The 55,910-nt window shown below is 41.9% G+C and carries 67 protein-coding genes, 1 tRNA gene, 1 pseudogene, 2 riboswitches and 1 other annotated feature (1 of these 72 running past the window's edge); of the genes and pseudogenes, 56 read left to right on the top strand and 13 right to left on the bottom strand.

Translation table 11 applies throughout. The features are described from left to right. The 6 genes from rplK to A3KS_RS0108200 all read left to right on the top strand — a co-directional run. Positions 1–320, top strand: the 3' portion of a protein-coding gene (rplK, locus tag A3KS_RS0108225; RefSeq protein WP_026394519.1) for a 50S ribosomal protein L11. It extends 106 nt beyond the left edge of the window; only the last 320 of its 426 coding nucleotides appear in the window; its start codon lies off the left edge, out of view; it ends in the stop codon at positions 318–320. A gap of 61 nt (positions 321–381) precedes the next feature. Then, a complete protein-coding gene (gene rplA / locus A3KS_RS0108220; RefSeq protein ID WP_026394518.1) occupies positions 382–1,071 on the top strand; it encodes a 50S ribosomal protein L1 in 690 nt (229 codons plus the stop codon). A 75-nt stretch (positions 1,072–1,146) separates the two neighbouring features. Then, positions 1,147–1,266, top strand: a sequence feature (ribosomal protein L10 leader region). 24 nt (positions 1,267–1,290) lie between these two features. After that, positions 1,291–1,812, top strand: a complete 522-nt coding sequence (rplJ, locus tag A3KS_RS0108215; RefSeq protein WP_026394517.1) for a 50S ribosomal protein L10 — start codon at positions 1,291–1,293, stop codon at positions 1,810–1,812. Positions 1,813–1,861: 49 nt separating this feature from the next. After that, positions 1,862–2,245 (top strand): 50S ribosomal protein L7/L12, encoded by a 384-nt coding sequence (gene rplL / locus A3KS_RS0108210; protein WP_026394516.1) that lies wholly within the window; start codon positions 1,862–1,864, stop codon positions 2,243–2,245. Positions 2,246–2,325: 80 nt separating this feature from the next. Then, complete coding sequence (gene proS / locus A3KS_RS0108205) at positions 2,326–3,777, top strand: proline--tRNA ligase (protein ID WP_026394515.1); 1,452 nt, start codon at positions 2,326–2,328, stop codon at positions 3,775–3,777. A 19-nt stretch (positions 3,778–3,796) separates the two neighbouring features. Beyond that, positions 3,797–4,375: a hypothetical protein gene (locus A3KS_RS0108200; protein ID WP_156913232.1), complete on the top strand. Its 579-nt coding sequence runs from the start codon at positions 3,797–3,799 to the stop codon at positions 4,373–4,375. 77 nt (positions 4,376–4,452) lie between these two features. Here the strand turns inward: A3KS_RS0108200 and folK are convergent, their stop codons facing one another. Genes folK through folE form a run of 4 tightly spaced genes read right to left on the bottom strand, consistent with a single transcriptional unit; the run spans position 4,453 to position 7,146 of the window. Further along, the gene (folK, locus tag A3KS_RS0108195; RefSeq protein ID WP_026394513.1) at positions 4,453–5,271 is read right to left on the bottom strand and encodes a 2-amino-4-hydroxy-6-hydroxymethyldihydropteridine diphosphokinase; all 819 of its coding nucleotides are present in this window, start codon (positions 5,269–5,271) and stop codon (positions 4,453–4,455) included. Next, positions 5,253–6,080 carry a dihydropteroate synthase gene (gene folP, locus A3KS_RS0108190; RefSeq protein WP_026394512.1) on the bottom strand — a complete coding sequence of 276 codons (828 nt, stop codon included), beginning with the start codon at positions 6,078–6,080 and terminating at the stop codon, positions 5,253–5,255. Before folP ends, folK begins: the two co-directional genes overlap by 19 nt. 12 nt (positions 6,081–6,092) lie before the next feature. Then, entirely contained in the window at positions 6,093–6,575 is a 483-nt protein-coding gene (locus A3KS_RS0108185) for an HD domain-containing protein (RefSeq protein WP_051355747.1), read from the bottom strand. A 10-nt stretch (positions 6,576–6,585) separates the two neighbouring features. Then, entirely contained in the window at positions 6,586–7,146 is a 561-nt protein-coding gene (gene folE / locus A3KS_RS0108180) for a GTP cyclohydrolase I FolE (protein WP_026394510.1), read from the bottom strand. 135 nt (positions 7,147–7,281) lie between these two features. Beyond that, a riboswitch (THF riboswitch) is annotated at positions 7,282–7,374 on the bottom strand. Positions 7,375–7,748: 374 nt separating this feature from the next. On the opposite strand from folE, the gene A3KS_RS0108175 reads away from it, so the two are divergent. The 6 genes from A3KS_RS0108175 to A3KS_RS0108150 all read left to right on the top strand — a co-directional run bounded on the left by A3KS_RS0108175 (position 7,749) and on the right by A3KS_RS0108150 (position 13,187). Then, on the top strand, positions 7,749–8,051 hold the full coding sequence (locus A3KS_RS0108175) for a MoaD-like domain-containing protein (RefSeq protein WP_026394509.1): 303 nt from the start codon (positions 7,749–7,751) through the stop codon (positions 8,049–8,051). Beyond that, positions 8,051–9,349 carry a hypothetical protein gene (locus tag A3KS_RS0108170; protein WP_242834750.1) on the top strand — a complete coding sequence of 433 codons (1,299 nt, stop codon included), beginning with the start codon at positions 8,051–8,053 and terminating at the stop codon, positions 9,347–9,349. The genes A3KS_RS0108175 and A3KS_RS0108170 overlap by 1 nt, the downstream gene beginning before the upstream one ends. A 4-nt stretch (positions 9,350–9,353) precedes the next feature. Beyond that, positions 9,354–10,073 carry a zinc ribbon domain-containing protein gene (locus A3KS_RS0108165; RefSeq protein WP_026394507.1) on the top strand — a complete coding sequence of 240 codons (720 nt, stop codon included), beginning with the start codon at positions 9,354–9,356 and terminating at the stop codon, positions 10,071–10,073. A 485-nt stretch (positions 10,074–10,558) separates the two neighbouring features. After that, positions 10,559–11,275, top strand: a complete 717-nt coding sequence (locus tag A3KS_RS0108160) for a CoA transferase subunit A (RefSeq protein WP_035355700.1) — start codon at positions 10,559–10,561, stop codon at positions 11,273–11,275. An 11-nt stretch (positions 11,276–11,286) separates the two neighbouring features. Next, the gene (locus A3KS_RS0108155; RefSeq protein WP_035355697.1) at positions 11,287–11,940 is read left to right on the top strand and encodes a 3-oxoacid CoA-transferase subunit B; all 654 of its coding nucleotides are present in this window, start codon (positions 11,287–11,289) and stop codon (positions 11,938–11,940) included. Between the two features lie 23 nt (positions 11,941–11,963). Then, a complete protein-coding gene (locus A3KS_RS0108150) occupies positions 11,964–13,187 on the top strand; it encodes an L-lactate MFS transporter (RefSeq protein ID WP_035355693.1) in 1,224 nt (407 codons plus the stop codon). A gap of 64 nt (positions 13,188–13,251) precedes the next feature. Here A3KS_RS0108150 and A3KS_RS0108145 read toward each other — a convergent pair whose 3' ends face one another. Further along, complete coding sequence (locus A3KS_RS0108145) at positions 13,252–13,785, bottom strand: M48 family metallopeptidase (protein ID WP_026394503.1); 534 nt, start codon at positions 13,783–13,785, stop codon at positions 13,252–13,254. 241 nt (positions 13,786–14,026) lie between these two features. Between A3KS_RS0108145 and thyX the strand changes: the two genes are divergently transcribed. Together thyX and A3KS_RS0108135 are read left to right on the top strand one after the other, a co-directional pair. Beyond that, positions 14,027–14,797 carry an FAD-dependent thymidylate synthase gene (gene thyX, locus A3KS_RS0108140; RefSeq protein WP_026394502.1) on the top strand — a complete coding sequence of 257 codons (771 nt, stop codon included), beginning with the start codon at positions 14,027–14,029 and terminating at the stop codon, positions 14,795–14,797. 62 nt (positions 14,798–14,859) lie between these two features. Next, positions 14,860–15,723: a hypothetical protein gene (locus tag A3KS_RS0108135; protein WP_026394501.1), complete on the top strand. Its 864-nt coding sequence runs from the start codon at positions 14,860–14,862 to the stop codon at positions 15,721–15,723. Between the two features lie 36 nt (positions 15,724–15,759). On the opposite strand, the gene A3KS_RS0108130 is transcribed toward A3KS_RS0108135, so the two are convergent. The 5 genes from A3KS_RS0108130 to A3KS_RS0108110 all read right to left on the bottom strand — a co-directional run bounded on the left by A3KS_RS0108130 (position 15,760) and on the right by A3KS_RS0108110 (position 19,971). Next, positions 15,760–16,239 (bottom strand): S-ribosylhomocysteine lyase, encoded by a 480-nt coding sequence (locus tag A3KS_RS0108130; RefSeq protein WP_026394500.1) that lies wholly within the window; start codon positions 16,237–16,239, stop codon positions 15,760–15,762. Next, positions 16,236–16,778 carry a Holliday junction resolvase RecU gene (locus A3KS_RS0108125; RefSeq protein WP_026394499.1) on the bottom strand — a complete coding sequence of 181 codons (543 nt, stop codon included), beginning with the start codon at positions 16,776–16,778 and terminating at the stop codon, positions 16,236–16,238. The genes A3KS_RS0108130 and A3KS_RS0108125 overlap by 4 nt, the downstream gene beginning before the upstream one ends. Positions 16,779–16,780: 2 nt before the next feature. Next, positions 16,781–17,758 (bottom strand): RluA family pseudouridine synthase, encoded by a 978-nt coding sequence (locus A3KS_RS20580; protein WP_051355746.1) that lies wholly within the window; start codon positions 17,756–17,758, stop codon positions 16,781–16,783. A gap of 241 nt (positions 17,759–17,999) precedes the next feature. Then, on the bottom strand, positions 18,000–18,929 hold the full coding sequence (gene fba / locus A3KS_RS0108115; RefSeq protein WP_026394498.1) for a class II fructose-1,6-bisphosphate aldolase: 930 nt from the start codon (positions 18,927–18,929) through the stop codon (positions 18,000–18,002). Positions 18,930–19,212: 283 nt separating this feature from the next. Continuing rightward, positions 19,213–19,971 (bottom strand): folate family ECF transporter S component, encoded by a 759-nt coding sequence (locus tag A3KS_RS0108110; protein WP_026394497.1) that lies wholly within the window; start codon positions 19,969–19,971, stop codon positions 19,213–19,215. Positions 19,972–20,023: 52 nt separating this feature from the next. Beyond that, a riboswitch (THF riboswitch) is annotated at positions 20,024–20,116 on the bottom strand. A 158-nt stretch (positions 20,117–20,274) separates the two neighbouring features. Here A3KS_RS0108110 and A3KS_RS0108105 point away from each other — a divergent pair. Both A3KS_RS0108105 and A3KS_RS0108100 read left to right on the top strand, forming a co-directional pair. Further along, positions 20,275–20,610, top strand: coding sequence for a rubredoxin-like domain-containing protein (locus tag A3KS_RS0108105; RefSeq protein ID WP_026394496.1), 336 nt, complete (start codon positions 20,275–20,277; stop codon positions 20,608–20,610). Between the two features lie 56 nt (positions 20,611–20,666). After that, positions 20,667–20,742, top strand: a tRNA-Thr gene (locus A3KS_RS0108100). Between the two features lie 194 nt (positions 20,743–20,936). Here A3KS_RS0108100 and A3KS_RS0108095 read toward each other — a convergent pair. From A3KS_RS0108095 to A3KS_RS22525, 3 genes and pseudogenes are all read right to left on the bottom strand, one after another. Then, complete coding sequence (locus tag A3KS_RS0108095; protein ID WP_026394495.1) at positions 20,937–22,031, bottom strand: site-specific integrase; 1,095 nt, start codon at positions 22,029–22,031, stop codon at positions 20,937–20,939. A 469-nt stretch (positions 22,032–22,500) separates the two neighbouring features. Beyond that, positions 22,501–22,806: pseudogene (locus tag A3KS_RS24275) on the bottom strand (DUF2513 domain-containing protein); the annotation flags it as partial. A 111-nt stretch (positions 22,807–22,917) separates the two neighbouring features. Continuing rightward, positions 22,918–23,313 carry a helix-turn-helix domain-containing protein gene (locus A3KS_RS22525; RefSeq protein WP_051355745.1) on the bottom strand — a complete coding sequence of 132 codons (396 nt, stop codon included), beginning with the start codon at positions 23,311–23,313 and terminating at the stop codon, positions 22,918–22,920. A 164-nt stretch (positions 23,314–23,477) separates the two neighbouring features. Here A3KS_RS22525 and A3KS_RS0108080 point away from each other — a divergent pair, with 164 nt between their 5' ends. The 40 genes from A3KS_RS0108080 to A3KS_RS20540 form a co-directional block, all read left to right on the top strand. Beyond that, positions 23,478–23,681 (top strand): helix-turn-helix transcriptional regulator, encoded by a 204-nt coding sequence (locus tag A3KS_RS0108080; RefSeq protein WP_026394493.1) that lies wholly within the window; start codon positions 23,478–23,480, stop codon positions 23,679–23,681. Positions 23,682–23,704: 23 nt separating this feature from the next. After that, positions 23,705–23,974 (top strand): hypothetical protein, encoded by a 270-nt coding sequence (locus tag A3KS_RS0108075; RefSeq protein ID WP_026394492.1) that lies wholly within the window; start codon positions 23,705–23,707, stop codon positions 23,972–23,974. Between the two features lie 17 nt (positions 23,975–23,991). Further along, on the top strand, positions 23,992–24,447 hold the full coding sequence (locus tag A3KS_RS0108070; RefSeq protein ID WP_026394491.1) for a hypothetical protein: 456 nt from the start codon (positions 23,992–23,994) through the stop codon (positions 24,445–24,447). Between the two features lie 963 nt (positions 24,448–25,410). Then, positions 25,411–25,692 carry a hypothetical protein gene (locus tag A3KS_RS23750; RefSeq protein ID WP_026394490.1) on the top strand — a complete coding sequence of 94 codons (282 nt, stop codon included), beginning with the start codon at positions 25,411–25,413 and terminating at the stop codon, positions 25,690–25,692. Then, positions 25,689–26,621: a replication initiator protein A gene (locus A3KS_RS22520; protein ID WP_026394489.1), complete on the top strand. Its 933-nt coding sequence runs from the start codon at positions 25,689–25,691 to the stop codon at positions 26,619–26,621. The genes A3KS_RS23750 and A3KS_RS22520 overlap by 4 nt, the downstream gene beginning before the upstream one ends. A gap of 159 nt (positions 26,622–26,780) precedes the next feature. Next, positions 26,781–27,854, top strand: a complete 1,074-nt coding sequence (locus A3KS_RS0108050; RefSeq protein ID WP_026394488.1) for a hypothetical protein — start codon at positions 26,781–26,783, stop codon at positions 27,852–27,854. A 139-nt stretch (positions 27,855–27,993) separates the two neighbouring features. After that, a complete protein-coding gene (locus tag A3KS_RS0108045; RefSeq protein WP_035355689.1) occupies positions 27,994–28,815 on the top strand; it encodes a ParA family protein in 822 nt (273 codons plus the stop codon). A gap of 17 nt (positions 28,816–28,832) precedes the next feature. After that, on the top strand, positions 28,833–29,756 hold the full coding sequence (locus A3KS_RS0108040; RefSeq protein WP_026394486.1) for a ParB/RepB/Spo0J family partition protein: 924 nt from the start codon (positions 28,833–28,835) through the stop codon (positions 29,754–29,756). A gap of 80 nt (positions 29,757–29,836) precedes the next feature. Further along, complete coding sequence (locus A3KS_RS0108035) at positions 29,837–30,208, top strand: hypothetical protein (RefSeq protein WP_026394485.1); 372 nt, start codon at positions 29,837–29,839, stop codon at positions 30,206–30,208. A gap of 1 nt (position 30,209) precedes the next feature. Beyond that, positions 30,210–31,076 (top strand): hypothetical protein, encoded by an 867-nt coding sequence (locus A3KS_RS0108030; protein WP_035355687.1) that lies wholly within the window; start codon positions 30,210–30,212, stop codon positions 31,074–31,076. Positions 31,077–31,156: 80 nt separating this feature from the next. After that, complete coding sequence (locus A3KS_RS0108025; protein ID WP_026394483.1) at positions 31,157–32,029, top strand: ParB/RepB/Spo0J family partition protein; 873 nt, start codon at positions 31,157–31,159, stop codon at positions 32,027–32,029. Next, complete coding sequence (locus A3KS_RS0108020; protein ID WP_026394482.1) at positions 32,030–33,043, top strand: relaxase/mobilization nuclease domain-containing protein; 1,014 nt, start codon at positions 32,030–32,032, stop codon at positions 33,041–33,043. 361 nt (positions 33,044–33,404) lie between these two features. Further along, complete coding sequence (locus tag A3KS_RS0108015; RefSeq protein WP_026394481.1) at positions 33,405–34,202, top strand: hypothetical protein; 798 nt, start codon at positions 33,405–33,407, stop codon at positions 34,200–34,202. A gap of 276 nt (positions 34,203–34,478) precedes the next feature. Next, positions 34,479–35,135, top strand: a complete 657-nt coding sequence (locus A3KS_RS0108010) for a hypothetical protein (RefSeq protein WP_026394480.1) — start codon at positions 34,479–34,481, stop codon at positions 35,133–35,135. 139 nt (positions 35,136–35,274) lie between these two features. Then, complete coding sequence (locus A3KS_RS0108005) at positions 35,275–35,622, top strand: hypothetical protein (protein WP_026394479.1); 348 nt, start codon at positions 35,275–35,277, stop codon at positions 35,620–35,622. 36 nt (positions 35,623–35,658) lie between these two features. After that, the gene (locus A3KS_RS23125) at positions 35,659–36,189 is read left to right on the top strand and encodes a MobC family plasmid mobilization relaxosome protein (protein ID WP_169727699.1); all 531 of its coding nucleotides are present in this window, start codon (positions 35,659–35,661) and stop codon (positions 36,187–36,189) included. A 72-nt stretch (positions 36,190–36,261) separates the two neighbouring features. After that, positions 36,262–36,690, top strand: a complete 429-nt coding sequence (locus A3KS_RS0107995) for a single-stranded DNA-binding protein (protein ID WP_026394477.1) — start codon at positions 36,262–36,264, stop codon at positions 36,688–36,690. A gap of 133 nt (positions 36,691–36,823) precedes the next feature. Beyond that, positions 36,824–37,411 (top strand): DUF7768 domain-containing protein, encoded by a 588-nt coding sequence (locus A3KS_RS22515; protein ID WP_051355744.1) that lies wholly within the window; start codon positions 36,824–36,826, stop codon positions 37,409–37,411. A gap of 41 nt (positions 37,412–37,452) precedes the next feature. Further along, positions 37,453–38,463: a DUF3991 and TOPRIM domain-containing protein gene (locus A3KS_RS22510; protein ID WP_156913229.1), complete on the top strand. Its 1,011-nt coding sequence runs from the start codon at positions 37,453–37,455 to the stop codon at positions 38,461–38,463. A 196-nt stretch (positions 38,464–38,659) separates the two neighbouring features. Next, entirely contained in the window at positions 38,660–39,325 is a 666-nt protein-coding gene (locus A3KS_RS0107975; protein ID WP_156913228.1) for a hypothetical protein, read from the top strand. Positions 39,326–39,336: 11 nt separating this feature from the next. Further along, positions 39,337–41,280, top strand: a complete 1,944-nt coding sequence (locus A3KS_RS20555) for a VirD4-like conjugal transfer protein, CD1115 family (RefSeq protein WP_242834749.1) — start codon at positions 39,337–39,339, stop codon at positions 41,278–41,280. Positions 41,281–41,318: 38 nt separating this feature from the next. Continuing rightward, complete coding sequence (locus A3KS_RS0107965; RefSeq protein WP_026394475.1) at positions 41,319–41,570, top strand: hypothetical protein; 252 nt, start codon at positions 41,319–41,321, stop codon at positions 41,568–41,570. A 57-nt stretch (positions 41,571–41,627) separates the two neighbouring features. After that, entirely contained in the window at positions 41,628–41,885 is a 258-nt protein-coding gene (locus tag A3KS_RS0107960) for a hypothetical protein (RefSeq protein WP_026394474.1), read from the top strand. A gap of 76 nt (positions 41,886–41,961) precedes the next feature. Next, positions 41,962–42,780 carry a conjugal transfer protein TrbL family protein gene (locus A3KS_RS0107955; RefSeq protein WP_026394473.1) on the top strand — a complete coding sequence of 273 codons (819 nt, stop codon included), beginning with the start codon at positions 41,962–41,964 and terminating at the stop codon, positions 42,778–42,780. Between the two features lie 29 nt (positions 42,781–42,809). Beyond that, on the top strand, positions 42,810–43,037 hold the full coding sequence (locus A3KS_RS0107950; RefSeq protein ID WP_035355684.1) for a hypothetical protein: 228 nt from the start codon (positions 42,810–42,812) through the stop codon (positions 43,035–43,037). A gap of 36 nt (positions 43,038–43,073) precedes the next feature. Beyond that, positions 43,074–43,394, top strand: a complete 321-nt coding sequence (locus A3KS_RS0107945; RefSeq protein ID WP_026394471.1) for a hypothetical protein — start codon at positions 43,074–43,076, stop codon at positions 43,392–43,394. 8 nt (positions 43,395–43,402) lie between these two features. Continuing rightward, positions 43,403–43,996, top strand: coding sequence for a prepilin peptidase (locus A3KS_RS0107940; protein ID WP_026394470.1), 594 nt, complete (start codon positions 43,403–43,405; stop codon positions 43,994–43,996). Further along, positions 43,993–44,712, top strand: a complete 720-nt coding sequence (gene cpaB / locus A3KS_RS20550) for a Flp pilus assembly protein CpaB (RefSeq protein WP_156913227.1) — start codon at positions 43,993–43,995, stop codon at positions 44,710–44,712. Before A3KS_RS0107940 ends, cpaB begins: the two co-directional genes overlap by 4 nt. Positions 44,713–44,949: 237 nt before the next feature. Next, positions 44,950–45,831: a hypothetical protein gene (locus tag A3KS_RS0107930; RefSeq protein ID WP_026394469.1), complete on the top strand. Its 882-nt coding sequence runs from the start codon at positions 44,950–44,952 to the stop codon at positions 45,829–45,831. Further along, positions 45,828–47,165, top strand: a complete 1,338-nt coding sequence (locus tag A3KS_RS0107925) for an ATPase, T2SS/T4P/T4SS family (protein ID WP_026394468.1) — start codon at positions 45,828–45,830, stop codon at positions 47,163–47,165. Before A3KS_RS0107930 ends, A3KS_RS0107925 begins: the two co-directional genes overlap by 4 nt. Next, positions 47,162–48,115, top strand: a complete 954-nt coding sequence (locus A3KS_RS0107920) for a type II secretion system F family protein (protein ID WP_026394467.1) — start codon at positions 47,162–47,164, stop codon at positions 48,113–48,115. Before A3KS_RS0107925 ends, A3KS_RS0107920 begins: the two co-directional genes overlap by 4 nt. Before the next feature lie 17 nt (positions 48,116–48,132). Next, complete coding sequence (locus A3KS_RS0107915; protein WP_026394466.1) at positions 48,133–49,014, top strand: hypothetical protein; 882 nt, start codon at positions 48,133–48,135, stop codon at positions 49,012–49,014. A 10-nt stretch (positions 49,015–49,024) separates the two neighbouring features. After that, positions 49,025–49,429, top strand: coding sequence for a DUF4320 family protein (locus A3KS_RS0107910; protein WP_026394465.1), 405 nt, complete (start codon positions 49,025–49,027; stop codon positions 49,427–49,429). Next, positions 49,426–49,986 carry a hypothetical protein gene (locus A3KS_RS0107905; RefSeq protein ID WP_026394464.1) on the top strand — a complete coding sequence of 187 codons (561 nt, stop codon included), beginning with the start codon at positions 49,426–49,428 and terminating at the stop codon, positions 49,984–49,986. Before A3KS_RS0107910 ends, A3KS_RS0107905 begins: the two co-directional genes overlap by 4 nt. 52 nt (positions 49,987–50,038) lie before the next feature. Beyond that, positions 50,039–50,605 (top strand): hypothetical protein, encoded by a 567-nt coding sequence (locus A3KS_RS0107900; protein ID WP_026394463.1) that lies wholly within the window; start codon positions 50,039–50,041, stop codon positions 50,603–50,605. Next, the gene (locus A3KS_RS23460; RefSeq protein ID WP_156913225.1) at positions 50,602–50,742 is read left to right on the top strand and encodes a hypothetical protein; all 141 of its coding nucleotides are present in this window, start codon (positions 50,602–50,604) and stop codon (positions 50,740–50,742) included. The genes A3KS_RS0107900 and A3KS_RS23460 overlap by 4 nt, the downstream gene beginning before the upstream one ends. Before the next feature lie 17 nt (positions 50,743–50,759). Next, positions 50,760–51,626: a Fic family protein gene (locus A3KS_RS20545; protein ID WP_051355740.1), complete on the top strand. Its 867-nt coding sequence runs from the start codon at positions 50,760–50,762 to the stop codon at positions 51,624–51,626. Between the two features lie 124 nt (positions 51,627–51,750). After that, positions 51,751–51,897 (top strand): hypothetical protein, encoded by a 147-nt coding sequence (locus tag A3KS_RS23455; protein ID WP_156913224.1) that lies wholly within the window; start codon positions 51,751–51,753, stop codon positions 51,895–51,897. A gap of 132 nt (positions 51,898–52,029) precedes the next feature. Then, positions 52,030–52,560 (top strand): hypothetical protein, encoded by a 531-nt coding sequence (locus tag A3KS_RS0107880; RefSeq protein ID WP_156913223.1) that lies wholly within the window; start codon positions 52,030–52,032, stop codon positions 52,558–52,560. A 72-nt stretch (positions 52,561–52,632) separates the two neighbouring features. Further along, positions 52,633–55,910, top strand: a 3,278-nt coding sequence (locus A3KS_RS20540; protein WP_035355681.1) for an InlB B-repeat-containing protein, incomplete at its 3' end; no start/stop codon positions are given.

Raw genomic sequence — 55,910 nt, 5'->3', positions numbered from 1 at the left:
TGGGATTCTGTAAAGAATTCAACGCAAAAACTGCAAATGAAGCAGGGATGATTATTCCTGTTGTAATTACTGTTTATCAGGATCGATCTTACTCATTTATTACCAAAACTCCACCAGCTGCTGTTCTGTTAAAGAAAATTGCTGGTATTGAGTCTGGATCTGGCGTACCTAACAAAACCAAGGTAGCTAAGGTAACAACTGAACAATTAAGAGAAATCGCAACATTAAAAATGCCTGACTTAAATGCAGCATCTGTAGAATCAGCGATGAGAATGATCGCTGGAACCGCCCGTAGCATGGGTATCACAATCGAAGAATAATTTTAGAAGGTAGAAACACCTTAAGTGGGAGGGAAACCGCTATTACCACAAGGAGGCAAAGATGAAAAAAGGAAAAAAATATCAGGATTTGGTAAAAAGCTTTGATAAGCAAGAGTTATTCGAACTGGATGCAGCCATTGCACAGGTTAAGAAACTTGCAACAGCAAAGTTTGATGAAACCATTGAATTGCATGTTAAATTGGGTGTTGACTCACGTCATGCAGATCAACAGGTTCGTGGAGCAATCGTTCTGCCACATGGTACAGGAAAAACAGTTAAAGTTCTGGTTATCGCTAAAGGTGATAAACTGAAGGAAGCTGAAGAAGCCGGTGCTGATTTCTTTGGTGAAGACGATATTATCGATAAAATTCAAAAAGAAAACTGGTTTGATTTTGATGTAATGATTGCTACTCCAGATATGATGGGTAAAGTTGGTCGTTTAGGTCGAGTATTAGGGCCTAAAGGTTTAATGCCTAACCCAAAATCAGGAACTGTAACCATGGATGTTGCAAAAGCTGTTGCCGATACCAAAGCCGGTAAGGTTGAGTATCGTTTAGACAAAACCAATATTATTCATGTCATTATTGGAAAAGCATCTTTTACCGAAGAAGCTTTAAAAGAAAACATGATGGTCTTATTGGATACCGTCAAAAAAGCAAAACCAGCTGCTTCCAAGGGTCAATACTTTAGAAGTGTTACTCTGGCAAGTACCATGAGCCCTGGAGTTAAAGTCAACACAGGAAAAATCTAGGAGTCTATTGCTTCATTGAAGATAAACTTCGAAACGACTTGACATAGAAAATGACAAATGATACAATAGCATCGTTGTTAAAGACGCATTCATCCAAAGACAGTAGGTATGTAAATCCTACCGAGGTTGAAGAGAAAAAAGCTTAATGAATATGAGCTCTCTTCACGCTGTGGAGTGAGCTTTTTTGATACGATTTTATAAAGGAGGTGCAGATAATACATGCCAAAGATTGAAGTAAAACAAGTGATTGTACAAGAGATTGCCGGAAAACTTCGCAACGCTCAAACAGCGGTTCTCGTCGACTATCGTGGTTTGAATGTTGAAGAAGTGACTGAGTTACGTTCTCAGGCTCGCGCAGCAGGTATCGACTACAAGGTATATAAAAACTCAATGATGCGGTTCGCTGCTAAAGAAACCGGTTTTGAAGGTTTACTTGACGTTTTAGTTGGACCTACTGCAATTGCTTTCTGTGATACAGATCCAGTTGCGCCAGCAAAACTACTTAGCGAGTTTGCAAAAAAACATAAAGCTTTAGAAATTAAAGCAGGTATGGTTGATGGTAAGGTTTTAGACGTTCAAGGCGTCGCCGATCTAGCCGAATTACCACCACGAGAAGTACTGGTTGCCCAGGTTCTTGGTGGCTTAAACGCACCAATTTCAGGTTTTGTTAACGTACTTAACGGAAACATGCGTGGATTGGTTGTCGCACTAAACGCGATTGCAGAACAAAAACAAGCATAATTCGAAAGACAAATTAAATTAAAGAAAGAATATTTGGAGGTTTTATAAAATGGCAAGTGAAAAAGTAACACAATTAATTGAAGACGTAAAAGGTTTAACAGTATTAGAATTATCTGAACTGGTAAAAGCATTAGAAGAAGAATTCGGCGTTAGCGCTGCAGCTCCAATGGCTATGATGGCTGCTCCAGCTGCTGGTGGTGCTGCTGAAGAAGCAGAAGAACAAACTGAATTTGATGTAATTTTATCTGCTGCTGGCGATCAAAAAATCAAAGTTATCAAAGTTGTTCGTGAATTAACTGGCTTAGGCTTAAAAGAAGCAAAAGCATTAGTTGATGAAGCTCCAAAACCAATCAAAGAAGCAGCTACTAGAGAAGAAGCTGATGATATTAAAGCTAAAATTGAAGAAGTTGGCGGAAGCGTCGAAGTAAAATAATTACTCGATAACCACTAAAAATCACTTGCTTGCGCAGGTGATTTTTTTGTTTAACAGACGAAGTCTGAGAAAGAAGAACAATGGGAAAAAAACAGACAAATCAAGTCAAAGAAATCACACCCATGGCAGTGGATTTCCCCCAATGGTATACCGATGTTATCTCCAAAACAGAATTGGTGGATTATTCGCCGGTAAAAGGCTTTATGGTGATCAGACCCTATGGCTATGCGATTTGGGAACTGATCCAGGGCGCTTATGACAAACGCTTCAAAGAAACCGGTCATGAAAACATGTATTTTCCGCTTTTGATTCCAGAAAGCCTCTTAACCAAAGAAGCTGAACATGTCGAAGGGTTTGCCCCTGAGGTAGCCTGGGTAACCCATGGTGGCGGCAAAGAACTGGCTGAACGACTGGCAGTGCGCCCGACCTCAGAAACGATCATTTGCAGCATGTACTCAAAGTGGCTGAATTCTTACCGTCAACTCCCTTACTTGTATAATCAATGGTGTTCGGTAGTCAGGTGGGAAAAAACCACCCGACCATTTTTAAGAACTTCTGAGTTTTTATGGCAGGAAGGTCATACCCTTCATGAAACTCCAGAAGAAGCCCAGGAAGAAACCATGCAGATGCTGGGGATCTACCGGGAGATTGCGGAAAGTCACCTGGCCATGCCGATGGTAGTGGGTCGAAAAAGCGATAAAGAAAAATTCGCCGGAGCCGATGCAACCTATACCATGGAAGCACTGATGCATGATGGTCAGGCACTCCAATCAGGAACCTCCCATAATCTCGGTCAGCATTTCACCAAGGCCTTTGAAATTACTTATCTGGATCGCAATAATGAGCAATCCTTTCCGTTTCATACCTCCTGGGGCGTATCAACCCGGTTAATTGGTGGTATCATTATGGTTCATGGGGATGACAATGGCCTGGTTTTACCACCAAAAATTGCCCCGATCCAAGTGGTCGTCATTCCAGTAGCCCAACATAAAGAAGGGGTTCTGGATAAAGCCTGGGAAATCAGCAAAACGCTGGGAAAAGACTTTAGAGTTAAGGTCGATGATCTGGATGGCTATTCGCCGGGCTGGAAGTTTAACCAGTGGGAAATGAAGGGCGTGCCGATCCGTCTGGAAATCGGTCCTCGTGATATTGAGAATGGTCAATGTGTACTGGCCCGTCGCGATACTGGCGAAAAAATTCAGGTCAACCTGGATAATGTCGCCCAGGCGGTGGCCGACTTACTGACCGAAATTCAGGCGAACCTTTTTAATAAAGCCTTGAAAATGCGGGAAGACAAAACCTCAACCGCGGAAAACATTGATGAATTCAAAAGGAATTTAGCAGATAATCCCGGCTTTATCAAAGCTATGTGGTGTGGTGAGCGTAGTTGTGAAGATAAGATCAAGGAAGATACCGGGGCATCAATCCGTTGTATTCCTTTTGAAGATGAACAGGAAGTGTTGTACGAAGGTAAATGCGTATGTTGCGGCAAGCCGGCGCAAAAAATGGCTTACTTCGCCCGCGCTTATTAGAAAGAGTGAGCGTGTGAAGATGAGCAGCATTACAATGACTAACCTGGGATTTTTCTTGAATGAAGTCGAATTTTATGAACATATCCGGATGAAAAAAGGATCAAGACGGGCACTACCCATCGAACGGATTCTTGAGACCGCAAGAAACATTCCGAAACCGAAGGTTTTGTATCGGGTTTCCGAAGCGAAAATCATTGATGCTACCCACTTCACCCTGGATGGTGTCGAATTTGTCAGTGAAATTGGGGTCGAAAAAATTTCTCAAGCGACCTACGTTTTTCCGAATATCGTCACTGCCGGACCGGAAATCGAGAACTATTGCCTTTCCCGGGAAAATGTTCTGGATCAGTACATTATCATGGAGCTCTGCAATTTCGCCTGCGAATTTGCCAGAGAAGCCCTAATTCGCGATATTAAGAATCGCTATGGGGTGGAGATCAGGGATTGTATCTATCCCGGCGAAGACGGATTCCGGCTGGAATCCGGAAAAAGAATCTTTGAACTGTTTGAAAATGTCGAAGCTGAAATTGGTGTCACCGTTACCGAAATGGGTCTTACCACCCCCAGCCGGACAGCCTATGCAATTTATTTTGGATAGCATCGATTAGAGATGAATTAGTTATGATAAAAAAGAAAAGAGTCCGTGAAATTAAAAAAAATTCACGGACTCTTTTCTTATGCGTTTTTTAAGTTGTCTAAAATTTCAGCCATCCGTTGATTGAGTAGCGGGTGGACAAAGTAAGGCGCAATTTCTGCCATTGATTCCATTACGAAAGCTCGCTCCTGAACGCGCGGATGGGGCAGGATGACATGGGGGTCATCAGTCACCAGGTTATCATAGAATAAGATATCCAGATCGATGGTTCGCGGTCCCCAATGGATCGTCCGTTCCCGCTTGAGGCCCAGTTCGATGTCGAGCAGCTGACTCATCAGGATATGAGGGGGCAGGGTGGTTCTGATTTTCAGTACGCAATTAAGAAACGCATCCTGATCGGTATACCCCCAGGGTTCGGTTTCAATGATGGTAGACTGGGTCAGGACTTCTATGCCCGGGGTAGCTCTGATGGCCTCGATGGCCAAGGTTAAATTCTGATTGCGGTCGCCCATATTGGTGCCCAGTCCGATAAAAGCTTGATGCCAACCGCGATTAATTTCGATGGCGACAGTATCCATCGATTTTAATATCGGGGCCCAGGGTTTCTTGATCATGATACTGACATGTTTAACCATCGGGTAATGTTTTAAAACATAGGTAGTCAGCATTTCCCCGGCCGTTTCGATGAGGTCATAACTCTCCTTTTTAAATTCGACTTCCAGGGCATGACACAGTTCGCCATAGTGAACCGATTTCGTCAAGTCGCCAGTGAGGGCGGCTTCTTGCATATCCAGACTTAAGGTTACCGAAATCAGAAATTTTTGGCCCAGGGTTTTTTCTTCGGGGAAAACCCCGTGGTAGGCGAAGACTTCAAAATCTTTTATATAGAGTTTGTCCATGGTGCTCCTTTCAGAATGCCGATAGTCATTTGAGCGGCCCGTTTATTTTCCCGGACATCATGAACCCGAATAATCGAAGCGCCCTTCATAATGCCAATAACAGTGGTGGCAACGGTGCCTTCCACTCGTTCGGTAACTGGTAAGTCCAGGGTCAGGCCGATAAAGCCTTTCCGGGAGGTACCCAGCAGCAGCGGATAGCCCAGACTTTGGAGGGCTTCCAGGTGGTGCATCGTTTCCATATTCTGGGCATAATCCTTGGCAAAGCCAATGCCGGGATCGAGGATGATGGCATCCCGGGAGATGCCTGCCTGCAGTGCGATGTCAATGGATTCCTGTAGATCGCTGATAATATCGGTGATCAGATGACAATAATTCTGATTATTGCGATTATGCATCAGCACACAGGGGACCTGGTACCTGGCGGTAACGTCGGCCAAGGTGGGGTCATATTTAAAGCCCCAGATATCATTGACCATATCGGCACCGGCCTGTAAGGCTGCCGCGCCGACGGGACCCTTGTAGGTATCGATGGAAATGGGGATATCAAAACGCTTTTGGATCGCCGTGATCATCGGCACGATCCGGTCAATTTCTTCTTCATCACTGATCTGGGTATGACCGGGTCGGGTGGATTCACCACCGAGATCGATGAGATCGGCGCCGTCAGCGATCATTTTTTCAACCTGTTTAAGGCTGGCGTCCAGATTGTTGAATTTTCCGCCATCGGAAAACGAATCCGGGGTAACGTTTAAGATCCCCATAATGAGGATCTGATTGGTTAAGTCAAAATTTTTATTGCCAATTTGCATGGGGGAACTCCTTTAATAAACAATGGTCAGGTTTTTCTTTTGACTTGACCAGTCACATTCTTTTTCAACCGGGCAGCAAAAACATGCCCGGGATAATTTATCGCTTTCATAAACGATTCGACTGAAGCCCTGGGCTTCCGGATTACGATGATTGCGGATAGCATCAAGGATCAGTTTATTTTCATCGTCGCTGTAATCGAGGGTTCTAAGCAATGGAATTGCCAACTGATGAGAGGCAATTTCATGGGGGGTTTTATCCTGATACTGCACAAAACGGCCAATATCGTGGAGCAGTGCGGTCGTATAAATAAGATCCCGGGAGAAGTTTAAACCGGCTTCTGTGGTCTTTATACTGGCAATGCGGGCGACCGCTAAAAAATGGTCGAGGTCGTGACGACAAAACTGGCGTTTGATCTCACAGATTTTTATTTTTTCGAGATAGTTTTGAAAGTCCTTGTTTTGATAAAGTAAATTGGTATTTTTCAACTGATCCATTAACCACGTCCTATTTGATGCTTAAAAGCTTATGGACTTCATCTTTCAGTTCTTTGTTATGTTGAAAGATGCCGGCTTGCATCGCGGTGACGGTTCGGGTACCAGGACGTTTGACGCCACGCATGTTCATGCACAGGTGTTCGGCTTCGACGATAACCATAACTCCTCGGGCGTGCAGATACTCCATAATCGCTTCGCCGATGTCAGTGGTTAAGACTTCCTGAAGCTGTGGTTTTTTTGAGTATAAATCAACCGTTCGCACAAGTTTTGAAAGCCCGGCTACGCGACCGTTGGGGATATAGGCGATATGGACCTTGCCATAGAATGGCAGCAGGTGATGCTCGCACATCGAATAAAAGGGGATATCCCGTTCGATGACAATGTCGTCAGATTTCACCGCAAAGGTTTTGGCCAGGTGAACTTCAGCAGTATGGTTCAGCCCTGAAAAAATTTCGGCATACATCCGGGCTACCCGGGCCGGGGTTTCAACCAGTCCTTCGCGGGTGGGGTCTTCGCCGATGGCTTCTAAAATCATTGTGACAGCTTCTTGGATTTTCTTTTGATCAATCATTTTTCTCCTATCGCCGAATCAACTTGATATTGATCCGGAATGGTTTTTACTAAAACCAAATAAAAAAAGCATTACTTAAATAAAACAAAATGTTTTAAGCAATGCTCCCGCAACCCTTAATTGGATGTTAAGGGGTCCAGCGGAAGCAACAAGATATCGCAATGAGTTCATTTCGTTTAAAGGCAACTTCCCATCCTCTAACACTTTACGCATCTTGTCTACTCTGTTATATTTAATTGGGTGTATTTTAACATGGGACAGGGTCAGTTACAAGGGTAATATAACGTATTCTTAAAATGGCTAAGACTCTTTTGTTAAGGAAATAACGACTAAAAACATCCAGAAAAAGTTAGATAAATAAATGGAAAAAGTAAAGAGAAAAAATTTAACCAGATTTTTAACAAAGTCGTGAAAACCATGTAATCGGTGGGCAAGATTTTTACTTATTTTGGGTTGGAAGATGAAAACGAATAGCGGAAATTGATAAAAGAAAGCGTTCATTATTAAGAATTTCATCGTTTACTTAAGAAGACTATGTTAAAATGACTCTGCCAAATAAGAAAATAACATCAACAGAAATATGAAAAGAAATGAGTAAAACGATGACAGATTCAGAAGAAAAAGAATGGGAATTGCTCAGTCCTGATCAAGTTACCGTAAAAACACTTTATATGCGGGGGATTCCCAGATGGGAGTACGAACGTTATCTGTCAGCGAAAGCAACAAGTGTCCAGGGCGATACCTATGCCGGGGCGGGCTGGCAGGTGACCTTATCCGAGGAGCGTCAGGAAAGTCTGGGGGTATGTTCGCTGGTTGCAGTGGACGTCACCCTGGCGGTAGCAAAAGATCAGTTTGAAGATTTTTTGCGCACGTTTCGAAAAAACTTTCTCAGAGGCGGGGGTTGATGATGGAGGAAAAGAATCATAAGAAGAATTTTTATTCCCTGGATAATGCCGGGGTGCTTTATACGGCCATTGCCTCATCGCGGATGACAACGGTGTACCGGATGACGGTGGAATTATCGGAAATTGTTGATCCGGCGACGCTGCAAAAAGCGCTGGAACAGATTATCCATCGTTTCCCTTATTTTCAGGTAACGCTGAAGCGGGGTTTTTTCTGGTACTATTATGAACATACCGAAGCGATCCCGAGGGTTGAGGAAGAAACCTATTATCCCTGCAAGACGATGCGCCAGCGGCAGGGAAAAACCTTTCCCTTTCGGGTACTCTATTATAAAAAATATATTCATGTGGAATTTAATCACAGCATCTGTGATGGGAGTGGTGGCCTGGCCTTTCTGCAAACCCTGATTATTGAATATTTTAAGCTGTTTAAGGGGATTGTGCCGAAAGATCTGGGCAAAGCCATGGACATCGATGCGGATGTGGATCCGGGGGAGTTTGAAGATTCATTTAAAGTCTACTATGAAGAAAATGTTCCCCCGCCACCGGGCAGTAAAAAAGTCTTTCATTTTCCCTTTGAACTGCTGGATAAAGGCGAATATTTGCTTTTGACTGGCTTTGTGCCGGTGGCACCCTTGCTGGCTTTGGCTAAAAGCCAAGGCTGTACCCTGACCCAGTTTATTCTGGCCCTTTATTTTGAGAGCATTCAGGAATATATCATGGAATTGCCGATCAGTGAGCATAAAAAGCATCGGCAACGGATTGCCATCAATGTACCGGTGGATTTAAGACGGATGTTTCCCTCGATTACGCTGAGAAATTTTTTCATCAGTCTGAATCCGGAGATTGATCTGGCGTTGGGATACTATACCCGGGCCGAAATAATCGAGCAGATTAAAGGATACATGGGCCTGTATATGAATCGCAAGCATATTAACCGCTATATTTCCAGAAATGTTCGCAATGAACAGCTGATCTTTTTGAGGATCATTCCGCTATGGGTCAAAAAACTGTTTATGCCGGTAGTCTATAAACGTTACGGCGAACGGGGATATACCAGTGGATTGTCAAATTTGGGGGTGGTTACGGTGCCGGAAGAGCTGCGCCCTTATGTGAAGAGTTTTGAGGTGTTCCCCTCACCCAGTGCCGAAAGCCGGCTGAAAATGGTAACCGTCAGTTATGACAATTGCCTGGCCCTATGCTTTGGAAAAACCACCGGCGAAACGGTGATTGAGAAGATCTTTTTCAGAAAAATAAGACAACTGGGTATTCCGGTAAAAATCGAAACGAATAAGAGGTGAGACTATGGCTTATTGTCCGAAATGCGGCGTTGAAGTGGAAACTGATGTGAAAAACTGTCCATTGTGCGAATTTCCCATCCCTGACGTCAATGAAGGGAATTATCCCGAAGACAGCAAATATCCCCAGGCCATCAATACTTATGATGAAGATCATCTGGGAAAGAAGAATAAGGCGTTCTTTTCGCTGACTATTATCGCCATCAGTATTATGGTAATTATTGGAGTGATTTATCTGGTCTATCCCTGGAACCATGTGTTGCTTAAATATATTGCTCTGGCCGATCTCGGTATTTTTGCGATTGTCTTTTTTGCCATGGGTTATCTGCACCCGAACTTAAATTTTCTGGGTGCCTATATAACGGTGGTGATTACCTGTCTATCCGTTTATCTGATTAGCGGTAGTCAAACGAACTGGTTTCTAAGCTACGCATTTCCAATTGCCACCCTGGTTTATCTGGATGTCAGCCTGTTCCGATTTATTTTGAAACATACCCGGCATAAAAGTCAATTTATTTTTATTCCCTCTAATCTGATTCTTTTTGTGATTGTTCTGGCAATCGGCATTGACGGAATTATCAGCCTGAACGTTCAGGGCAGCATTCATTTGACCTGGTCATTGATTGTGGCAGTCTCGGGAATTTGCATCATTGTTTTACTCCAGACCATTTATCACCGGATTCCGGAAAAAACCAGAAGAATGCTGAAAAAGAAAATGCATGTCTGAATTTGACGAAATTGCCGTGCGATCTGATTAAGGTTAACTTTAATAATAATGGATAATAAATAAAATAGAGAATAACTGGATAATGCAGCTGCGCTGTTTTATCCAGTTATTTTTTTGTCGGCTCATAAATTTGTGTAGAGAGGGTAAAAATTAGTTAAATAAAATGAATATAATTCGATATTTAACAAACAATTGAATCAAATCTGGATAAAACTTAAATTTTCTTAATAAACAGATATTTTGTTGGGAATTATTAGATTATAAGACAGTTCTTGAGTCTGATTAAAGACACGTGAATAATGATTATATGAGTAACATTAATAGTTCAAAGTTATACTTAAACAAAATTGGTTTAAACCCTAGCGAAATAATATGAAAAATTCCATTTATCGGTCAAAAAATTGTAGTTGTAAATGGCTGGTTTCATGTTAAATTGAGGAACCATCTAAAAACGATTTGGTAAATATCGGGTACAAAAGGAGGTCATGAAAGTGGCAGTACAAATTACGACGCAGGAAGCCGTAAAAAAGATTATTGATAAATCTTCTGTTATGATCGGAGGATTTTTAGGGGCTGCTGTTCCACTAAAAATGATCGACGAAATAGCGGCGGCAGGGATCAAAGATCTAACCGTCATCAGTATTGGCGCCGGCTACCGGGGCGGCGGTGTTGATATCGGAAAAATGGTTTTAAACAAGCAGATTATTAAATATGTGACATCGCATGTGGGTACGGATCCCAATTTGATCAAACAGATTGTGGGCGAAGAAGTGGAACTGGAACTAAGTCCGATGGGCACCTTTGTGGAGCGGGTTCGGGCTGGCGGTGCCGGGCTGGGGGCAGTTGTGACGCCGGTGGGAATGGGAACTGAGGTTGAAGCGATGGCCGAAAAAATTATCGTCGATGGAAACCCCTATCTGTTATTTAAACCGATCCGGGCTGATGTGGCGGTTATTAAAGCCTATCGCAGTGATCCTTTAGGAAATTTGCAGTACCAGGGGATGAGTAATACCAATCCGGTTATGGCAACCGCAGCCGACATCGTCATTGCTGAAGTTGATGAGATCGTCGGGGTTGGCGAGATTGCCTGTGAGCAGGTAGGGACACCGGGGATCTTTGTGGATTATATTGTTCAGGGACACAGCTATGAAGAACGAAAAAATATTTATGAAGAATTGTGGATTGCCACAAATAAATTATAGGAGGTCGAAAAATGCCGCGAAATTATATTGCCAGAAGAATTGCCCAGGAATTTAAAGACGGAATGTATGTCAATTTAGGAATTGGAATTCCCACCGAATCGGCCAATTATATCCCTGCCGGAACCCAGGTGTTCCTCCAGACTGAAAATGGCGGTTTAATGTTTGGTCCCAAACCTAAACGGGGCGAAAGCAATCCGGATATTGCCAATGCTGGAGCCGAACCGATTACGATGATGGCCGGTGGTGCTGTCTTTGATGTGGCGACCTCATTTGCGATGATCCGGGGCGGACATATTGACATGACGGTGGTCGGAGCGCTGGAGGTTGATGAAGGTGGCAGTATCGCCAGCTGGAAAATTCCTGGTAAGCTGTTAACCGGAATGGGCGGTGCCATGGATTTGCTTTACGGATGTAAACGGGTGATTGTAGCGATGACCCATACCGATAAACATGGCAACCCGAAAATCAGAAAAAAATGTACCCTGCCGTTAACGGCTGCTGGGGTGGTGGATATGATTATTACCGATAAGGCGGTGTTCCGGGTGGCGGAAGCTGGTTTGTACCTGGAAGAACTGGCACCAGGGATAACGGCAGCTGAGGTTGAGCGGCTCACCGAAGGGACGATTATGAACATCATCGAATGGGAACATATCGAAATTACTTAGAAAGAATTGAAGAGGAAAATAAAATGAATAACAATAAAAAATGGTTAATCCTGGCAGTTAGCATTGTGATTAACTTGTGTATCGGCTTTGCCTATGCCTGGAGTGTTTTCTCAAAACCGTTGCAGATGGATTTTGGCTGGACCCCCTCCCAGGCATCAATGGCGTTTACGATTAATTTATTTGTCTTACCGATTGCGATGATTTTTGCGGGACCACTGGTGAAACGTTTCGGTGTCCGGGTGGTCGTCTTATTAGGCGGGGTGTTGTTTGGTTTGGGTCTTTACTTAAGCGGCATGATCACCACCGTTTATCAAATCTACATTGCCTATGGCTTAATTGCGGGATCGGGAATCGGATTGATTTACTCGATTACCGTTTCCAATACGGTTAAATGGTTTCCTGAGCATAAGGGTTTGGCCGGCGGTTTGACGGCTGGCGGGTTTGGAGCCGGTTCGCTGATCTTTGCCCCGGTGGCGGTCCAATTTATTGCTGCTCAGGGTGTATTGGGGGCCTTTCAGACCTTGGGTTTGATCTTTGCCGGGGTGATCCTGGTGTTGGGGATATTTATTGCCGCACCGCCGGTACCTGTAACAGATAATAACGTCACTGCTGCGGCAATCAGTCAGTCCAGTAGTGATGTCGCCACCCGGGATATGTTAAAAACCCCCGATTTTTATGTGATATGGGGATTAATGGTGTTAGGTTGTATTTCCGGGTTAATGATTATCAGCCAGGCTTCACCAATCGGCCAGGTGATGGTTGGTTTATCCCCCGAGCAGGCAGCTTTTGCAGTTGGTTTTATCGGCCTGGCCAATGCGACCGGTCGGGTTGTCTGGGGAACGGTATCGGATAAAATTGGACGCTACAATACCTTGATGTGTATGTTTGCCTTAAGTGGCGCCGGTTTAGTGGCCTTGTATTTCACCAAGGACTTACCGCTTTTCATGGTTGGCATCTGTTTGATCGCCGCCAGCTATGGCGGAGTGTTCGGTTTATTCCCATCGATCACGGCCGATAATTTTGGTATCAAAAATTTAAGTATGAATTATGGGGTGGTAATGACCGGGCTGTCTATCGGGGCCTTTATCGGACCACAGATTGCCGCTTATGCGGTTGAACAAAGTGGCGGCAGCTATAACCTGGCCTTTATCATCACATTAGGGATTAATATTGCGGCCATTATTCTGGTCTTGTTTGCCAAACGAATGAATGCCAAACATAAGATGACGCTGGCAACCGAGAATTAAAAACACTGAGAACTAAAATGTAAAAAATAAGATCTGTCTCAGCGAGACAGATCTTATTTTTGGTTCAGGTTAAGCGATATTTACGGTTGAGCATATCTTCCCGTTCTTTCCAGTCTGACATCAGTGTGCCCAGGGCACCATAGAAGGAAAGATTATGATTGGGAAAACGAAAGTGCAGCATTTCGTGCAAAGCGATGTATTCAATACATTCCTTGGGGGTCTTAATCAACTCCAGATTAAGGATAACCCGTTGACTTTTTGGTGAACAGGCACCCCAGCGATTGTCCAGCCGATAGATTTTCAAGTCGGGAAAACGAACCTGATAAGGAGCGGCTTTGACAATGGCAGAGGCCATCGCTTCGACAAAAACTTCCCGGGCCTGTTCCCGATACCACATATCTAAAACAAATTCTTTATGCGAAAGGGATTGAACGTCATTTACATTGAGAACCATATTATAATTGTTGATGATGACGCCAGTGGTAGGTGATTCTTCAATCATCAGGCGATAGTAATCACCAAGATATTTATGCTTTTCACCAGTTTTATACTGATAATTTTTTAATAATTCAGGGACGGTATCAAGATTGCCAAACATAGGGGTTACCTCCATCTTCTTGTAAAACGACTCCATTTTGACCTATTATATCCAAGAATGGCACAAACCTGAATAGAAATAGTTGTCACCATAGGGAAAGAATTGGTGATCGACTTGCAAATTTTTAAGATGCTGTTTATGAACTGTACTTTCACAGGAAAAATGTTATAATGAGATATTAAAGCTCCAGAAGAAAATGTGGAGAATAATTAGGAATGTTTTTAAATGAAAGGAGAATCTTATGGAAACAACATTAAGTGTAACATTGATTCAACACACACCAGATCCCGAGAAATTAGTTGCCGCAGCTGCCAAGCTATGTTATTCCAAAGCCGGCGCCGGTGAGATTATGGAAGATCTGACCGATGACAATGTCGAACGCTTTTTAACCCGTTTGATGGACATGGGTCATGCCTCACCCATCGAACATGCCAGTTTTACCTTTGCCATTGAAGGGGTGAGCCGGGCTTTAACCCATCAGCTGGTGCGCCACCGGATGGCAAGTTTCAGCCAGAAATCGCAACGCTATGTCAGTGAAGGTCAGTTCAATTATGTGATTCCCCCAGAAATCAAAGCGCTGCCAGGTGGTGAAAAGATCTTTGTTGAAGGGATGGAAAATGCCCAGAACACCTATGACGCCCTGGCGGAAAAGCTCATTGAAAAGTATACCAGGGATTTGATGGCGACCGGCTTATCCGAAAAACAGGCCGCTATGACCGCCGAGAAGCAGGGAATCGAAGATGCCCGGTTTGTTTTGCCCAATGCCTGTGAGACTAAAATTGTGACCACCATGAATACCCGGGAACTGCTGCATTTCTTCAATCAACGCTGTTGCAACCGGGCCCAATGGGAAATCCGGGAACTGGCCACGCAAATGCTCAGAGAATGTAAAAAAGTGGCGCCCTTGCTGTTTAAAAACGGCGGCCCCCGCTGTGTCGAAGGCCCATGTCCCGAGGGAACGATGACCTGTGGAAAAATTACTGAGGTCAGAGAAAAATTCAAACAAATTTAAATAATCAATGGACAAGATGTTCAATAAAAATAAACTAAAAATTGAAAAGGTTGTGAAAAGGTATGTTGGAAATTAAAAATCCTGAAAAGCAGAATATTATTCTATCATTAATCGTCGCTGTTTTAGGGGTCGTTATTATTTTTGTTCCGTTTGTGATCAAAGCGGTGGGAATCTATCAGTTTTACTTTACCTATGCCGGGGTCGTTATTATTGTTTTTTCGCTTGGCTATGCCTTCTTTTTCTATCGCCGCTATCGCCAATTTGAGGCTTTTATGGAGAAAAAAGACGAAGCCCTGGTCTGGGAATATGACGAAGCCCAGTACGAGGGATTTATTGGCGAACTAAACGAGATCCAGAAAAATTCCGAAAAGAAAAAAATCTGGATTTTACTGGGAATTGAGCTGGTTATTTCGATTTTACTCTTTATTATGTTATCAGAAGGGCTGAAATGGCTGGGCTTTGTCTTTTTTGCGTTCTTTGCCACCTTGTCAGTGCTGTTCACCCTAATCTTGCCGCAGAGTTTTAAATATAAGGCACTGGTTAAACCCTATGTCACGATCATTCATGAAGACAGTGCTTATATCATGGGGCGGTTTCACAAATGGTCAAAAGCCCAGGCTAAACTGAAAAACTATGATAATGGTGAGAAAATGTATAAGGTTCTGGCCATTAATTATGAGGCTTTAACGCGAAATGGGCGATTGTTTCAGGAATGGACCGCGGTGATTCCAAATCCCGATGACAGCAGCATGATTGCTGAGGCGAAAACATGGGTTGGTCGGATCAATAAGTTCACTCGCATCCATGAGAAAAAAATGAGTGAAAGAAAATCGCGTTCGGAGCAATTATTTGAAAAAATGGTTGGTAAAAATAAGAATGAAAATAAGAAACTGGAAAAAGCAACGGAGTCGAAAACTCGGAAATAAAAAAAGCCCGTCAGGGCTTTTTTTTATTGGTGGCTGTTATTCCGGATAAACCATATTTTCCGGCTGGATGTTTTCAAGAATTTCGGTCAGAAATTTCTTGGCTTCATAACGGGCCATGGGCAGGTTCATATCGAGGTAGTTACCGCAGTCCCGGGGCGTGGCGCCAGGTATTTCGTCATCATAATCGGCCATAAAGGTAAACAGTTTGATAATCAAGGGCATGATATCCGCCGGTGTCCGTTCGCCTTTCATCAGCAGATAGAAGCCGGTGCGACAGCCCATTGGTCCAAAATAAACAATTTCATCACTGAGAACCGGGTCGTTTCGCAGGAAGGTTGCGCCCAGATGTTCCATCGCGTGGAGTTCACCGTTGTTGATCACTGGTTCGCGGTTGGGCTCTTTCATCCGAATATCAAAGGTGGTAATGCAGTGGTCGCCGCAATAATCTTTGCGGGAGATGTAGACGCCCCTCAGTAAATCCAGATGGTTGATGGTGAAGCTGGCAATTTTTTTCATTTTTGTTTTTCCTTTCCGGTAAGATAATGGTTGATCGCCTCCAGGTAATGGAGGAGGATATTGTGAAAAGGGTAAATGCGCAGATTCTGATCAAAATCTGCATAGGGAATGGACTTTCGACCATCATGCTGGGCATTATCCCAATAGGTTTTCAAGATGTTAAAAGGGAGCAGGAAGGTTTCGTCACAGAATTTAAAGTGGACGATCAGGAAGGACAGCCCCTCCTGTTTTTCAAAAGCTTCCATAAACTCCATCTGATGCTTATGGATATTGGCAATCGGCAATCGTTTCTGGCTGGTTTCCTTGGCGTCAAAACAGACTGGGATGCCCTGGATGTTACCCAGATAATCGACGGTGCTTTTCTCTTCAAAGTAAGCCAGTTTGATGGTTCCCTTAGCCGGGTCCAACTCAATCGGTTTGATGGAAGTGGGAATTTTCTGAACCACCGCCAAACCCTGCTCCAGATAAATTTTATTGGTAATATTTAAGTTTTCTTCGAGCTGACTGCCCCGCAGCCCGCGGCTGTTCCAGTACCCCATGATTATTTCTCAGAGAGAAAGGGGTCTTTGAAACCAAAGCGTTTCAAGGCTTTTTCAAAAACCGGGGGGACTGGGGCGGTGAAGGTTTTTTTCATATCCGTCAGTGTGTATTGGGCACTGTGAAGTAACTGACTTTTCAGGCCGGATTCCTCATATAAACGGCTGTTGACCTGACGGCTGCCATATTTGGGATCCCCCACAATGGGAAAACCAACGGCAGCCAACTGGACCCGAATCTGGTGAGAACGGCCGGTTTTTAAAATCACTTTTAAGAGCGCATAATCACCATGACTTTCCAGGGTTTCATAGTTCAGCACCGCTTTTTTATCGGTGGGGGCAGTTTGCTGCTCGGAGAAGGTAACGGTATTTTTATCGCCGTCTTTTTTCAAATAACCGACGATCTCATCGGCGGCTTTGGGTTTGCCGGAGACGATCGCAAAGTAGATCTTTTCAGTTTGATCCTCACGGATAGCACCATTAACCTCCTGCAGGGTTTTGTAGTTCTTGGGTACCAGGATGATCCCGGTGGTATTTTTATCCAATCGGTTGGCACAGGCCGGCGTGAAAGTAAGATTGGTTTTAGGGTCATAATCACCCTTTTTAATCAGATAGTCAACAGCATAATCAATCAGCGAAAGCTCCTCGGTTTTATCAGGTTGGGTGAGCACTTCGGCGGGTTTGTTAAGAACCAGCAGGTCATTGTTTTCATAAATAATATCAAGAATGGTACTATTTTTATCCAGCTTTTTTTTGGTGGAATCGGTTCGGAAGCTGGCAATGGTTTCTTCAGAGAAATAAATCTGGACCACGTCGCCGGCGGTGATCGCGGTGGAGGGTTCCGATTTTTGACCATTGAGTTTGATTCTCTTTTTTCGCAACATCTTCTGGAGAAATCCCGTCGATGCCTGGGGCATGAGTTTTTTTAGAAAGCGATCCAGTCGTTGGTTACTTTCATTTTCGGTGATAACAATTATTTTCATTTATAATCCTTAAGAAGTATTTTGTGATTATTATACCATGGAAGCCGGGTAAATAAATTAAGTTTCGATGTCATATAAAGAATAATTTAACCGCTCCGGTAAGCTTTAAGTTCCGGTTTGGCTGCTGAACTCAGGGAGCAGTACGGTCGGTGCTTTTACATAAAAAGAGCATGTCGCAAACAACCAAAGTTTTTTTGCGGCACGCCCTAAAAACGGAGAACGAGTTAAGGATAATTAAAAATTATCGTTTGTGGCTGCAGTCCAAGACATTCTTGATTTTATGGGCAACCATCGCTTTAATGGCAGAACGCCCAGGTCCCAAATATTGACGGGGATCGAACCAGCCGGGATTTTCTACAAATACCTGGCGGATTGAAGCGGTCATCGCGAGACGCAGATCGGTGTCGATATTGATTTTACAAACACCTGACTTGGCAGCTTTTCGTAACATATCTTCAGGAACACCTTTGGCACCAGGAATTTGTCCGCCATATTGATTGCAAAGATCGACAAATTCTTTGGGAACGGAGGATGCCCCGTGAAGGACCAGCGGGAAGCCGGGTAACAGGTCGGAAATTTTATAAAGTCGTTCAAAATCCAGACGGGGTTCGCCTTTAAATTTGAAAGCTCCATGGCTGGTGCCAATTGTGATCGCTAAAGAATCACAACCGGTTTTTTCAACAAATTCGACCGCTTCATCCGGATCGGTATAGGTTGCGTTGGGGGTGTCAACATTTACATCGTCTTCAACACCAGCCAGTTTACCCAGCTCGGCTTCAACCACAACGCCGTGATCATGAGCATATTCAACCACTTTTTTGGTTAAGGCGATATTTTCAGCAAAGGGATGTTTTGAACCATCAACCATAACTGAGGTAAAACCGCTATCGACACAGGTTTTGCAAATCTCGAAATCATCGCCGTGATCTAAATGGAGACAAATATCCAAACCGGTAACCTCGATGGCTGCTTCAACTAATTTTCTTAAATAGACGGGATGGGCATATTTTCTGGCACCTGCCGATACTTGTAAAATAAGGGGAGCTTGTTCTTCAGCGGCGGCTTCTACGATGCCCTGGATAATTTCCATGTTGTTGACATTGAAAGCCCCAACAGCGTAGCCACCTTCATAAGCTTTTTTGAACATTTCAGTTGATGTTACTAATCCCATTTTCTAAAACCTCCTAAGTGTTTATCATAATTTTGCCTGTTTATATATAGTACATTTATAATTAGCGACGGTATTAGTATACTATCTTTTATGGCAATACTCAAGCAAACAGAACAAATTTGACTGGCTTTAGGACTTTTTTCCAGATAGAAATTAAGACAAGATCGAAATTAGCGTTTTAAACAAAACAATCATAGGAATGAAAATCCGGTAGATTGGGGCGAGAACAAAATAGAAAGAGGCAAACTAAAAATAGCTGCCTCTTTTGAGAATAGATTCTGGACTAACGTTGTTTGATAAAGCTGGGAAGAATTTTTAATAAACCAACGAGCATAATCGTGTACAACGGAATCAGGAAGATATTGGTAATGAGTCGGGCCGGAAGTAATACTGCCACCGCTTGTCCATAAAGAATACTCAAAAACCACGTATTCAACAAAATTGATGTGACCAATTGTGAAACACTCACGATAAACAGAATATGATCGCTGCGATATTCACTATCAAGATTGGATTTCTTTACAACAATAATGGGGAACACCGCAAATGCGATCATTAAAGCAATAAAGAGCACAAAGAAAACCATACTCAACGGTTCTCCCGCATAATAAATGGTGCCATTGTCAAAACTAAAGGTCCCGGAAACAGCCAGAATTATTGATGCTAAAGCAATGAATACCAGGTTGAACCATTCCAGATGTTTGATTTCTTTTTTTCTTAACATCATAAAAAGTAAGCCTGGAATAAAACCAGTCAGTCCATTGGCAAGCGTAAATCCGATAAAGAAAGGGCCACCTGGTTTAATGATAAAGCACAGGATATCGGAAATAAAACCAACAGCAAAGCCTGCCAGCGGTCCAAACAGGATACCACTTAGCATAATTGGCAAAGCAGTAATGTTTAACCGGAGCGATGGAAAACCACCAAGAGGGATATACACCTCAAACAGAATCTTCAGCACGATGCTGATGGCAATGAGCAGTCCACAATTGACCACGATCCGGGTCCGGGTGGTACTACTAATAAAAGCATTACTTTTCATAAAACCTCCTTGATTTTAAAGTAATGCTTCCGCAACCTACAATCTGCATTGTAACAGCGGAAGCGACAAGATACCGCAATGGTCACATTTCGTTTAAAGGCAACTTCCCATCCTTTAACACTTTACGCATCTTGTCTACTCTGGTATTTAATTGACATCATTTTAACATGGAGTTAAAGGTTTACACAAGGATAAAAAATTATCGTTATTTTTTAATCAAAGTAGATATTTTTATTATTTTGGGTATATAATAGTATCAGTCAAACAAAAACTGAAAGAAAAAAAGTAAATGGAGGGTAATAAATGAAAAAGTTATGGAAATGCGGAGTATGCGGTTATAAGATGGAAGGCGTTGAGGCACCTGAGACTTGCCCTAAATGTGGAGCACCCCGGGACCAATTTGAAGCTTTAAGTGATGAAGATGCCAAAAAGGTTTATGATTCCTATGTTACCAATGATATTCATATGGAAGTGATTGGCCTGGCAGAAAAAATCGTTCATCTGTCAAGAAAGGGTGCGGAAATTAATCTGGATCCTGCTTGTTTGCATATCTTCCAGAAAGCCGAAGCAGATTGTTATGTAATCAAAGAAATGTGCAAAGCTGAAATAGCCGGACATATCTCAAAAGGTAAATGGTAAAAAAATATTGAATTGGAGCAATGGTTTGTGTTATGATAGTTCAGTAAGTTTTTACTGCTGGCGTGGCACAGATGGTAGCGCAACTGATTCGTAATCAGTAGGTCGGGGGTTCGATTCCCCCCGCTAGCTCCAGTAAAGAATAATATTTCATCGAAAGAATGGCTTTAAATAGCCATTCTTTTTATTTTGTTCCGTACACAATTTAGACGACCGACTGTTTAAAATGACATATCTCTTGCTATTTCTGGCTATTTCTTGCTATTATTGTCCTACTTTTTGTCCTACTTCAGTGTCCTACCTTTTTTACGTTCATTTTAGTAGTTGTTTTAAGGCAATTTAGTGAAGTCAATGCGGCTTCTTATGTCTTCTACAGTGTCGTGAACATAGATTTTTGTTGTGATTTGCACATCAGCATGCCCTAGAATTTTTGAAACAGTATAGACGTCGGTGCCTGATCGGTAGAGTAAGGTTCCATAAGTATGTCTTAACTCGTGAATACGGAGCTTTGGTAGTGGATCATAATTTTCAACATTAGCTTTTTCTTTTTCTGCTATATAAAACTCCGATAAATCGAGAATGAAAGGGTTATAGCGTCTTTTGGTCCAATTATCCAGATCAGCGATTTGATTCAGTTTACTGCCCAATGTGATGATATATTCGCTATGCTGAGTTTGATTTTTTAAGTGGTTAACAAATTCGTCATCCAATGGAATTTGTCGCATGGATGAAAAAGTCTTTGTCTTATCGATCACATAACTTCCGAATTCTTTTACAGCTGCATTTTTTATGTACATAATTTTCTTTCCAAAATCGATGCTGTCCCATTTAAGGGCAAACAGCTCACTTCTTCTTAAACCTGTTTTGAGCATAATAAAAACGCCCAGACCATAAGGGTGCTCTTTGGCAAAATCGATTACGAACCGATATTGTTGATCTGTGTAGGTACGTAATTCTTTTGGATTGCTTACCTGACCTTTTTTTACCTTTGTCATTGGGTTTTTATCAATCAGGTCGTTTTCGAAAGCAGTCGAAAAAACAGCGTTGGCAATGAGATAAAGTTTATCCATCTTTGACTTACTGATCCCGGATTGAGCGCTGAAGAATTTCTGAAGATTGATCTGGGTGATTGATTCCAACAATTTATCTCCGAATGCAGCTTCCAACACCTTCATATTTGTTAAATAAGTCTGCTTATAGGTATTGTCGTTCACTTCATCGCGCTTTGTTTCGAGCCAAACTTTCGAAAATTCAGAAAAAGTGTAATGAAGGGCGGTTTTGTTTTCTTTTTCAGCTTCCTTCAAGAACTCTAAATATTTTCTTTCGCCTTCACGTTTTGTTTTTGCGTAAAAGGACTTTCTGATCGGTTTTCCTTCAACGGTATGTCCGATTGTTTTTCTTACTTGTATAAGTTTTGTTGGCAAGTTTGTTACTCCTTTCAAATAAACATCCATCCCTGGTCACAAACTTTGAGAAGCCACGGACTGCCATCCGGAGCGTTAATTTTTCGTTCACACATAAATTTTAAGTTGAGATTGAATATATCGAAGGCTTTTTAAATTTTGTTCATATCTATCATTAAATTATAAGTGTGTTTTGTAGAGCAAATTACCGGCAAGTTAAAAAATAGCGTTATATTGCGTTTGATCAATCAAATGATTACTTGATGAAAGTTACTGGCAAGTTAAGAATCTAAGGTATAAGAGTATTTGATTGTTTTGGGTCGTGAATCTGAGAAAGAGATTTTTCATTGGAAGCTGTTGCTACTTTGTTGGGGCCTGGAACTGTGTTATGCGCAGTTGGCGATTAAATGAATAGATTGATCGTTATGCATAGAAAACATCTATTGTTTTAGAAACTAAGGATTTAGATGTAAACTTTCATCAATTATTTTTAAAATGAGCCTGTTCGAAATATCTTCAATAATCCCGATGGAAACTGAAGAGAATGGGCCACAACAAACTTAGTTTTTTCCCAAACATTATCATCCCGAATGTTATCCAGTAACTCATGCCCACACCAGGTTAATGATTGAATGTGAAATGTTGGTATTGTTTCAGCTGAATAGGAAATTTGGGATGTTTTGATATAGTTTGCTTCTGTGAGTTTTGCAACTGTGTATATGATATCTGTGGTTTCATAAGGAGCAATTTCAATATTATTGGCGCACAGATGAGATGTGAATGGAAGCTTGTCTTCAAGATATAAAAGTAGTCACGTACGCATTCAGGATTCAATCTCATAAATATACCTCCTTTTTTTTGCTTAGTGAGAAGTTGTTAATTTTTTTATCTGAGATCACATACTATTCTAACCAACGATTTTCTTTGAGCGAGTAGATGGGGCATGGCCGGACTTAAAATCACCGATCACTTGTTCAACAATTTCATCAAACCGGCCAATGAGTTTTATTTGATCACGTTCGTTCGTTACCTTATTGAAAATCTCGAGTAATTCTTGCTCGTTCTGAGTTAAATTAATTGTGGTATTGACTATTTTCGTATACTCATTAGGAAAGTCAGATAAACACAAAATATAATCTGTGGTTACATTAAACAACTCAGAAATTTTTTTAATTGTTTCTGCAGTTATAGGAATTCTTTCAGATTCATACTTTGAAATGGCTGAATCCTTTACATTAAGCGCTTTTCCAAGCTGTGATTGTGTCCATCCTTTTTCAATTCGTAATTCTTTTATTCTGTTCACTTTCCCCCTCCGAACTTAGAATTCTACGTGTATTTTAACACTATAAATATGTAAATTGCCAAACATTGCCTAATTGGAAAATATATCATAATATCTATTGACAATTTCCTGGTGAGACAATATAATACAAGTGAATACTTTCCTAATAGGAAATGAGGTATGGAATGAATATCTATTTAAAAAAAATACGATCCGAAAACAATCTGACACATAAGGAAATGGCTAATCTAATTGGGCTTAAGACAGCTTCGGCCTACTATAAGAAAGAAATGGGATCGACCCCGTTTTCGTTAAATGAAGCAAAAATAATCTCCGAATTTTTTGATAAAACTATTGAAGATATTTTTTTTGACAACGAACTTTCCTAACAGGAATATTAAGGAGGGAACTCATGAACCTTGATAACGCCCCAGAATCAGTAAAAAAACAATATGAAGAATTGGTTTGGTTGATGGATAAAAATCCTAAAAGTTATAGTGTTCCTGCAACTGATGCTGCGAAGGTTTTAGGAATGGATGTTGAGTGTCTTAAAGCGGCAGCATACCAAGGTAGGTGTCCGTTTGCTATTGGTGGAGATAAAGGTGAATTAACAAATCGCTTCACAAAAATACCTAAGCTGGCACTGTGGAATTTTTTTAATCAGTCTTATACATTCAGATAAGAAAGGGCGAAGTGAAAATGAGTAGTACTTACGCTGATTTTATGCAGGACCAAAGTGATGATGTAAAAACTGATCGTATTCGTGATGACATAGCAATCGCGCTTACAGATGAGCAATATTCCAATCTTAAACTGAAAGCTTATAAAGCTGGCTTTAAAAACCCAGGAGATTTTATTCAATCGTTTGTTGCGGATCTAACAGGATGGTGTTCCAATGGCAGTGATGAATGTGATCTGGCGGGTCAATGGTATGAACGGGCATATGGAATGAGTGAATTTTATTATTTCTTCCACTATTTTCTTTACAATTACGACTATGATTTAGAGTCGATGTCTGAAATGCTGGAGAATGATGAGTATTTTAATGAAGTTTATGATGAGTACTTAGAGGAAGCCTATGGCAAGGATGTTCAAAGCAAAGAGGAATGTGTTCAGTTATTAAAAGAAATTGTTGAATGTGGCATCGAATTATAAGTGAAGTGAGAATTTAAATGAAGATAAACTATTTTGAATTATCGGAAGGGATTCATCAGATGAAATGTACCAAAATTGAGTTTCTTCATTGGCCGGAATCACAAGATCGGGAGAAGTACATGTATTGAAGCGAATTCGCTTATTTCCAATATTTCAAGCAAAGAAGTGAAACTGTTATTAAAAGAAATTGGTGGTGCTACTGGGATCAATTGTAGTTGTCGATCAGGAATCATTTTTATAACTTCATCAATCGTTTGAAAAGGCAATAACAGTAGTCAGCGATAATAACAGACATCTATAAAAAAAGACCTTTTAAAAAGAATGATCTCATTTTGAAATTAATACATAAACCGACTCCATGCTGCGCATTCTTTTTATGGAAAAGAATATCGGTATTCATCTGGGTTCGAGTCCCAGCTTTTCCACCAGTACGATAGTTAAAAACTATCAGGTGATCATTGACAAAGATATAGAATGAATTGCGACTTCATTCTATATTATATCACGTATCATGGAGATCCAAAGATCCCTTCGGTCGATGAGGCTAAGCGCCGAAACGGAATAGATTCATCTGTTTTGCTAAAATATTCTCGTGGTAGAGAATAAGCGCAATGACACGGGGAGATTTGGCTATGCAGCGCTTAATGGTGCCGGCTTATGTAGCGGGATTTAGTTCTGTCCATCCCTAACCAGGAGAATTTCATGGTATGCCCTCGATTGGGGAAGCGATGTCAAATGCAATCAAATAAAAAAATCCCGGACAGGATTTAATAATCCTGTCCGGTCATTATACCCGATTTCAACTGAAATAAACAACGAATTTATTCATTGTCAGCAATTTTTCATCAGATCTTTAGCATATGCTAAAGATTTCCGTCATACCCAAAGAAAATGAATAATCAATTTGCCTTTTTCCAAGGGTGCATTGATTTTTTATTTTTATTAAACAGAAAGGGGAAAATGATGGAATATTTGACTGAGTATGATTTAAATGCTATTGATAATAATACGTTTAGAGTGCCACGTTTTCTATTCAGTGGTTCTTATCAGAAGATCAGTGCTGATAGTAAACTACTGTTTGCACTGATGATGGAACGCCAGTCAACGGCCTTAGACGAGTTGGGTAAAGAATCTGGATATTCGCTGACGCTTATGAAAAAATGCGTAAAAGAATTAACAAAAGCTGGGTTAATCCAGGTTCAGGATCCTTTGATACTGATAACGCAAATGCGGAGGATTCTATGAATTATTTTACGATGTATGATGCAGACCAGTTTGCATTCATTAGAGTACCTAAAGAATTAATGACTAATCCGGAGTATAAAACTCTGTCTGCAGAAAGCAAGCTGCTTTATGGGGTACTGTTAGACCGGGTAAGTTTATCCAGAAAGAATAACTGGGTTGATGAATTGGGGCGGGTATTCATTATCTACACCCGTAAAGAAATAATGGAAATTATGGGTGCTGCGGATAAGAAAATCACCCGACTCTTCAATGAATTGAAAGAAAAAAGTCTCGTTGAGGAAAAACGACAGGGATTACAAAAACCAAATTTGATTTATGTTGGTAAGTTTCTTGAGAATATGATGGTAAATAATAGAGCTCCCACAGAGTTGGATGTGATGCATTATAAGTGCGATTTGTTACAGAACCGTCAAAACAACGATTCTGGACACGTCAAAATAACGATTCCGGAACCGTCAAAACAACGACTAAATAATACTAATATAAATAATACTGATATAAGTAAGACTGAGATTCTATTCAGTCAGTCAAACTATGTCTCGGTTAAAAATGAGTTAAACATGAAAGATGGATTGACGGAATTTGAAAAGATTGATTTCTATTTTGAAACGAAAGTGTTTTCGGAGAATAGAGAATCACAAGTCAATGATCAAATTATCGATGATATTAAAATGAACTTATTGGACATGTATTTTGCGCCTGCAACTGTGGTCAATGGCGACAGTAAATGCCAGGAGTTAGTGAGAGCAGCACTAATGCGTCTGGAGCCAACTCATATTGACAATATTATTCATAAATTTAAAAATATCACGGATCGAATTGTAAATTCAAAAGCATACATTCAAACCATGCTTTACAATGAATCACTGGAAACGAACCTGTTTATGGTTAACCAAGTGGCCATTGATATTGCTGACTGGAAGGATTAGTAGAACCTATGAAGATGACGCATATAGAGGAGTTGATCAAGATGGGAGGAGCAGATTTTGACTAGTGGTAATGAAAACTTAAAGCGGTCAACGCGAAAGAATGTTATAATATAGTTTCTATCGTTGAGGTTTAGTATTAATATCAAAATGAGGTGGAGAATGAAGCCAATAAACGGTTATTTAATGAGTCGAGATAAAAAAATTGCCCAAATCGTCAATGACGACCTTGTTCCCATTGAATCAGGTCTTCTGCCTTTATATTTACAGCGAAATGGTAGCTTAGTTGAGTGGCTGGAAAGCCGGGCCATCGATCGGCACCGGACTAATTCACGATTGTTAAAACGGGTTTTGAGATTGACCAGTGCTGATGATGCGGAAGTTACCATGCGAGTCAATGGATCAACGATCACCGATACTTACTGGATCAAAATGGATGAAGAAACAGGCTTAGATTATAATCAGGTTCGCTTTAGTCAGAATTACTTTGATAATTTAGCATTGTTGGGAGATCCGGACAGCTTTAATCAGGTGAACCGGCCTGAAATCATAAATAGTCGTACACCGGAACTGACAAATATTGGTTCGTTTGAAAAGTGCTGGCGTCTGGAAAATGGTCAATGGTGGTTATATAAGCTGGGTAATCAACTTGAAGTATTTTCTGAATTGTTTATTCATGAATTAGGAAACTTAATGGGATTTAGTATGGCATACTGTGAAGCCTGGGACAAAGGAATTAAGAGCCGGGATTTCACAAATGGGGCAAAGTTGAACTATGAACCGGCAAGAAGTCTTGTTGGCGACGAGGTCGACTATGGATTTAACTACAATCGAATTAAGGAACTGAATGCGGCCATGGCCAGAGAATACCTGGATATTCTGTTTATAGATACAATTTGTTTTAATATGGATCGTCATACTGAAAATTATGGATTTCTAAGAGATCCTGAAACTGGAGTATTCTTAAGTATGGCGCCAAATTTTGATAATAATATTGCACTAATCAGTAAAGGTTATCCATCAGATATTGAAAGAAAGAATGATCTGTTTATTCACGATTTTCTTGAATTGTTTGATGAAATAACAGAGAGCTATCATATCCCGGTTCTCAATGAAGATCTGATTCGCCTGGCAATACTTAATACAAATATAGAGGTGAATGCAGACTATATCGTGAAATTTATACTAAACGGCTATAACCAGTTGACCGATCGTTTTCGTCAGAGAGCAAAATAGCAATTGGCTAGAATAAGAAACTGAGACTTTTACTCAAAGTGTTTTACATAAAATTAATAACGAACTTTTCCACCCGGTGGACGAAGTAAATAGAGATTCGAAAGGGTCTCTTTTTTTTATAAAATTTTGGAGGATATTAATGGAAAAGAAATGTACGACAATTGCAATTGTTAATCAAAAAGGCGGTGTCGGAAAAACTACTTCGACCTATAACCTGGGATGGGAATTAGGTAAATTAGGGAAAAAGGTGTTGCTTGTTGATCTGGACTCCCAGGGTAACTTGACTATGCAATCGGGGGTGCAAAGACCGGATGAACTGAGAATGACCATATCGACATTGATGACAAAATCAATTTATGATGAAGAACTTCCTGCTAAAGAAGAAGTCATCTTGCATAAAGAATTGGTTGATCTTCTCCCTTCGAATATTGAGTTATCGAATGTGGAAATTCAGCTGGTGAACGCAACCATGAGAGAGTTTGTGCTCAAAGGAATTCTTGATGAGTATAAAACCGACTATGATTATGTGCTTATTGACTGTATGCCATCACTGCTTATGCTTCCGATCAATGCCTTGGCAGCAGCAGATCTGGTTGTGATACCCGTTGCTCCAGAGTTTTGGGCAGTTAAAGGGATCGAAGCATTATTTAATACGATTAAAACAGTTAAGAAAAAACACATCAATCGGAAATTGGTGATTGGCGGAATTTTGATTACAAAGTATACGCCAAAACTAAAATCAACCAAAGAGATGGAAAATATTATTATGGATGTGTTTGGTGAACGGATCCACGTATATGATTCTAAAATACCATCATTATCCAAAGTAGCTGATGCTGGGAAGTTATCTCTTAGTGTCAGAGAATTGCACGATAAATTTACAATCAAAAGAGAAAAGGAAAGCATTATCAAAGCGGTTGAATCTTATGAGAGTTTAGCAAAAGAATTAGTTGAAAATTAACAAAGCAGGTGAAAGTAGTGGAGAATCAAAAAAATTACGATAGTATGTTTAATCTTGATGACGACGAGGATAGCTGTCTGGTCATGATTGAAACAGATCGTTTGATTGGATTTGGTGATCATATTTTTGCACCTTATTCGGAAGTGGATATGTTAGAACTGATGAAAAGTATAGAGTTAAGAGGGCTTCTGACACCTATTATTATTAGAGATCACCCCACTGAAACTGGGATGTTTGAAATATTGGCTGGACACAACCGGGTCAATGCTTGTAAGCGCCTGGGAATCGGAAAGATCCATGCCAGGATTATGGAGAACATCTCGGAAGATGAATCTAAACTAATTGTAATAGAAACGAATCTGATGCAGCGTAATATTGAAGACTTCAAATTATCTGATCGGGCCAGAATTATCACGGAGTGGCATAAACTAATGAAAAAACAGGGACTAAGAACGGATCTATTAAAAGAAAATACCGAAGACCATCACAGTGAGAAGGATGAGGAAAAACCATTTCACTTGGGAAAATCTCAAATATGTAATTATGTCAGAATAAATGATTTTCTATTTAGTGATTTAAGGGACTTAATGGATTTAGGTAAACTATCGATCAAGTCCTCAGTCGAATTAAGTTATCTTGAGGAAGCTGATCAGGAACTGATTTGGGATTTGATTAATGATGGCATTAGAATCACAGATTCAAAAGCTAAGGCAATAAAAAAACTTTCCCTGGATGAAGGATTAACGAAAGAATCGCTGGAACGGTTATTGCGCCAGAAAGATAATGAAAAAAAGAAACTACTCAAAATTCCAACGATTCTTTTAAAAAAGTATTTTGGGAACAAAGGAGAAGCTGAGATTATTGATATTCTGGAATTAGCCTTATCAAAATATTTTGAAAATAGTGAAAAGCAAGTCACTATCACGACGCACATACCTTAAATTACTTCTTCCGCTTGGTGGAAGAAGTAATTTCGGAGGAATTTTACAAGGAGGATTATGGTATTTATATCATATACAAAATGATGGCGAATTTAATTTGGGAAAAAGAATCAGGTGAAAAGCACTATGAAGACGATTTGGTGAAATATGTCTGTTATGGTTGTGATAAAGAATTTATCGTTGGCAAGCACTTCGCTGAAACGTCCGATCAGTTACGTTGTCCGTACTGTGGACAGATAAGAGACCTAGATGTAAAAGCTGAAGTTACAGGAGAATGGCTGGAAGAGCTGGAGCTGGGATGCTTTGGAATCAGTTATACAATTGATAATAATGGAAATCATGTCACTCATCCACTCGAACTTTTTGAGAAAGAAGTCTTTTATAATCGGCAGAATATGACGGATGATGAAATCAATAAGCGCTATATTCAATTAGTGCAACAAATTAATTGAAATGAACTGGGATAAGCAGATACTTCGGGTTTTCCCAAAGAAAACCAGTTACACGCCTGAAGATCCCCTGACCTATTATCCGGATGGAATCATCCAGGCACCCATGTTTTCACTTTTTCCAACGTTTGATGAGATTCATATTTCCTGTTCCTTTACCTGGGACAAGGACTATTGCATCAAGCTTCAGGAACAATACCAGGCATTTACAGACCGGCCAGTGAAAGTTGGTGGCCCCGGATTTGTAAGTGCAGCGGAAGATTTCGTGCCGGGACTATATCTCAAACCAAACATTATTTTTACCAGCAGGGGATGTAATAATCAATGTCCCTGGTGCATCGTACCAAAGATTGAGGGGCGCTTAAAAGAATTACCTATTTGTCCTGGAAATATTATCCAGGACAATAATTTTCTTCAGACCAGTAAAAAGCATAAAGAAAAAGTGTTTGAAATGTTACGGTCGCAGCGACGGATCCAGTTTAAAGGGGGATTGCAATCAAATTTGATCGATGATCATTTCGTTGAGAATGTCAGAAGTCTAAAAATTGATGAATTATGGTTGGCCTGTGATACCGATCAGTCGCTGCCGGCTTTCAGAACGGCCTGTGATAAGCTAATTAAAGGGGGATTTAATCGGGAAAAGATTAAATGCTATGTCTTGATTGGTGATGATATGGAAGCGAATGAAAATCGGCTCCAGGAAGTATACCGGATGGGAGCCATGCCCTTTGCCCAACTAAGGCGGGATTTCAAACCGTTTAAAACCGAGTATTCGATGGAATGGAAAGCGTTCACCAGACAATGGCAGCGACCGGCGTCAATCAAAGCGCATATGGAACGAGGAACACAATTTAGAGACTATTCAACATAGAATTTTGTTTCCTCGGGAAACAAAATCAATTGGACCCAAACAGGGACTTTTATTTTTTATTGAAAGGATGTTAAGTAAATATGGCTGATTATTCTGAATCTTCAATTTATGCTAGAATTGAAGTTAATCGTCTCATTGATTTCAAGAATCACATTTTTACCAAGTACAATGAAAGTGAAATGAAATCGATGATGGAAAGTATTGAAGATATGGGAGTGACAGATCCGATCCTGGTTCGACCACATAATGAGTATGAGGGGATGTTTGAGATTATTTCCGGACATAATCGTGTGGAAGCTTGTAAAAGACTTGTAAAAAGAGATATTCATGCGGTTATTTATGAGGGTTTAAAAGATGATAGCGCTGCTGAACTGATGCTGATTGAAACAAATATCAAAAAGCGAAATCTCAATGATTTCAAAATATCTGAGAAAGCAAAAATTGTAGCCCGTCGATATAAACTGATGAAGGACTTAAATAAAAGAAAAGATCAATTATCAGACATTGAACGATCTAAATTCAATGAATTGGAAAAAGATAATCCTTTCAATATTGGGACACGACAGATTTTTTATTACGTGCAGATTGATGATAATCTGACCACAGGGTTAAAAGATCTCTGTGATTCAGGGAAACTGAGCGTCAAGTCGGCGGTGGAGCTGTCTTATCTCTCTGATGCCGAACAGGACGTGGTGAGATCCTTTATGCTGGACGGAAATAAGCTTTCCTACCATAAAGCAAATATCATCCGGAAAAAAGCGGAAAGTGTCGAAATTTCAATGGAAGTGCTCAATGATATCTTCAATGATAAGGCTTTAAAAAAGAAGACGGAAAAAACCTTTAAAATCTCACCGGAGATTATCGAAAAATACTTTCCAGATCTGGAGGATGAAGGTGACATCCAGATGACTGTTGAGTTGGCATTGGATCAGTATTTTTCCCGGAGCAGTTAAATGGCAGTTTTTAAAATCATCAAGTTCATGCATGGCCAAACAAAAACCGGAATGCGGAACTGTATTGACTACACCAAGAAAATGGAAGAAGAAAATCACCTGGTGTCAACCATAAACTGTTCGTCTGAGAGTGCTTATGAAGAATTCATGCTGATCAAAAATATTTATAACAAGGAAAGTGGACGACTTTATATTCATGCCGAACAGAGTTTTCCACCAGAAATACAGGACATGCAGCTTATCCATGACATTGGGCGCCGACTGATTGAAGAAACCGATATTTTTAACGGCTTCCAGGTCGTTATTGGAACTCATACGGATCGGGATCATATCCATAACCATTTTTGTATCAATTCAGTGAATGCTGAAACTGGTGCAAAATGGCATATTAGCAAAGCCGATCTGGAGGACATCAAGGATAAATCTCTGGAGCTGTGTCGGGAGGAAAATATCCGGATCTGGTGGGATAAGCAAAATGACCAGGACCAGGTGGTTCAGCCTGAAGACAATAATGAGAAGCTGCATACCGTTAAACAGGGAGAGTATGAAAAGCAGAAGCAGGGACAGAGCTGGAAATATGAATTATTTCTGGCCGTTAAAGAGTGCGTAAAGCATTCCTTTAGCCAGGATGAATTTATATCGAACATGGAAAAGCTTGGTTATGAAGTCCAATGGGATCATCATAAGCACATCACGTTTACAACGCCAGAAGGTAAGAAGTGCAGAAATAATAAACTCTATCCGCCGGAGCGGTTCACTAAAGAAAAATTACTGGAGCAGTTTGAGAGAAATTGCCAAAGAAGAAGTGAGCGGACGAAAAAAATGCACCAGAAAGAAATGGACGATTTCGCCAGAAATGCTAGGAATATTCTTACGGCTTTACGATCCGGTAAGAGTAAGGAGTCTAATTATTATCCATTAACTCACATGAAAAAGAAGCTGGAAGGAGAAGCGCTAAAAGAAAAGATCAAGCAAAAAGAAAACAGCAGCTATGATTGGGAGCAGGAATTATAAATTTGTTTCCTCGGGAAACAAAATGATTAAAAAGAAACTTATTTCTTTAAAATAAACATATACAATACGCACACGGTGCAGTAGCCGATCAAGCCGGAGGGCGGATCAAAAAGTGCACCCGGTGCAGTAGCCGATCAAGCCGGAGGGCAGATCAAAAAGTGCACCCAGTGCAGTAGCCGATCAAGCCGGAGGGCAGATCAAAAAGTGCACCCGGTGCAGTAGCCGATCAAGCCGGAGGTCAGATCAAAAAGTGCACCCAGTGCAGTAGCAGACCAGACTGGATGATCGGAGCAAAAAACGCACCCGGTGCGTAACGATGGACTGACATGAAAATATAAAAATTTAAAGGAGTGTAAGATTAATGAAAAATAAAGGCAGATCATTCGATCAAATGGTATTTAATAAAAAGCCTAAGAAACCATGGGGACTAAAGGAAGATGAAACAGTGGTGGAATCACCCAGAGATGATTATGAGGATGCAATAATCAGTGAGGTTGAACCGGATATTCCTCAGTCGGATGTTGATCAATTAAAACATAAAGTGGATCATCCACTTGAAAAAAATGATCATGACCGATTACCGATTGAAAAGCAACGAGCAGAATTAGCCAACCAGAATGACGATAAAAATTCAAATGATGAGATTGTGATCAAAGCTGATCATAAAGATATTACGACATTGGAAAAAATTATCGCCAAGCTTCAGGCCGAAAAAGAAGAATTTGCATTAGAAAATGACCGGTTAAAATATCATAACAGCGAAATGAAAGAAATTATCGTGGATATGGGCTTAACCGGAAAAATGGATTTGCTGGAAAATTACAAGAATGAAAATGAAAAGAAGGATTTCATCATTAAAAAACTGGAAAATAAATTAAATGATAATCAAGCCTACATTGAAAACCTCAAAACCAATTTATTTTCAGGAATAAATCAGTTGTTTGAACAAAAACCCATGCAGACCCTTCAAATTGAAGAAATTAAAAACGAAAATATTTCGAAAATCCCAGGTGAGAGCGAAGAATCCATCGAAAATAAGGTTTTAAATTTAAAAAGTGAAGGGAAAACCCCTCGACAGATAGCAAGTATCACTAATTTAACCACAATAAAAATCGATGAAATTTTAAAAAAGCATGAAAGGATCGAAAAACATGCCTAGATTATGGCCGATCAGCCCCCTATTTTCTTTTTCAATCACTCGGGCGTTACAAATGCCCATTTGTAACGCCCAAAAGACCGGAGTTGGGACGAAGGGCAAGATTCCCGAATGTTTACAGATGGGCGAACGGCCCATCTGAAACATTCAGATCTTGTTTTCTCTTTCTGAGAAAATGAAGTATGGGGGACACCCCCAAACCCCCGGAAATAAGATTCCTGTTTCCTCGGGAAACAAAATAACGTTGATAATAGGATTAAATAGTGGAGGTTATAATCAATGAATAGTGATGGGCGGAGTGAAGGCGGAGGTCGATTCATATTTTTAGTTGTTATTGTAATTGCTGCTACTGGATTAATTGGTTATATAAGCAAAAGTAATGATCTCCAATATCTAAACAAGCCGGTAGTTGAAAGAATAGATGAAATTGTATTTTTGAGTGATTCAAATATAGAAACAGTCGACTTGTACCGAATAAAGGCGAAGGATGGGTTAATCGAGATATATCATAATAGCGAGAATTATAAAGCTGTCTATAAAGTCAAAGATGCAGATTCCCTGGAATTCCAATCGCCAGCTGGTGAAACAATGGTTATCAGGTACATGGATTATACAAAGCCTGAATCAATTGAAAAATTTGATATCTTTAATTATGTAAACAATGTTATGAAAGGGAGCAGTTCCATCGATGAACAGATTAAGCTGAAGCTTTCTGGTAAAAATACGGCTGAGATTGTATTAAATAATGAAAACATGATAAACAAACAAACTAGTGGAGTTGAAAATGACGGTGTAATCGGAAAGGGGATTGCCTATTTTCTATTAATTATTGTGGGTGGCATTATCGCAGTCGTAGTTGTTTTGATCACTGTCTCGAATTACAGGTTAAAAAAAGAGCGAAAAAAAATCGACGATGAGTGGAGAAGTATGTTTTAGCAAAACCTTAATCGTCTGGTTAAGTCAAGGATAATGTAAAATCTGAGCGTTTTTTTTCTGATAGAAAATTTTAAATAGTGGTAAATCTTGTTTCCTCGGGAAACAGGATTAAAGGAAAATAACATAGGAGGATGTATCAATGAATGAACTGGAATTTAAGAATACCGCTGAATTTGCAAACTGGGCAAATGACAAAGAGATTTTCAATATGGAATATCTTGGGACCCTGGGTGGCAGAAAAAGCCAAAACTGTTTCGAAGCAGATATTGAAAAGAATGGGGTCTATTTGATCTGTATTGAAAAAAGCGAAAAGGAAATCTTTTTAAAAAGTTTTGATGACTTGATAGAATGGCAAGAAAAGAACAAGTCAACAGATTTGATCAACAATGGATTAAGTGATATCTATGTCGGCTTTAATCAATTTGTTGCTCAAAGCGATGGCCAAGAAACTCAGATTTATATCGATGCTGTTTCCTGTTCTTTATAAAATCTTGTTTCCTCGGGAAACAGGATGGAGGTGATTTTGATAAAACAGAAAACACTTTGCAGTTTGCGTCTGGAAAAAGAATTGTCCCAGGATGCCCTGGCAACGATGCTGGGAGTCTCACGAAAAAAGATTTATCGGTATGAAAATGGGTTAACCATTCCCAGTGATCAAGTAAAGCAGCAGCTGGGCCTGATCTTTTACCTGAGTCGGGATGACCTGGATGAAGTCATTAAAAATACCGTGAACGCTGCTAAAGAAAAAAGCCAAACCTATCCCTGTACCATCTCGTTTCGGTGTACAGCGGATATGCATTCAAAAATAGAAGCCAACGCGAAAATGGCCAACATGACAGTGGGTCAGTATGTCAGAGAAACCTATACCGGGGGGCAGCTAGTCGTTTTAGACGGACTCAAAGATTTTTCAAAGGATCTGACCAGGATCGGCACGAATCTTAATCAATTGACCAAACTATGCCATATGGGGAAGATCAATGCCCCTGAATTAAAATCAGTACAGAAAACACTAACGGAGATTTATATCAAGCTGAATCGAATTATCAGCAAATGAGATAGATCTTTTTTTATTGGCTCATTCCTGTTTCCTCGGGAAACAGGGAAATATAAATTAAAGGAGAAGTTGATGAACAAAGTAAATTTAGTTGGCAGGCTGACCAGAGATCCGGAGGTAAAAAATACCACCACCGGTAAGGCCGTGGCGACATTCACCCTGGCGGTGGATCGGCGCTTTAAAAACAAAGACGGACAAAAGGAAGCTGATTTTATACCCATTGTGGTGTGGGGGAAGCAGGCCGAGTTTGTCGGACAGTATTTATCCAAGGGCAGTCAAATTGGGGTGTCGGGGCGATTACAGGTGCGGAGCTATGATGGCCAGGATGGTCAGCGCCGGTACGTGACCGAAGTGGTGGCCGATGAGGTCTATTTCATTTCCACCAAGCGAAAGGAGAATAACGGCAGTAATCCAAATGGTTCATCCGGAATGGAAAATGGAGTGATGGGACTTGATGAAGATTTTCATCTAATGGCTGACGAAGACGATATCCCTTTTTGAAGCGATTCTGATAAATGGGGTGCTTAAAGAAGGAGAAACTTACCAGACAGATATCACAGATGATGATCTGTTTTTTTTATGTAACAACTCAAAGCTGTTTTATCGGGAAACAAAAATAAGGGGGATAACTGACATGAAAATGGTATATGTGTGTTCGCCACTGAAGGCGAACGAAGAAAGAAGCATGGAAGACAATATGAACCGGGCCAAAGAATGGTGCCGGCAGGCCAGCGAATTAAATGTGCTGCCACTGGCACCCCACACCATCTTTACCCAATACCTGGATGATACCATCCCAAGTCAGCGGGAAAAGGGGCTTGAAATGGGGATCGAACTGCTTAAGCAATGCAAAGAGATCTGGGTGCATGGTAATACCTTATCCGAAGGCATGATCAGTGAGATTATTTTGGCCAAAGAAATGAATAAACCGATTATTGCGAAGGATATGGATCGGGAAACCTATAAAGATTTTATGGCCTATCAGGGGGTATTTAAAGAAGCGTTTTCAAATGAACAGTGGGAACTGGTATGCGTTGGACTCGACGAGGGACTGGATGTATCAAGCTATGCCCGATCCAATGTATCAGCCGATCAGATGATGGAACGGATTGATCAGTTAAAACATGGAATTGAGAATGATCCGGAGATTATCGATATTTCAGCAATAAATCGCCATGAACCGGAACCGGATTATGAAGAAGACTGGGCGCAGGAAGCATAAGCTTGTTTCCCGAGGAAACAGGAAATAGAAAGGAGCAGGTGATGGGGAGATTGCCGGAGGAAGTGTTTGAAAAGGTCAAAGCGATCAGCATCGTTGATTATGCCATGGCCAATGGTTATGAACTGGTTGAGATCGGAAATCAAGTTAAACTCAGGAAGCAGGGTGGTCTATTTATTGATCCCGATTTAAACCGGTGGAATCGACTTTCCGATGATTCAAAAGAAGCGTGCGGTGGGATTATTCAGTTTGTCATGTATATGGAGGGAAAAAGCATGGGTGAAGCGATCCATGAACTGGCAGCCTTTATTAATCATCATCCCGAACCCAGTGAGGTGGCAAAAACCTATATCACAAAAGCCAGGGAGTATAAAAAAACAAATGATGGCATCTTTAAGCCACCAGAAAAATCCGCCAATTATCGGCGGATTTTTGCGTATCTGGTAAAAACCCGCTGCATCGATCCGGAGGTGGTCAACTACTATGTCAAGCAACATAAAATCTATGAAGACAAAAATCATAATTGCGCCTTTTGTGGATTCGATGAAAATGGGGTGATCAAGAGTATTTCCCTTCGGGGAACCTATGATGTCCCCGGAAAGGAACCGTTTAAAGGGATCGTAAAAAACTCAGACAAGCACTATCCTTTTATTCATGAAGGTAAAGGGAACCAGGTGCTGGTATTTGAAGCACCCATTGATATGCTGTCCTTTCAAACCCTCAAACGTCAAATCGGAGATGTTACTCAGAATAAGGATGATCACTATATTGCGTTAAATGGAGTAGCGCATATTGGGCTGCTCCATTATCTGGAAACACACCCGGAGATTGAGAATGTGGTCATGTGCCTGGATAATGATGAACCCGGACATAAAAATACTCTGGAGCTGATTAATGCTGTTGAGGAAGAAAGCCCGGGGAAATATAACTTTGATTTAAAATTACCGACAGAACCGCATAAAGACTGGAATCAATTGTTGCAGCATATTTCTAAGGAGCGAGAAAAAGCAGCCCTTCAGGAGGTAGCAGAAGATGAGTGGGCGCAGGAAGCTTGAAGGAAATCTGTTTCCTCGGGAAACAGGAAATAAAAAAGCAGATGATCAACGTTAATCGTGTTTCCTCGGGAAACAAGAATCAGGAAATGGAGGAAGTCGATGTACTATTTGGATAGCAGTTAAAAGAGACCAAAAAAAATGAAAGGAGGATTGACAAATTAAAAGAATAGTACTGCTGATATTGTTGGTTGGTACAGTGGCAGTCGTAACTTGTGTATGCGACATAGCCGATCTGGTCACTGATATTTTTAAAAAGCCGGTAGTAACCGGCGAATGGTACAACAAAGACAGCAATACCTATATTGCGCTAAATGACGATGGAAATTTTACCCTGGGGTATGGCAAAGGGAATGCCAATACAGGCGGTACCTATGATTATGATAAGAAGGAAATTATCCTCCACTTGGATTATACAATCAAAGCTGACGGAACAAAGGAGGATTGGGATCAGAGCAGCTTAACAGGTGGAGCGGGTAAAATTATCATGACCTATGAATTGCAAGGCGATGGCACATTGAAAATAAAATCAGAAGGGGGCAATCTCACCTATGAAAAAATCGGAGGTGAAGCGGTGACGACAAACCAAAAAAGTTTAGCAGGTACCTGGAACTATGAAAAAGGCGGGTTACAATTGATCCTGACAGAAGACGGTCACTATACGATGACCGATGGCCACGCTTTATCAGAAGATGAAGCAGGGCATGAGGGCCATGATCAGGGAGACTACACCTTTACCGATGGCACTTTAAGCTTATCACTAAACGGGACAAGCCGGGACTTTCAGGCCGAACTGGTAATGAAGGATCGGCTTAAGCTGGAGAATGAATCCGGAACATTCTATTATGTCCGGGTATCGGAATAGGCGGTGAAAATGTGAAGTTAAAAATTGTTCGTGGGCTGATGGCAGGATTCGTCTTTGTGTTGCTGGCCATCGGAAGTCTGTTTTTTATCCGGACCATTGATGGCTTTATGACAGGGCAGGGGATTTTACCCTATAACGTCCCGTTAAAGGAAGTGTTTAATTATGTTGTTGTGAGAGAAAATACCTTTCACATGTATCTTCTGTGTCTGGCCTTTGCCTTGTTTATGGCAGTGGCTTTTTTTATTGGCCAAAGCAAAACTTATAAGAGTGAGCTGATCAGTATTACCCCTGATATTCAAACCCCCAGGCCGGCCGGTCAGAATCAGCATGGTTCGGCCCGGTGGCTGGATCCCAACAAGAAGGATCGGGCCTTTGATTACGTGGTCATCCGCAAGAATAATCCCTTTATTCAATTTTTGTTACGCAGCGGAAAGGAGGAAAGAAGACAGATCAAAAAAGGTAACTACTGGGTTGAGAAAACCATCACGGAAAATAAAAAGCCCTTTAAAATGGGTGGTCTGATTATTGGGAAAGATCGACAGGGATTACGAAATGAAAAGGTCTATTTTATCGGGGAAGACGTTCACGGCCTAATCATCGGCGCAACCCGCTGTGGTAAAGGGCGAACCGTGATCCTGCAAACCATCGGCTTGTTGGCAATGGCCAGAGAATCGGTGATTGTTTCGGATCCCAAAGGCGAGAACTACGATTATACGGCCCCATTTCTAAAAAAATGCGGTATTGACCTGTTTGCTCTGGATTTTAAAGATCCCCTTAAAAGTAATCACTACAACTTTCTTCAGTCGATTATCGATGCGGTCGAAAGCGGAAATATGTCTCAGGCCATCGATTATGTTTGGGATATCACCGGAGCACTGGTCGGGGAAGCCAAGGGGGAAAAACTATGGAACAACGGTGAAGCCAGTATTATTGCCAGCTGCATTATGATCGTGGTTTTTGAAAACATGGATAATCCGGAGTATCAGAACCTGACCAACGTATTTTATTTCATAGCCGAGATGTGTAAAGCTCCCAAACAAGGGGACGAGATGATGTTGGCCAAATATATGAAGAAACTGAAAGTTGAGAATCCGACACATCCGGCCTTGGGGCTGGTAGCTATTTCCGATATTGCCCCATCAAAGACCCGGGGCAGCTTTTACACCAGCGCGCTGACGACCTTAAGACTCTTTACCAATCCGCTGATTTATGAAATGACCCGGAAAACGGATTTTCGCCCCAAAGACATTGGCAGTCGGCCCACGGCGGTATTTATGATTCTACCTGATGGTAAAACCACCTATTACTCTCTGGCTTCACTGTTCTGCACCCAAGTTTATAGTGCGCTGTCGGATTTTGCAGATAAGCTGGGCGGACGTTTACCGATCCGGGTCAATTATGTGCTGGATGAGTTTGGGAACTTTACCAAGATTCCAGAGTTTGCCACCCAGCTTTCTGTTGGTGGCGGTCGGGGGATCCGCTTTAACATTTTTGTTCAATCTCTGGCACAACTGGAAGAAAAATATGGTCGGGAGATTGCCCGGATTATCCGATCCAACTGTGAAACCTGGATTTATCTTCAGGCCGAGGATCTGGAAACCCAAAAAGAGGTGTCCGAACGACTGGGGAAATATACCACCACATCCTATTCCTTGTCATCGTCCCAGCAGCATTACACTTCCAATTCCAGTCAATCGGTGAATCTGGTGGGCCGGGAGCTGCTGACAGCCAATGAAGTCAGTCGGATCCGACGTCCCTATAACCTGGCAACCAGTCGGAATGATCCGGCGATTATGACGTCCCCGGACTTAAGCAAATGGTCATTTAATGACTTCTATGGATTAGGCAGCAAAGAGCATAATAACAAGCTCCGGATGATCCGCAGCGATGCCAGATCAACCCACCAGGAGAATGGAATCCAATTATGGGGAATCTGGAAGCGCTATCAGATTTAAGGAAGCGTTGAAACTTCTGATGAAAGGAGGTGATGGCGATGTTGACAGAATTTGTATGGGTAACCGGATTAGTTAAGCTTTTGACCGATGCGTCCCTGGCACTCTATATTGTTTTGCCGCTTTTGGCGCTGATTGTCATCGGCTGGAATGTGGTCAAACGGCTACAGGCTGACGATCATGAAAAAATTAAGTATAAAGAAAACATGAAAACGACGCTGGTTTATCTGGTTATTGGAATGACGGTCAATGGTTTTATCACTATGCTCTTAAGCTACTTCCCGAGTTCCTGAAAAGTTGTTTTCCGAGGAAACATGAGAAATTAAAAATAAAATTAAAGGAGAAATTTAATGGCTTTAAAATTAAAAAATGTCGCAGAATCGTTGGGTAGATCCCTGGTGCTTAAGCACGCAAAATTTGTAAACGGCGAAGCGAAAGAAGTGAAAACCGATTCCGGTTCAATTATTGAGGGCGCGGGGATGTGGATTGTCGGGTTGCTGGGCGTGGCACTGTTTTTGTTTGGATTTCGGGACATCATTGGGAATACGATTTTACCGTCGATTACTTCAAACATTCAAGCGTTGTTCTCAAATATACCCACATCTTAAATGCAAAGATTTAAGAAGAACGGTTGTGGTTTGAACCGTTCTTTTTCTTTTTTTATCAAAGAGAGAAGGAAGAACCATGTATACAATCTTTAAAAATTTTATTTATGATTCAGTTAATAATAGCGGAGTGATCACCGGCAGCATCAAGAATCTGGCGGAGCAGGTGTTTTACATCGATAAATATATCGGAGATGTTTCGGGACTCGATTTGTCCACGGGGCTGACGCAAATTTTTTATCAACTGGCCCTGTTACTATTGGTAATTAAGTTTTCTAAGAGTGGCTTTGAAACCTATATCACCTGGACAGGCGGTGATCCGGATAGCGATCCCATGGCGATGCTGCAACGAACGGTTAAAGCGGTGGTCATGATTGTGGCTTTTCCGATGCTCTATCAGATCTTTGCCCGGGTGTGTACGGGGGTGCTGTATGAAATCTTGAACAGTATGAATTCAGAGTTTCTATACGAAGAAAACTATGTTAAGAACTTAATTGAAGCAAATATGGGGCCATTTGCGGTGCTTGTTTTTTTCATTGGTGCATTGATCCTCTATTTTCAAATGCTGGCCCGAGGTTTTCAGATGTGGATCATGCAGATCGGTTTTCCACTGGCCTGTGTGGGACTCATTGAAAGTGACAACGGGGTGTTTGCCCCCTTTATGATGACCTTTTTCAAGGCCGGTATTACCACCATTATCCAGCTGTCACTGTTGTCACTATCCTATGTACTGATGGCCACCGGTGATTTTGCCATTGGCTTTGGTGCCCTTGCAGCAGGAATTTCCACACCGGTCTTGCTACAACAGTTTATGGTTCATGCTGGCAATGCCAATTTATCGGGAAAGGCGTTAACCATTGCCCGAGTCACGGAGGTGGCCGTGCGGTCGGTAAAATAAAAACAGAAAATTGCGAAGAAAGGAGTCTCATGGAAACCATTGATTATTTTGCGGATCTGAATAACATCTACGGCCTACTGCTCACCTTGATCAATGTTGGTGTTGCCTTTCGGGTGGGTTATTGTATTACCCATATGATTCATTCGCCTGATGAAAAAGGGGTTTACGTCAGGCGGATCAGGCACGTTTTAATCTTCTGTGTCATTGTCAATACCCTGATCCCGTTTCGGGATGTGATTCTGGCTTATATCACATAAAGCTGTTTCCTCGGGAAACAGAGAAAGGAGGAATTGATGGAGTATCACGAGGAACTGTATATCCCCATGGGGATTAAAGCCAACCGTCAGGTGATTGAGGGAATGGAGGTAAAGGAAGTATTCCTGATGGGAGTGATGGTCTGCATCACCGTCATTCTGTGTGCCCTTTACTATGTTACCTTTGCCGATCCCATCGGAACATTTTTCGGTGGCCTGGCGATTCTGTTGTCTTCTTATCTGATTTTGAAGAAAAGCGAGAAAGATAATCAGTCTTTTCTGGATATGCTTTCGCACATCATCAGTTATTATCGGGGCCGTAAGCACTATGCCTACATCCATTTAAATGAGTGGGAATAGGAGAGGAAATGGCAGCATTAGGGTTTGCCGGCGTATTGGGGTGCTGGTTCTATATGGGATCGGTATTAAAAAGGCAGTTTGAAAAGGCGTTTTTATCCACGACATTCATTGTGGTAACGCCTTTATTATTTTTATTATTGGTGATTGATGATCCGGTGATTATTTTACGCACCGGATTGTTTTTGTGTCTGATGTTTTACGTCGGATACTTCGATTTTAAGACAAAAACGATACCCCGATTTGTCCATCCCCTGATTTTGTTAGTGGGTTGTCTTGGGATCAACGGGGAATGGTTAATGAAGCAGGCCATCCCTGGGGCAGTGACGCTGGGAAGTCTGATGGCTGTTTCTGGCTGGCTAATTAAAAAAGCGACCAAACAGGATCAGGCTATTGGCTTAGGGGATGTTAAACTCGTCACCGCTTGTGGGTTTTATCTGGGATGGGATGCTGGCGTAACCGGTCTAATGATCGGATTACTCTTAAGTATCCTATGGTCCCGGGCCAGGCATCTGAAGCGCAATGAAGTGTTTGCCTTCGCACCATTTCTGTGCTCGGGTTTTATGATTGCTTTAATGCTGTTAGAAAGGATGGTGTATCAGTGAAAAATGGAGGTAAGATGCTGATTGGTTTTTTTGTAGTCGTCTTTGCGTTGTTATTATCCTGGGTGATTGTGCCCCTAGGCACAGGAATGATTGGCAATACCACAACGATTGTACGGGTCAAAGAAACCATCCGGGTGGGGGATCAACTCACCGAACGGAATGTTGAGGAAGTGGAGGTTAGCGGATATAACTTGCCGGCTAACGCCATCAAAAATAAGAATGAGGTCATTGGTAAGTATTCCACCGCAAAGCTGGAATCCGGTGATTATGTCCTGCAAAGCAAGTTGGTTAATGACATGATCACCAGTGGGAACTATATGAGTGCCCTGGATGGCGGGAAACAGATTATTTCGGTCACCATCAAGGACTTTGCTAATGGGATTTCCGGAAAGCTGATGCCTGGCGATGTGGTGATGATTTTAAATAATGCCGAAGCAGTGGGTAACCGCAGCACCGTTTATCCCGAACTGCAATATGTCAAAGTTCTGGCGGTGACCACCCAGACCGGGGTGGATATGGGTGGAGAAAAACTCTCAGATGATACGGAGCTGCCGGCGACGGTGACCCTGCTGGTCAATAAAGCCCAGGCCCAGCTGCTCACCGGTTTGGAAAAGAATGGTAATATCATCTTTGCCCTGATGTATCGAGGGGATGAAGATACAGCCAACCAGTTTTTACAAAAACAGGAAGAAGTATTTAAGGTGGGTGGCATTTAAGTTGTTTCCTCGGGAAACAGGAAATGATGGATTGGACGATTTACGATCTTGTTTCCTCGGGAAACAAAATGATCAGGAAACGGAGGATATAATGGAGCAAAACCAGGAACCATCAAGCAGGTTTATGGGAATGCGTTGTGATTTTCAACGATTGAGAGAATTTTTAAAAGACAAGAAGATAATTTTTATTGATCCGAAAAGCGAGCATCACGCAATAATGGAAAAGGAGGCGTCAGTATGGAAGTAATCACCGTATGGGGATCCCCGGGGGGTGGGAAAACAACTCTCAGTCTGGAGTTGGCCAAGAAAATCAGTGAAAAAACAAAGGAAAATGTGGTTCTGATTTTCACCGAAGATCAGGCCAGTCCCTTATCCTATCTCTTTCCCAGTCTCAATAAGGAAGGTGGATCTCTGGGAAAGATTATTACCATGGCCGGGTTTGACCAGGAAGAACTGCTAAAAACGTTAGTCAATCACCCCAAGAATAAATACCTGGCCTTTTTGGGATACCGCAGTGAGGATTCCAAGCTCAGTTATCCGGAGGTGGTGGAACCCCAGGTCATTGACCTGTTTGTCACCCTGGGCCAGAAGTTTAAATATGCCATCGTTGATGGTCAATCCAACTTTCACAACGATTGGATTACCCAGTATGGATTACGTTATGGAAAGTGTGTGATGGTCGGTGGCGGTGATTTAAAAAGCATCGCCTTTTTTAATGGAACCACTGCCATGCTCCAGGACTTTACCGGGTTTCGGGACAATGTTATCCGGGTATTGAATAACCCCTGGGATTTTGACTCCTGGCTGCTGGTGGGGGATAAATACGGGGGCGTCGATTATGCCTTTCCTTACAGTATGGATATTCAGATGGCTTATCTGGAGGAAACATCCATTAAGTCCCTTAAACAAACCAAACGGAATCGGGAGTTTGTGGATGCACTCAACCAGTTAAGTCAGGAGCTGATCCAGGAAGAAGAAAGTAAGGATCAGAAAAATAAAAAAAGAAAATCGGGAAATCAAAAAAAACGGCAAAAAAAAGAGCGCATTAAAAAAGAAAAAAGTCCGAAACGTAAGCTTTTTAAAATTCCATTTAGAAAAGCGAAGGAGGAAATCGAATGAACAGTCAATACAAGCGCAATCAGGAGCTGCTGGATCTGATCGGGCGTATTCAACAGTATATCAGCCGAACCAATTCCAAGGCGCTGGGTGATGTCAAAAAAAATGAAGCGTTGATTAAGAAAGATATTCGTAAGTATATTGAAGATCATCGTGTATTAATCGATGGATACACCAGCATTGAGCTGCTTAATCGGATCTTTTCAGAAATGGGGGAATACGGGATTTTAACGCCTTATCTGGAAAATGAGGATAAGGAGCTGGAGGAAGTCAATGTCAATAGTTTTGATAGTGTGGTGCTGCATTATAAAAATGGGGATGTGGTTCGTGCCCCGGAAACTTTCCTGTCAGCCGAATCAGCCAAAAACATCATGATCCGATTATTATTTCAGCAATCAGAAAAAACCTTATCCGCTGCAACACCTGTTGTGACTGGGTACTTAAAAAATAATATTCGAATCACCGCAGTTTGCCCACCGATTATCGATGAGGAAAGGGGCGTTCAGGCATCAATCCGTTTTGTCAATCCCAGTAAACTAAGAAGGAATGATTTAATCAGGAAGGAAACCCTCACAGAGGAAATGTTTGATTTTATCAATCTGTGCGCTTCCAGTGGCTTGAGTGGGGTTGTAGCCGGATCGACCAGCTCCGGAAAAACGACAACTTTAGACGGAATTCTCGGAGATGTGGATAAACGAAAGCGGATCGTTTCCATTGAAGAAAATGTCAGAGAACTGGATTTAGTAACCCGGGATGAAAATGGGATTATCGATAATAACGTGGTTCACTGGAAAACCCATGGGTCGATTAACTCAAGAGAGTTATTAAAAACAGCCCTGACCTGTGATCCGGATATTATCGTCCCCCAGGAAATGAAAGGGGAAGAAGCTTATGCTGCCCAGGAAGCAGCCCGAACCGGCCATGCGGTTTTGACAACCACCCACGCCAACTCCTGCCGGGCAGCCTATACCCGGATGCTGACCCTCTGTATGATGGATTCTACTTTGGAGGATAAGGTGCTGTACCGACTGGTATGCGAAGCCTTTACCATTGCTATCTTCTGTAAGCGTCTGGACGATTACTCCCGAAAAGTCATGGAGATCACCGAATGTATTGTGGATGAACATGGGAATTCAAACTTCCGGACGTTGTATGACTATGAAATTGACAGCTCGGAAAAAATTTCAGATGAAAAGACAGTCATTAAAGGACATTTTGTTAAGCGTAACAACATGTCAAAAAGTCTGCAACAGTGGCTGATTACCAATGGTGTTCCGACCCGTACCCTGGAGCGTTTCATTGATAAGCAGTTAGACGAGGATGGAAAGGCGCGATGAACGGGATAAGCTTTTTAATTTTTGCGCTGCTGATTGCGGGCCTGTGCCTGTTATTTAACGTATCCCCTTTTGATCTGACAAGCCAGCTCATGGATCGGGTCGTCAATGATAAGCAGGATATTCAATCGGTGATTAAAAAGACCGTCCCGAAAAAGCGAAGGTTACTATTTCGAAGGTCGCCATTTCAGGGACTGACCACAACCATCCGGGAAGCCCAGATGATCTTAAAAACAACCAATCGGGAAAGTGTTTTTACCATTCTGGTGATGGCAGCAACAATTCTGTTTATTGTGGGTCTGATTCTTGGATTAATGATGGAGAACATTTTAATATCAGCAGTGCTTGGCGTTGGTCTGGCTTTATTCCCGTTCTGGTACATCAAACTGGCAGAAATAACCTATCGGAAGGAATTAAATGATGAACTCAATAAAACACTGTCGGTGATCACGACTTCCTACAGTCGATCACGAAATATCATCAAAGCCATTGAGGAAAATTTGCACCATATCAATCCACCCCTGTTGCCGGTGTTTGAAGCCTTTGTCTTTGATATCAGTTATATCACGGCGGATATTCCCGGGGCACTGCTGGAAATGAGTGAAAAGATCGATAACCAGATTTATAAGGAGTGGTGCCGGGCGGTGATTGCCTGCCAGGACAATCCCAACCTGATTGAAACGCTGCCGGCGATTGTCCGTAAATTTACGGATATCAAAGAAGCGAATGATGACTTTGGAACGGATATGCATACGCCGTTGCGGATTGTTCTCACCATGGTTTTTATGAATGTCGGTGTGCCGGTGCTTTTTTATTTCATCAATAGAACCTGGTACCTGGCACTTATGGATTCATGGGGCGGGAAGATCATTCTGGCCGTTGTACTGATGATCATTTTTATCTCCCTCAATGCTGCAATAAAGGATATCAAACCCATCGAATACAATCGTTAGCAAAAGGAGGCTAAATAATGAATAACACGGCCTATTTAATCATTCTGGCAATGCTTTTTGGTTATGGATTATTTCAGTTGGTCGGTGGCATTTTTGATGTGCCATCCCATCGGGAAATAAAAACAATCATGGCAGTTGGCAAAAAAAAGAAGGAGAAGGTCAACTTTCTGGATGCCTTTATCTTTAAGGTATCCCATTTGATTCTGCCCTATGTCCGGCTCAATCCCTACAAACGTAAAAAAATGAGCAATGCCCTAAAATCCCTGGGATCTTTGGATACCCCGGAAATGGTCTATGGACGTGCCTTTGTGGAGTCCGGTATTTATGCCGGGTTGGGTTTAATCCTGGTATTTGTTCATCCGATTTTTACGCTCATTCTACTTTTTTATGCCTTCTGGCGATTTTCAGATCAAATCGGAAAGATTGATCAGTTAATGCGGAAACGTCGTGAAAAAATTGAATGGGAATTACCCCGGTTTGTCAATACCGTCCAACAGGAAATAAAAAAACGACAGGATCTGTTGGCGATCCTGATTGATTACCGTAAAAACTCGGACGGCGAACTGGGCGAAGAAGTAGAAATAACCATTGCCGACATGAAAACATCGGATTATGAAAATGCGATATCCCGGCTGGACGCCCGGGTGGTCAGCTCCCTTTTATCGGATGTAACCCAGGGCTTAATTGCAGTTATAAGGGGCGATGATATCGTGGCTTACTTTGAGCAGCTGGGGATTCAATTGCGGTCTTTTGAAAAGAACCGGTTGAAAAAGGAAATGAACCGGCGACTGGAAAAAATTAAAAAGTACCCCTATATTTTGCTTTTTACATTTCTGCTCATGGTGGTTTATGCCATTGGTTATGACATTATGACCACACTGCCAAGTATTTTCGGATAGGAGAGTTCAAATGAAAGTAGATAAAGGTTCAGCCATTTTGGAGTTTTCGATATTCTTCCTGTTGGCAATGTTTATTTTAACCTTGATTATGGGGGTTTTACCGGTCTGGACACAGTATCAGAAGTTAAACTACATCGCCCATGGTGTCTTGCGGGATGCGGAGCTAGTGGGGAATACCGGGAATACAGTAATGGATACTTATGAATATTTGCAGGCAGAAACGGGATTAAAAACAAAAGAAATCAGTTTTAACGGAACACAGTATATCGGGGGGACAAAAAATGTGCAGATTAACGATCCGATCCAGGTAACAGTGAAGTCAGATTTTGTCTGGTTCAGCAGTTTTATTGGGGGTGGTTTCAACATTGAACTGGTGGCTCCTGCCAGTGGACGAAGCGGAGTGTACTATAAATGATGGGATTGACGGAGCTATTTAAGAAAAAAGATTCTGGGATGTCTGTTCCCATGGTTGCGGCACTACTGCTAATTCTACTGATGCTATTCTGTGCGATGTACGAGTATTTAAGGGTTGTATCCATCGTTATGCAACTGGATCAGGCGGTGGAGCAGTCGGTTCAGGGCGTGGCGATAGAAAACTGGGACGAGGTTTATCAGGGTGTCCGGGAAGGTTATGCCGGGACGTATACGAAAGCCGAATTAACCGATGACTGGGAAGAAGTGATGAACCGGGAACAGATCCTTGCTCAAATGAAAAAAATGATCGAATTTAAGGTGGCGGGCAATACCTGGGTCAAGGAGGATGATGCCGGCAATGTCTTGTTTTCCTTAAAGCCAAGGGATACAACGGTGAAAATCACCAACACCCAGCTGGCAGCAGCGGAGGGGGATGCCCTTACCGTAGAAACCACCAATACCATCACGGTGCCCTGGCGGTTTTTGGGAGCCATGTTTAACGCTCCCCCGATTGTGGTGGAGCGGGTAACGGTATCTGGTTATACACCAAAGTTCTAGCAGCGCATTAAAAAAATAAAAATCCAGAAAGGTTGGGAGGGAAATAAATGTGATGAATAATATAACGGAATTAAAGACGATGGTTCAGATAGAAGTAAATGAGGAAACACCTTGTTTACTGGCAAAAACAAAACGGCTGGTTGATATTTTAAATGAGATTCAACCCAATGATTACTGGCACACGGATTATTTTCATGCCCCATTTAATGAAAAAGATATGAAGCCGATCCTGATTAAAGGTCTGCACTACCTGGAAAGATTTCAAAAATATTACATAGAACGCTGTTACGAGGAAAAAATAATAGCCCCTTATTACACACGGGAGATGATGGGACGCCAGTTTATGGTGGCCTGCAAAGCTCTGATGGCCATTGAAACCGGCCACTATAAGGATGCATACCATCGTTTATGGTATTGCGTTTCGGGACACGGAATCTATCATATGGATTCATGCATCAATTTAAACGAGTATTTAATCTATCGTTCTTTAATTAGTTGTTTTATTCAATCACTTTTGAAACAGGAGCAGGTGATTAAAAAGGCAAGCTTGTTTCCTCGGGAAACAAAACGGAACAGGAAATCGAAAAAATCAGATGGATTGAGGGGAGTGAGATCTTGATCATTATTTTAGTTTTGCTAACGGGTCTTGTCATGATTGAAGCTGTTTGGTTAAAACGATTAAAAAAAGAAATTGAGCGAAAGGAAGTAAAAATAAATATGCTTGAATGTGCTATAATGAAGCTTAAGAGAGAATAAAAAACGAGGATGAGACAATGACTGATCAGAAATATACTGAAACCTATCAAGTGATCGAAGAAACAAGGGATCGAAGCCAAAAAGAAAAATACTGGAATATTGGTTTTGGACTGAATAAGATCGATCAGCTAAATCCTTCCGAATATCTGACCAATGAATTACTTCCGGATCATTTCAGTGGCAAGCTGACCTATCAGGAAGTTGAAAATGCCCTGGTCAACCATTATCAGACCTTGCCGGAAGATGACCAGGTAAAAGGCGAGCGAGAATGCGACATAGTTTCGACACGGATTGCTTCTCTGCTGGATAACGCCGGCTTTGTTCTAAGTCCGGTATCGCTTAAAGGCATTCATCGGTATCTCTTTAAAAATATTCTGCCGGCGGAATGGGTTGGTGTTTTCAGGGAGAAAAATATTTATAAAAAAGAGCCGGTTCTAGGCGGTGAGAGCGTTTCTTATGCTAATTATTTCATGATTGAAGATACTCTGGCCTATGACTTTGAGACCGAAAAAAAGAAAAATTACGTCAGTATGGACGATCAGGAAAAAGTCGGCAGTATTTGCAGCTTTACTTCTTCCATCTGGCAGGTGCATCCCTTCCGGGAAGGAAACACCCGAACGGTGGCGGTATTTATGGTTCAATATTTAAATGGTCTGGGTTTTCAGGTGAATAATGATCCTTTTGAAGATAATGCGCTTTATTTCAGAAATGCTCTGGTACGGGCCAATTATAGCAATCAAGTAAAAAACATCAGTCATACCGATGCCTATTTGATCAAGTTCTTTGAAAATCTGCTCTTTGATCAGGATTATCCACTGCTCAATCAGGAAATGCAGCTTATTTCTGAAGATGAAAAAGAAAATGACTGGGAACCGGAAATGTAGTTTTGTTTCCCGAGGAAACAAAATAATAACAGGAAACAGCGTAAAATTAAAATAATGAGATTAACATAAGGGGACAATTTGAGAATTGTTCTTTTTTTATTGATCAAAAAGAAGGAGTGAAGCCATGGAAATGTTACTAATCGGTTTTGGTTTAATCACAGTTGTGGAAGGGTATCTTATTGTCAAGCAGCGTAGACTGCTGGATAAAAAGGAGCTGATGATTAGCCGGTTGGAAACAGGGATTGAAAAAAGAAAACAGCCTGCTGGATAAATGTTTCCGATGGGAAAGAAATTTGTCGGCAATAAAAATAAAATTATAAATATTAAAATTAAACCTTGACAAGAAGTTGATTATGGTTTATTCTGATATAATTTTTAGATGATGAAAGAGAGAGGTAAAATGATGAAAACAAATGTAGCAGCTTTAACCACCTGGTTGGCAAAAACAACGTTGAAACAGCGGATCGTTCTTGGTATTGGCGGAGTTCTGATGACTGGTATGATTGGCCTTGGCATTTATACAATTTTACCCAACAATACAGATACCTGGCAGTCCACTGCCGATGAAAAAACAGTGAAGGTACAGGATATCAATACCGAAAAGACAACGGCGGTAACCACCACCCCGGTGGAAAGCAAGGTGGTTGAGGCCCAAACTGTCACCAATGATAACAGCACCGTGGTCGAAAGCAACGTGACCACCGTTAATACCCCGGCAATTGCATCAGAACCGGTCTACACCAGTGAAGAAACCGGTGGACATTACGAAGCTCCCCAGGACACCTATGTTGAGCCAGCTTATGAAGAACCAGCTTATGAAGCGCCGGCAGCGGAGAGCAGTGGTGGCGGATGGAATGGTGATTTAGGGGCGACAGAGGGTGATTCAACTGGGAATTCATGGGGCGATGGATCTGGTGGTTTTGTGAGCAATTAATATGGATAATGGATATTTAAGAGAACAATTTTCGGATTGTTCTTTTTTTATGCAGAAAATAAGGAGGAATGAATGGATGTGCATGTAAAAAGTCATTTCAGGTCACTGTGGTTAGTGATGCTGACTGTTTTACTGACAGGTTTTTTTTGGGGAATGACACCCATGGTGGCCCGGGCTGAAGATAATTCCAGTACCGTGCCTGGGAACCCGACCTATACTGAAGATGCCTTCTACTACAGCGATCAGTATATGTGGAAGGTTTCCTTGTTTGTGGCCAAGTCAGATACGGTCAATAAGGATTCATCGAACATGAATGAATTTTACCGGATTGGTAATCAGGCTGTTTATCTGACTCCAGTTTCCAATTGGAATGGCTGGGCAGCTGGTTCTCGGCCATCGAATATCTCCGGATTATTCTTTTCCAAGGAAAACAAGGTTGATACTTTAATGGAACTCCAGAGTAAAGGCGGGGATGTCAATGCACTGGATCCGGTTCAGCTTGCATCAGGTAGCGGTATTTATTTATTAAAGCCTCCTGTACAACCACCTTATGTCCCACAGCTCAGTGATGGCGATATTTACGACAACGGTGTTATTTATGGGGATTCAGTGGGCAGCATTACCAAGGTAGCTAGTTATTTCAATAGCCTTGATACGATCAATACCGTTCTCAATTTCTATGCCGGTAAACAAGGGGTGTCAAAGGAAGACCTTGTCAAAAATCTGGAGTTTACCATTGATGGCGAAACCCGAACCGGCTGGAATCCGAAAGGGATTTTACCCGATGCAATCAGTGACAACCCCACCAATCAGGTGGAATGGCTGATCGTTTATGAGCCGGTATCGATTGTCTATGTGAAGGATACTGCCCACCCGGGATCCTATTACGGTTATGCTTTATCAGCTACTGATTTTGCAGTTTCTCAGATTAACCATCAGATGGACTGGCGTTACGATGAAACCCGCTGGACGGCCTGGGCCGGACAACAGCCGGATGCCTGGAAGCCCAATGCCAATCGGCAGCATGTCTCCCGGTTGGCATTTTTGCTGATGGGAAACTCAGTCATTACCAATAGCACCTGGTATGGGTTGGCAGCCGGCTCCGGGGTAGACCAGAATGCTGCCATTCCTTTTAATCGCTGGTTCAGCGATCAACAGGTCAAATATGGCGGTTGGGGTATGGCTCGGGCACTTAAACCCGCCGAATACAATAAGCCCCGGGATAACGATTATCGGCCCAATACCGATGTTATTTTAAGTACGCCGGTTTACTCCAATATCAATGCGACCCCCGGGAGTGAGCTGACGGTGACTTATAAGATCAACGGCGAAGTGATTGGTACCGATTCGCTGGTGGCTCCGATGAAAACCGAGTCCTACAGCTATTTAAAATGGCATACCCCGGATGTCAGTACAGTAACCAGCTATGATCTGGAAATGTCGATTTCACCTTATCCGGAGGGTACCATCAATTGTGGTGGGAATGAGTACACCCATCGGACGCTGACGATCCGGCCATTGGAGGAAAGTACCCCACCGGATCCAAAGGTGGGTGATACGATGCCCACCGATCTGCCGGCCAACCTGGTACCGCCAACCAGTGTACCCGGGGAAGATACCACTGATGAAACGGTGGCACCGGTGATCAAATCGGTCAAGGCTGTCACAGAAGCACCGTACTATAAGAATGAAACGGTCAAAATTGAAGTGGTGACCAATCGGGCCACCAAGAATCTGACCTTTACCAATACAGACAGTGGTGTCGGGAAACAATTTGGATCCGATTCCCTGGGTGACGGGATGCTGATCAGCCGGTCGGTCAATGAGCTGGCCAATGAGATCGTCTGGACGATTGAATTTGTTCCGGCCAATCTGGGAACCAATCGTTATGCCTTTAAATCCCTTAATGCTGCTGCCGGTGAGAGTGAAGCGTATGCGTTTGACGTAGAGGTTGTGGTTGATCCGGATCTCCCGGTTATCTACGACGTGCTTATCAATCCGGTACAGGCTGTATATACCTTATATGAGGAAGTGATCAAAACACCGCTCACCTATGAGGTTTATTTTGATACCAACGGTGGCAATGACATAGGTGCCCAGAGCGCTGAATACAATGCGCTGCTGACAGAACCAGGTCAACCGACCCGGGAGGGATATTCGTTTAAAGGGTGGTTTAAAGATCCTGGTTTTGCTTATCCCTGGAATTTTGAATCGGATCGGATTATGGGAGTCACCACACTCTATGCCAAATGGGAAATAAACACCTATTTAATCCATTTTGATCCCCAGGGAGGAACTGACACTTTTAGTTCGATTACGGTCGAATATGGCTCAAATATCGAAGAACCGACACCAATTCCAACCCGGAGTAATTATGTTTTTCTGGGATGGTTTAAGGAGATTGAATGCAATACCCCATGGAACTTTACTGAAGACACCATTGCCGGCGACACGACCCTTTATGGGAAGTGGGATGCCACCGCTTTAACGGTCACGTTTGACTCTCAGGGTGGCAGTCTGGTTGGTTCAATCAGTGCTGATTATAACATGATGATTACCAGTCCGAGTGACCCTTTCAAGCCGGGATTTACGTTTAAAGGCTGGTATCAGGACGCAGCATGCAACACTGTCTGGACATTTGCCAGTGATCGGGTGCAGTCGGATTTAACGCTGTTTGCCAAGTGGAATGTTAATCTGTATACGGTAAGCTTTGATTCCCTGGGCGGGAGCGCTGTGCCGGCACAGACGGCACAGAATGAGTCGGTAACGACAAAGCCGCCCGATCCGATCCGAAGCGGGTATTCGTTTGGTGGCTGGTTCAAGGAAGACGCCTGCATTACGCCCTGGGATTTTGGAGTTGATACAGTCACCCAGGACACGACCCTATTTGCCTTATGGACAGCGGATGAAGCAGCGATTGAATTTGTCACCAATAACGGTACCGACGTACCGAAGATGGTTGGTGCCACGGATCGGGAAATTCTTGATACGAGTATGCCGATCACAGTCCGGGACGGGTACACCTTTAATGGCTGGTTTGCCAGTGCTGATTTCAGCGGGGATGTCGTGACCGCACTACCTGATAAGTATCCGGTCGATGGCTTAACTTACTATGCGAAATGGGAAGCCAACCCATCGGTGATTAGTTTTGAAGAAAATGGTGGAACGGAAATACCGGATTTAAATGGTGTCACCGATCAGGAAATCACTGATCGAACCATGCCGGTGCAAAACAGAGTTGGCTATACGCTAAGATGGTTTAAAGAAGCTGATTTTTCCGGTGAAGAAGTCAGTGAGCTGCCAGAAAAATATCCGGTTGATGGGATTACCTATTATGCGAAATGGGAAGC

It is taken from the genome of Acetobacterium malicum subsp. dehalogenans DSM 11527 (genome assembly GCF_000472665.1).
GTDB lineage: Bacteria > Bacillota > Clostridia > Eubacteriales > Eubacteriaceae > Acetobacterium > Acetobacterium malicum.
This window is presented reverse-complemented; position numbering and strand designations above follow the sequence as displayed.

Bases quoted from the DNA above. Each gene is read 5' to 3' on its own strand.
- rplA (WP_026394518.1), top strand. From the start codon at position 382: ATGAAAAAAGGAAAAAAATATCAGGATTTGGTAAAAAGCTTTGATAAG.
- rplJ (WP_026394517.1), top strand. From the start codon at position 1,291: ATGCCAAAGATTGAAGTAAAACAAGTGATTGTACAAGAGATTGCCGGA.
- rplL (WP_026394516.1), top strand. From the start codon at position 1,862: ATGGCAAGTGAAAAAGTAACACAATTAATTGAAGACGTAAAAGGTTTA.
- proS (WP_026394515.1), top strand. From the start codon at position 2,326: ATGGGAAAAAAACAGACAAATCAAGTCAAAGAAATCACACCCATGGCA.
- A3KS_RS0108200 (WP_156913232.1), top strand. From the start codon at position 3,797: ATGAGCAGCATTACAATGACTAACCTGGGATTTTTCTTGAATGAAGTC.
- folK (WP_026394513.1), bottom strand. From the start codon at position 5,271: ATGGACAAACTCTATATAAAAGATTTTGAAGTCTTCGCCTACCACGGG.
- folP (WP_026394512.1), bottom strand. From the start codon at position 6,080: ATGCAAATTGGCAATAAAAATTTTGACTTAACCAATCAGATCCTCATT.
- A3KS_RS0108185 (WP_051355747.1), bottom strand. From the start codon at position 6,575: ATGGATCAGTTGAAAAATACCAATTTACTTTATCAAAACAAGGACTTT.
- folE (WP_026394510.1), bottom strand. From the start codon at position 7,146: ATGATTGATCAAAAGAAAATCCAAGAAGCTGTCACAATGATTTTAGAA.
- A3KS_RS0108175 (WP_026394509.1), top strand. From the start codon at position 7,749: ATGACAGATTCAGAAGAAAAAGAATGGGAATTGCTCAGTCCTGATCAA.
- A3KS_RS0108170 (WP_242834750.1), top strand. From the start codon at position 8,051: ATGATGGAGGAAAAGAATCATAAGAAGAATTTTTATTCCCTGGATAAT.
- A3KS_RS0108165 (WP_026394507.1), top strand. From the start codon at position 9,354: ATGGCTTATTGTCCGAAATGCGGCGTTGAAGTGGAAACTGATGTGAAA.
- A3KS_RS0108160 (WP_035355700.1), top strand. From the start codon at position 10,559: ATGAAAGTGGCAGTACAAATTACGACGCAGGAAGCCGTAAAAAAGATT.
- A3KS_RS0108155 (WP_035355697.1), top strand. From the start codon at position 11,287: ATGCCGCGAAATTATATTGCCAGAAGAATTGCCCAGGAATTTAAAGAC.
- A3KS_RS0108150 (WP_035355693.1), top strand. From the start codon at position 11,964: ATGAATAACAATAAAAAATGGTTAATCCTGGCAGTTAGCATTGTGATT.
- A3KS_RS0108145 (WP_026394503.1), bottom strand. From the start codon at position 13,785: ATGTTTGGCAATCTTGATACCGTCCCTGAATTATTAAAAAATTATCAG.
- thyX (WP_026394502.1), top strand. From the start codon at position 14,027: ATGGAAACAACATTAAGTGTAACATTGATTCAACACACACCAGATCCC.
- A3KS_RS0108135 (WP_026394501.1), top strand. From the start codon at position 14,860: ATGTTGGAAATTAAAAATCCTGAAAAGCAGAATATTATTCTATCATTA.
- A3KS_RS0108130 (WP_026394500.1), bottom strand. From the start codon at position 16,239: ATGAAAAAAATTGCCAGCTTCACCATCAACCATCTGGATTTACTGAGG.
- A3KS_RS0108125 (WP_026394499.1), bottom strand. From the start codon at position 16,778: ATGGGGTACTGGAACAGCCGCGGGCTGCGGGGCAGTCAGCTCGAAGAA.
- A3KS_RS20580 (WP_051355746.1), bottom strand. From the start codon at position 17,758: ATGAAAATAATTGTTATCACCGAAAATGAAAGTAACCAACGACTGGAT.
- fba (WP_026394498.1), bottom strand. From the start codon at position 18,929: ATGGGATTAGTAACATCAACTGAAATGTTCAAAAAAGCTTATGAAGGT.
- A3KS_RS0108110 (WP_026394497.1), bottom strand. From the start codon at position 19,971: ATGAAAAGTAATGCTTTTATTAGTAGTACCACCCGGACCCGGATCGTG.
- A3KS_RS0108105 (WP_026394496.1), top strand. From the start codon at position 20,275: ATGAAAAAGTTATGGAAATGCGGAGTATGCGGTTATAAGATGGAAGGC.
- A3KS_RS0108080 (WP_026394493.1), top strand. From the start codon at position 23,478: ATGAATATCTATTTAAAAAAAATACGATCCGAAAACAATCTGACACAT.
- A3KS_RS0108075 (WP_026394492.1), top strand. From the start codon at position 23,705: ATGAACCTTGATAACGCCCCAGAATCAGTAAAAAAACAATATGAAGAA.
- A3KS_RS0108070 (WP_026394491.1), top strand. From the start codon at position 23,992: ATGAGTAGTACTTACGCTGATTTTATGCAGGACCAAAGTGATGATGTA.
- A3KS_RS23750 (WP_026394490.1), top strand. From the start codon at position 25,411: ATGGAATATTTGACTGAGTATGATTTAAATGCTATTGATAATAATACG.
- A3KS_RS22520 (WP_026394489.1), top strand. From the start codon at position 25,689: ATGAATTATTTTACGATGTATGATGCAGACCAGTTTGCATTCATTAGA.
- A3KS_RS0108050 (WP_026394488.1), top strand. From the start codon at position 26,781: ATGAAGCCAATAAACGGTTATTTAATGAGTCGAGATAAAAAAATTGCC.
- A3KS_RS0108045 (WP_035355689.1), top strand. From the start codon at position 27,994: ATGGAAAAGAAATGTACGACAATTGCAATTGTTAATCAAAAAGGCGGT.
- A3KS_RS0108035 (WP_026394485.1), top strand. From the start codon at position 29,837: ATGATGGCGAATTTAATTTGGGAAAAAGAATCAGGTGAAAAGCACTAT.
- A3KS_RS0108030 (WP_035355687.1), top strand. From the start codon at position 30,210: ATGAACTGGGATAAGCAGATACTTCGGGTTTTCCCAAAGAAAACCAGT.
- A3KS_RS0108025 (WP_026394483.1), top strand. From the start codon at position 31,157: ATGGCTGATTATTCTGAATCTTCAATTTATGCTAGAATTGAAGTTAAT.
- A3KS_RS0108020 (WP_026394482.1), top strand. From the start codon at position 32,030: ATGGCAGTTTTTAAAATCATCAAGTTCATGCATGGCCAAACAAAAACC.
- A3KS_RS0108015 (WP_026394481.1), top strand. From the start codon at position 33,405: ATGAAAAATAAAGGCAGATCATTCGATCAAATGGTATTTAATAAAAAG.
- A3KS_RS0108010 (WP_026394480.1), top strand. From the start codon at position 34,479: ATGAATAGTGATGGGCGGAGTGAAGGCGGAGGTCGATTCATATTTTTA.
- A3KS_RS0108005 (WP_026394479.1), top strand. From the start codon at position 35,275: ATGAATGAACTGGAATTTAAGAATACCGCTGAATTTGCAAACTGGGCA.
- A3KS_RS0107995 (WP_026394477.1), top strand. From the start codon at position 36,262: ATGAACAAAGTAAATTTAGTTGGCAGGCTGACCAGAGATCCGGAGGTA.
- A3KS_RS22515 (WP_051355744.1), top strand. From the start codon at position 36,824: ATGAAAATGGTATATGTGTGTTCGCCACTGAAGGCGAACGAAGAAAGA.
- A3KS_RS22510 (WP_156913229.1), top strand. From the start codon at position 37,453: ATGGGGAGATTGCCGGAGGAAGTGTTTGAAAAGGTCAAAGCGATCAGC.
- A3KS_RS0107965 (WP_026394475.1), top strand. From the start codon at position 41,319: ATGTTGACAGAATTTGTATGGGTAACCGGATTAGTTAAGCTTTTGACC.
- A3KS_RS0107960 (WP_026394474.1), top strand. From the start codon at position 41,628: ATGGCTTTAAAATTAAAAAATGTCGCAGAATCGTTGGGTAGATCCCTG.
- A3KS_RS0107955 (WP_026394473.1), top strand. From the start codon at position 41,962: ATGTATACAATCTTTAAAAATTTTATTTATGATTCAGTTAATAATAGC.
- A3KS_RS0107950 (WP_035355684.1), top strand. From the start codon at position 42,810: ATGGAAACCATTGATTATTTTGCGGATCTGAATAACATCTACGGCCTA.
- A3KS_RS0107945 (WP_026394471.1), top strand. From the start codon at position 43,074: ATGGAGTATCACGAGGAACTGTATATCCCCATGGGGATTAAAGCCAAC.
- A3KS_RS0107940 (WP_026394470.1), top strand. From the start codon at position 43,403: ATGGCAGCATTAGGGTTTGCCGGCGTATTGGGGTGCTGGTTCTATATG.
- A3KS_RS0107930 (WP_026394469.1), top strand. From the start codon at position 44,950: ATGGAAGTAATCACCGTATGGGGATCCCCGGGGGGTGGGAAAACAACT.
- A3KS_RS0107925 (WP_026394468.1), top strand. From the start codon at position 45,828: ATGAACAGTCAATACAAGCGCAATCAGGAGCTGCTGGATCTGATCGGG.
- A3KS_RS0107920 (WP_026394467.1), top strand. From the start codon at position 47,162: ATGAACGGGATAAGCTTTTTAATTTTTGCGCTGCTGATTGCGGGCCTG.
- A3KS_RS0107915 (WP_026394466.1), top strand. From the start codon at position 48,133: ATGAATAACACGGCCTATTTAATCATTCTGGCAATGCTTTTTGGTTAT.
- A3KS_RS0107910 (WP_026394465.1), top strand. From the start codon at position 49,025: ATGAAAGTAGATAAAGGTTCAGCCATTTTGGAGTTTTCGATATTCTTC.
- A3KS_RS0107905 (WP_026394464.1), top strand. From the start codon at position 49,426: ATGATGGGATTGACGGAGCTATTTAAGAAAAAAGATTCTGGGATGTCT.
- A3KS_RS0107900 (WP_026394463.1), top strand. From the start codon at position 50,039: ATGAATAATATAACGGAATTAAAGACGATGGTTCAGATAGAAGTAAAT.
- A3KS_RS20545 (WP_051355740.1), top strand. From the start codon at position 50,760: ATGACTGATCAGAAATATACTGAAACCTATCAAGTGATCGAAGAAACA.
- A3KS_RS23455 (WP_156913224.1), top strand. From the start codon at position 51,751: ATGGAAATGTTACTAATCGGTTTTGGTTTAATCACAGTTGTGGAAGGG.
- A3KS_RS0107880 (WP_156913223.1), top strand. From the start codon at position 52,030: ATGAAAACAAATGTAGCAGCTTTAACCACCTGGTTGGCAAAAACAACG.